This window comes from Bacillus sp. Marseille-Q1617 (genome assembly GCF_903645295.1).
Classification (GTDB): domain Bacteria; phylum Bacillota; class Bacilli; order Bacillales; family Bacillaceae_B; genus Rossellomorea.
In genome coordinates, this window is the sequence record NZ_CAHJXM010000001.1 from 1,036,027 (window position 1) to 1,092,762 (window position 56,736).

At 43.0% G+C, this 56,736-nt stretch carries 62 protein-coding genes and 2 riboswitches (2 of these 64 cut by a window edge); of the genes, 36 read left to right on the forward strand and 26 right to left on the reverse strand.

Annotation, left to right across the window (positions count from 1 at the left end; all coding sequences use genetic code 11):
* The 8 genes from HWX64_RS05115 to HWX64_RS05150 all read left to right on the forward strand — a co-directional run.
* A protein-coding gene (locus HWX64_RS05115; protein ID WP_175987851.1) for a PDR/VanB family oxidoreductase crosses the window boundary here: on the forward strand, positions 1-593 show its 3' portion. It extends 364 nt beyond the left edge of the window; only the last 593 of its 957 coding nucleotides appear in the window; the start codon falls outside the window, past its left edge; it ends in the stop codon at positions 591-593.
* A gap of 102 nt (positions 594-695) precedes the next feature.
* Positions 696-2,306 (forward strand): sensor histidine kinase, encoded by a 1,611-nt coding sequence (locus tag HWX64_RS05120; protein ID WP_175987853.1) that lies wholly within the window; start codon positions 696-698, stop codon positions 2,304-2,306.
* Positions 2,299-2,994: a response regulator gene (locus HWX64_RS05125; protein ID WP_175987855.1), complete on the forward strand. Its 696-nt coding sequence runs from the start codon at positions 2,299-2,301 to the stop codon at positions 2,992-2,994. Before HWX64_RS05120 ends, HWX64_RS05125 begins: the two co-directional genes overlap by 8 nt.
* Before the next feature lie 273 nt (positions 2,995-3,267).
* Positions 3,268-4,245, forward strand: coding sequence for a tripartite tricarboxylate transporter substrate binding protein (locus HWX64_RS05130; protein WP_175987857.1), 978 nt, complete (start codon positions 3,268-3,270; stop codon positions 4,243-4,245).
* A 79-nt stretch (positions 4,246-4,324) separates the two neighbouring features.
* Positions 4,325-4,771 (forward strand): tripartite tricarboxylate transporter TctB family protein, encoded by a 447-nt coding sequence (locus HWX64_RS05135; RefSeq protein ID WP_175987859.1) that lies wholly within the window; start codon positions 4,325-4,327, stop codon positions 4,769-4,771.
* A 12-nt stretch (positions 4,772-4,783) separates the two neighbouring features.
* Entirely contained in the window at positions 4,784-6,298 is a 1,515-nt protein-coding gene (locus tag HWX64_RS05140; RefSeq protein ID WP_175987861.1) for a tripartite tricarboxylate transporter permease, read from the forward strand.
* A gap of 19 nt (positions 6,299-6,317) precedes the next feature.
* Positions 6,318-7,832 (forward strand): FAD-dependent tricarballylate dehydrogenase TcuA, encoded by a 1,515-nt coding sequence (gene tcuA / locus HWX64_RS05145; RefSeq protein ID WP_175987863.1) that lies wholly within the window; start codon positions 6,318-6,320, stop codon positions 7,830-7,832.
* Positions 7,833-7,911: 79 nt separating this feature from the next.
* A complete protein-coding gene (locus HWX64_RS05150; RefSeq protein WP_175987865.1) occupies positions 7,912-9,270 on the forward strand; it encodes an SLC13 family permease in 1,359 nt (452 codons plus the stop codon).
* Between the two features lie 82 nt (positions 9,271-9,352).
* On the opposite strand, the gene HWX64_RS05155 is transcribed toward HWX64_RS05150, so the two are convergent.
* On the reverse strand, positions 9,353-9,826 hold the full coding sequence (locus tag HWX64_RS05155; RefSeq protein WP_175987867.1) for an acyl-CoA thioesterase: 474 nt from the start codon (positions 9,824-9,826) through the stop codon (positions 9,353-9,355).
* Between the two features lie 143 nt (positions 9,827-9,969).
* Positions 9,970-10,167, reverse strand: a riboswitch (cobalamin riboswitch).
* Positions 10,168-10,363: 196 nt separating this feature from the next.
* Here HWX64_RS05155 and HWX64_RS05160 point away from each other — a divergent pair.
* The 3 genes from HWX64_RS05160 (at position 10,364) to HWX64_RS05170 (ending at position 13,572) form a co-directional block, all read left to right on the forward strand.
* Positions 10,364-11,878 carry a flotillin family protein gene (locus HWX64_RS05160; protein WP_175989648.1) on the forward strand — a complete coding sequence of 505 codons (1,515 nt, stop codon included), beginning with the start codon at positions 10,364-10,366 and terminating at the stop codon, positions 11,876-11,878.
* Between the two features lie 270 nt (positions 11,879-12,148).
* A complete protein-coding gene (locus HWX64_RS05165; protein WP_175987869.1) occupies positions 12,149-12,940 on the forward strand; it encodes a DUF4397 domain-containing protein in 792 nt (263 codons plus the stop codon).
* Entirely contained in the window at positions 12,940-13,572 is a 633-nt protein-coding gene (locus tag HWX64_RS05170) for a class F sortase (RefSeq protein ID WP_175987871.1), read from the forward strand. The genes HWX64_RS05165 and HWX64_RS05170 overlap by 1 nt, the downstream gene beginning before the upstream one ends.
* A 165-nt stretch (positions 13,573-13,737) precedes the next feature.
* Here HWX64_RS05170 and ade read toward each other — a convergent pair whose 3' ends face one another.
* The gene (gene ade, locus HWX64_RS05175; protein WP_175987873.1) at positions 13,738-15,480 is read right to left on the reverse strand and encodes an adenine deaminase; all 1,743 of its coding nucleotides are present in this window, start codon (positions 15,478-15,480) and stop codon (positions 13,738-13,740) included.
* Between the two features lie 142 nt (positions 15,481-15,622).
* Positions 15,623-15,724: riboswitch (purine riboswitch) on the reverse strand.
* Between the two features lie 266 nt (positions 15,725-15,990).
* Between ade and HWX64_RS05180 the strand changes: the two genes are divergently transcribed.
* Together HWX64_RS05180 and HWX64_RS05185 are read left to right on the forward strand one after the other, a co-directional pair.
* The gene (locus HWX64_RS05180) at positions 15,991-17,379 is read left to right on the forward strand and encodes a bifunctional UDP-sugar hydrolase/5'-nucleotidase (RefSeq protein ID WP_175987875.1); all 1,389 of its coding nucleotides are present in this window, start codon (positions 15,991-15,993) and stop codon (positions 17,377-17,379) included.
* Positions 17,380-17,680: 301 nt separating this feature from the next.
* A complete protein-coding gene (locus HWX64_RS05185) occupies positions 17,681-18,646 on the forward strand; it encodes an alpha/beta hydrolase (protein WP_175987877.1) in 966 nt (321 codons plus the stop codon).
* Positions 18,647-18,692: 46 nt separating this feature from the next.
* On the opposite strand, the gene HWX64_RS05190 is transcribed toward HWX64_RS05185, so the two are convergent.
* Positions 18,693-18,956, reverse strand: a complete 264-nt coding sequence (locus tag HWX64_RS05190; RefSeq protein ID WP_175987879.1) for a hypothetical protein — start codon at positions 18,954-18,956, stop codon at positions 18,693-18,695.
* A 218-nt stretch (positions 18,957-19,174) separates the two neighbouring features.
* Here HWX64_RS05190 and HWX64_RS05195 point away from each other — a divergent pair, with 218 nt between their 5' ends.
* Complete coding sequence (locus HWX64_RS05195) at positions 19,175-20,572, forward strand: FAD-binding oxidoreductase (protein WP_175987881.1); 1,398 nt, start codon at positions 19,175-19,177, stop codon at positions 20,570-20,572.
* The gene (locus HWX64_RS05200; protein ID WP_175987883.1) at positions 20,569-21,552 is read left to right on the forward strand and encodes a bile acid:sodium symporter family protein; all 984 of its coding nucleotides are present in this window, start codon (positions 20,569-20,571) and stop codon (positions 21,550-21,552) included. The genes HWX64_RS05195 and HWX64_RS05200 overlap by 4 nt, the downstream gene beginning before the upstream one ends.
* A gap of 38 nt (positions 21,553-21,590) precedes the next feature.
* Here HWX64_RS05200 and HWX64_RS05205 read toward each other — a convergent pair whose 3' ends face one another.
* From HWX64_RS05205 to HWX64_RS05225, 5 genes are all read right to left on the reverse strand, one after another.
* Positions 21,591-22,904, reverse strand: a complete 1,314-nt coding sequence (locus tag HWX64_RS05205; protein ID WP_175989649.1) for a short-chain fatty acid transporter — start codon at positions 22,902-22,904, stop codon at positions 21,591-21,593.
* Positions 22,905-23,055: 151 nt separating this feature from the next.
* On the reverse strand, positions 23,056-24,063 hold the full coding sequence (locus tag HWX64_RS05210; RefSeq protein ID WP_175987885.1) for an iron ABC transporter permease: 1,008 nt from the start codon (positions 24,061-24,063) through the stop codon (positions 23,056-23,058).
* The gene (locus HWX64_RS05215) at positions 24,060-25,070 is read right to left on the reverse strand and encodes an iron ABC transporter permease (RefSeq protein ID WP_175987887.1); all 1,011 of its coding nucleotides are present in this window, start codon (positions 25,068-25,070) and stop codon (positions 24,060-24,062) included. Before HWX64_RS05215 ends, HWX64_RS05210 begins: the two co-directional genes overlap by 4 nt.
* A gap of 73 nt (positions 25,071-25,143) precedes the next feature.
* A complete protein-coding gene (locus HWX64_RS05220) occupies positions 25,144-26,076 on the reverse strand; it encodes an iron-hydroxamate ABC transporter substrate-binding protein (protein WP_175987890.1) in 933 nt (310 codons plus the stop codon).
* Entirely contained in the window at positions 26,027-26,872 is an 846-nt protein-coding gene (locus HWX64_RS05225) for an ABC transporter ATP-binding protein (protein WP_175987892.1), read from the reverse strand. The genes HWX64_RS05220 and HWX64_RS05225 overlap by 50 nt, the downstream gene beginning before the upstream one ends.
* A 177-nt stretch (positions 26,873-27,049) precedes the next feature.
* On the opposite strand from HWX64_RS05225, the gene HWX64_RS05230 reads away from it, so the two are divergent.
* Positions 27,050-28,099 (forward strand): NAD(P)/FAD-dependent oxidoreductase, encoded by a 1,050-nt coding sequence (locus HWX64_RS05230; RefSeq protein ID WP_175987894.1) that lies wholly within the window; start codon positions 27,050-27,052, stop codon positions 28,097-28,099.
* A gap of 32 nt (positions 28,100-28,131) precedes the next feature.
* Here HWX64_RS05230 and HWX64_RS05235 read toward each other — a convergent pair whose 3' ends face one another.
* Both HWX64_RS05235 and HWX64_RS05240 read right to left on the reverse strand, forming a co-directional pair.
* Positions 28,132-28,836, reverse strand: coding sequence for a DUF421 domain-containing protein (locus HWX64_RS05235; RefSeq protein WP_175987896.1), 705 nt, complete (start codon positions 28,834-28,836; stop codon positions 28,132-28,134).
* A 125-nt stretch (positions 28,837-28,961) separates the two neighbouring features.
* Complete coding sequence (locus tag HWX64_RS05240; RefSeq protein WP_175987898.1) at positions 28,962-29,684, reverse strand: TerC family protein; 723 nt, start codon at positions 29,682-29,684, stop codon at positions 28,962-28,964.
* Between the two features lie 219 nt (positions 29,685-29,903).
* On the opposite strand from HWX64_RS05240, the gene HWX64_RS05245 reads away from it, so the two are divergent.
* A complete protein-coding gene (locus HWX64_RS05245) occupies positions 29,904-30,302 on the forward strand; it encodes an ion channel (RefSeq protein ID WP_175987900.1) in 399 nt (132 codons plus the stop codon).
* 139 nt (positions 30,303-30,441) lie between these two features.
* A complete protein-coding gene (locus HWX64_RS05250) occupies positions 30,442-30,825 on the forward strand; it encodes a DUF454 family protein (protein ID WP_175987902.1) in 384 nt (127 codons plus the stop codon).
* A gap of 174 nt (positions 30,826-30,999) precedes the next feature.
* Here the strand turns inward: HWX64_RS05250 and HWX64_RS05255 are convergent, their stop codons facing one another.
* The 3 genes from HWX64_RS05255 to HWX64_RS05265 all read right to left on the reverse strand — a co-directional run bounded on the left by HWX64_RS05255 (position 31,000) and on the right by HWX64_RS05265 (position 32,264).
* Positions 31,000-31,254 carry an ATP F0F1 synthase subunit C gene (locus HWX64_RS05255; RefSeq protein ID WP_175987904.1) on the reverse strand — a complete coding sequence of 85 codons (255 nt, stop codon included), beginning with the start codon at positions 31,252-31,254 and terminating at the stop codon, positions 31,000-31,002.
* Between the two features lie 221 nt (positions 31,255-31,475).
* Complete coding sequence (locus tag HWX64_RS05260; RefSeq protein ID WP_175987906.1) at positions 31,476-31,916, reverse strand: hypothetical protein; 441 nt, start codon at positions 31,914-31,916, stop codon at positions 31,476-31,478.
* Positions 31,917-31,925: 9 nt separating this feature from the next.
* The gene (locus tag HWX64_RS05265) at positions 31,926-32,264 is read right to left on the reverse strand and encodes an ASCH domain-containing protein (protein WP_175987908.1); all 339 of its coding nucleotides are present in this window, start codon (positions 32,262-32,264) and stop codon (positions 31,926-31,928) included.
* A gap of 191 nt (positions 32,265-32,455) precedes the next feature.
* On the opposite strand from HWX64_RS05265, the gene HWX64_RS05270 reads away from it, so the two are divergent.
* The 3 genes from HWX64_RS05270 to HWX64_RS05280 all read left to right on the forward strand — a co-directional run bounded on the left by HWX64_RS05270 (position 32,456) and on the right by HWX64_RS05280 (position 34,547).
* The gene (locus tag HWX64_RS05270) at positions 32,456-33,403 is read left to right on the forward strand and encodes a DMT family transporter (RefSeq protein WP_368495569.1); all 948 of its coding nucleotides are present in this window, start codon (positions 32,456-32,458) and stop codon (positions 33,401-33,403) included.
* A 232-nt stretch (positions 33,404-33,635) separates the two neighbouring features.
* On the forward strand, positions 33,636-33,779 hold the full coding sequence (locus HWX64_RS05275) for a hypothetical protein (RefSeq protein ID WP_175987910.1): 144 nt from the start codon (positions 33,636-33,638) through the stop codon (positions 33,777-33,779).
* Between the two features lie 132 nt (positions 33,780-33,911).
* On the forward strand, positions 33,912-34,547 hold the full coding sequence (locus HWX64_RS05280; RefSeq protein WP_175987911.1) for an FMN-dependent NADH-azoreductase: 636 nt from the start codon (positions 33,912-33,914) through the stop codon (positions 34,545-34,547).
* A gap of 202 nt (positions 34,548-34,749) precedes the next feature.
* Here the strand turns inward: HWX64_RS05280 and HWX64_RS05285 are convergent, their stop codons facing one another.
* Positions 34,750-36,027, reverse strand: coding sequence for an MFS transporter (locus HWX64_RS05285; protein ID WP_254871041.1), 1,278 nt, complete (start codon positions 36,025-36,027; stop codon positions 34,750-34,752).
* Between the two features lie 36 nt (positions 36,028-36,063).
* Positions 36,064-37,362, reverse strand: a complete 1,299-nt coding sequence (locus HWX64_RS05290; protein WP_175987913.1) for an alkaline phosphatase family protein — start codon at positions 37,360-37,362, stop codon at positions 36,064-36,066.
* Positions 37,363-37,671: 309 nt separating this feature from the next.
* Here HWX64_RS05290 and HWX64_RS05295 point away from each other — a divergent pair, with 309 nt between their 5' ends.
* The 4 genes from HWX64_RS05295 to HWX64_RS05310 are packed head-to-tail and all read left to right on the forward strand — an operon-like array spanning position 37,672 to position 40,148.
* Positions 37,672-38,379 (forward strand): polysaccharide deacetylase family protein, encoded by a 708-nt coding sequence (locus tag HWX64_RS05295; RefSeq protein ID WP_254871042.1) that lies wholly within the window; start codon positions 37,672-37,674, stop codon positions 38,377-38,379.
* A 1-nt stretch (position 38,380) separates the two neighbouring features.
* Positions 38,381-38,983 (forward strand): DedA family protein, encoded by a 603-nt coding sequence (locus HWX64_RS05300; RefSeq protein WP_175987915.1) that lies wholly within the window; start codon positions 38,381-38,383, stop codon positions 38,981-38,983.
* Positions 38,980-39,480, forward strand: coding sequence for an MGDG synthase family glycosyltransferase (locus HWX64_RS05305; protein WP_175987917.1), 501 nt, complete (start codon positions 38,980-38,982; stop codon positions 39,478-39,480). The genes HWX64_RS05300 and HWX64_RS05305 overlap by 4 nt, the downstream gene beginning before the upstream one ends.
* The gene (locus HWX64_RS05310; RefSeq protein WP_175987919.1) at positions 39,417-40,148 is read left to right on the forward strand and encodes a hypothetical protein; all 732 of its coding nucleotides are present in this window, start codon (positions 39,417-39,419) and stop codon (positions 40,146-40,148) included. Before HWX64_RS05305 ends, HWX64_RS05310 begins: the two co-directional genes overlap by 64 nt.
* Before the next feature lie 121 nt (positions 40,149-40,269).
* On the opposite strand, the gene HWX64_RS05315 is transcribed toward HWX64_RS05310, so the two are convergent.
* From HWX64_RS05315 to HWX64_RS05325, 3 genes are all read right to left on the reverse strand, one after another.
* Complete coding sequence (locus tag HWX64_RS05315) at positions 40,270-41,061, reverse strand: polymer-forming cytoskeletal protein (protein ID WP_175987921.1); 792 nt, start codon at positions 41,059-41,061, stop codon at positions 40,270-40,272.
* 16 nt (positions 41,062-41,077) lie between these two features.
* Positions 41,078-41,710 (reverse strand): DUF4004 family protein, encoded by a 633-nt coding sequence (locus tag HWX64_RS05320; protein WP_175987923.1) that lies wholly within the window; start codon positions 41,708-41,710, stop codon positions 41,078-41,080.
* Between the two features lie 168 nt (positions 41,711-41,878).
* Complete coding sequence (locus tag HWX64_RS05325) at positions 41,879-42,280, reverse strand: HIT family protein (RefSeq protein WP_175987925.1); 402 nt, start codon at positions 42,278-42,280, stop codon at positions 41,879-41,881.
* A 320-nt stretch (positions 42,281-42,600) separates the two neighbouring features.
* Here HWX64_RS05325 and HWX64_RS05330 point away from each other — a divergent pair, with 320 nt between their 5' ends.
* A complete protein-coding gene (locus HWX64_RS05330) occupies positions 42,601-44,655 on the forward strand; it encodes a catalase (RefSeq protein WP_175987927.1) in 2,055 nt (684 codons plus the stop codon).
* Between the two features lie 256 nt (positions 44,656-44,911).
* Entirely contained in the window at positions 44,912-47,050 is a 2,139-nt protein-coding gene (locus tag HWX64_RS05335) for an ATP-dependent Clp protease ATP-binding subunit (protein WP_175987930.1), read from the forward strand.
* A gap of 90 nt (positions 47,051-47,140) precedes the next feature.
* Here the strand turns inward: HWX64_RS05335 and HWX64_RS05340 are convergent, their stop codons facing one another.
* Positions 47,141-47,890, reverse strand: coding sequence for a Cof-type HAD-IIB family hydrolase (locus HWX64_RS05340; protein WP_175987931.1), 750 nt, complete (start codon positions 47,888-47,890; stop codon positions 47,141-47,143).
* A gap of 173 nt (positions 47,891-48,063) precedes the next feature.
* On the opposite strand from HWX64_RS05340, the gene HWX64_RS05345 reads away from it, so the two are divergent.
* The 5 genes from HWX64_RS05345 (at position 48,064) to HWX64_RS05365 (ending at position 51,792) form a co-directional block, all read left to right on the forward strand.
* Complete coding sequence (locus HWX64_RS05345; protein WP_175987933.1) at positions 48,064-48,393, forward strand: MGMT family protein; 330 nt, start codon at positions 48,064-48,066, stop codon at positions 48,391-48,393.
* Between the two features lie 87 nt (positions 48,394-48,480).
* Positions 48,481-49,575: a diguanylate cyclase gene (locus HWX64_RS05350; RefSeq protein ID WP_175987935.1), complete on the forward strand. Its 1,095-nt coding sequence runs from the start codon at positions 48,481-48,483 to the stop codon at positions 49,573-49,575.
* Positions 49,576-49,804: 229 nt separating this feature from the next.
* Complete coding sequence (locus HWX64_RS05355; protein WP_175987937.1) at positions 49,805-50,128, forward strand: hypothetical protein; 324 nt, start codon at positions 49,805-49,807, stop codon at positions 50,126-50,128.
* Between the two features lie 5 nt (positions 50,129-50,133).
* Positions 50,134-50,979 (forward strand): nucleotidyltransferase domain-containing protein, encoded by an 846-nt coding sequence (locus HWX64_RS05360; protein WP_254871043.1) that lies wholly within the window; start codon positions 50,134-50,136, stop codon positions 50,977-50,979.
* A 312-nt stretch (positions 50,980-51,291) separates the two neighbouring features.
* Complete coding sequence (locus HWX64_RS05365; protein ID WP_175987941.1) at positions 51,292-51,792, forward strand: DoxX family protein; 501 nt, start codon at positions 51,292-51,294, stop codon at positions 51,790-51,792.
* 92 nt (positions 51,793-51,884) lie between these two features.
* Here HWX64_RS05365 and HWX64_RS05370 read toward each other — a convergent pair whose 3' ends face one another.
* The 3 genes from HWX64_RS05370 to HWX64_RS05380 all read right to left on the reverse strand — a co-directional run bounded on the left by HWX64_RS05370 (position 51,885) and on the right by HWX64_RS05380 (position 53,289).
* The gene (locus HWX64_RS05370) at positions 51,885-52,073 is read right to left on the reverse strand and encodes a YfhD family protein (RefSeq protein ID WP_175987943.1); all 189 of its coding nucleotides are present in this window, start codon (positions 52,071-52,073) and stop codon (positions 51,885-51,887) included.
* A 113-nt stretch (positions 52,074-52,186) separates the two neighbouring features.
* Positions 52,187-52,312 carry a YfhE family protein gene (locus tag HWX64_RS05375; RefSeq protein ID WP_175987945.1) on the reverse strand — a complete coding sequence of 42 codons (126 nt, stop codon included), beginning with the start codon at positions 52,310-52,312 and terminating at the stop codon, positions 52,187-52,189.
* A gap of 65 nt (positions 52,313-52,377) precedes the next feature.
* On the reverse strand, positions 52,378-53,289 hold the full coding sequence (locus tag HWX64_RS05380; RefSeq protein WP_175987947.1) for a TIGR01777 family oxidoreductase: 912 nt from the start codon (positions 53,287-53,289) through the stop codon (positions 52,378-52,380).
* Positions 53,290-53,379: 90 nt separating this feature from the next.
* Here HWX64_RS05380 and recX point away from each other — a divergent pair, with 90 nt between their 5' ends.
* Both recX and HWX64_RS05390 read left to right on the forward strand, forming a co-directional pair.
* Positions 53,380-54,183 carry a recombination regulator RecX gene (gene recX / locus HWX64_RS05385; RefSeq protein ID WP_175987949.1) on the forward strand — a complete coding sequence of 268 codons (804 nt, stop codon included), beginning with the start codon at positions 53,380-53,382 and terminating at the stop codon, positions 54,181-54,183.
* Positions 54,184-54,221: 38 nt separating this feature from the next.
* A complete protein-coding gene (locus tag HWX64_RS05390; RefSeq protein WP_175987951.1) occupies positions 54,222-54,635 on the forward strand; it encodes a hypothetical protein in 414 nt (137 codons plus the stop codon).
* 46 nt (positions 54,636-54,681) lie between these two features.
* On the opposite strand, the gene HWX64_RS05395 is transcribed toward HWX64_RS05390, so the two are convergent.
* The gene (locus HWX64_RS05395; protein ID WP_175987953.1) at positions 54,682-55,353 is read right to left on the reverse strand and encodes an SDR family oxidoreductase; all 672 of its coding nucleotides are present in this window, start codon (positions 55,351-55,353) and stop codon (positions 54,682-54,684) included.
* Between the two features lie 135 nt (positions 55,354-55,488).
* Between HWX64_RS05395 and HWX64_RS05400 the strand changes: the two genes are divergently transcribed.
* Positions 55,489-55,818 carry a YfhH family protein gene (locus tag HWX64_RS05400; protein WP_175987955.1) on the forward strand — a complete coding sequence of 110 codons (330 nt, stop codon included), beginning with the start codon at positions 55,489-55,491 and terminating at the stop codon, positions 55,816-55,818.
* Between the two features lie 53 nt (positions 55,819-55,871).
* Here HWX64_RS05400 and HWX64_RS05405 read toward each other — a convergent pair whose 3' ends face one another.
* Both HWX64_RS05405 and HWX64_RS05410 read right to left on the reverse strand, forming a co-directional pair.
* Positions 55,872-56,030, reverse strand: a complete 159-nt coding sequence (locus tag HWX64_RS05405; RefSeq protein ID WP_175987957.1) for a YpzG family protein — start codon at positions 56,028-56,030, stop codon at positions 55,872-55,874.
* Between the two features lie 28 nt (positions 56,031-56,058).
* Positions 56,059-56,223: a small, acid-soluble spore protein K gene (locus HWX64_RS05410; RefSeq protein ID WP_032086301.1), complete on the reverse strand. Its 165-nt coding sequence runs from the start codon at positions 56,221-56,223 to the stop codon at positions 56,059-56,061.
* A gap of 135 nt (positions 56,224-56,358) precedes the next feature.
* Between HWX64_RS05410 and HWX64_RS05415 the strand changes: the two genes are divergently transcribed.
* Positions 56,359-56,643, forward strand: a complete 285-nt coding sequence (locus HWX64_RS05415) for a YfhJ family protein (RefSeq protein WP_175987959.1) — start codon at positions 56,359-56,361, stop codon at positions 56,641-56,643.
* Positions 56,644-56,693: 50 nt separating this feature from the next.
* On the opposite strand, the gene HWX64_RS05420 is transcribed toward HWX64_RS05415, so the two are convergent.
* Positions 56,694-56,736, reverse strand: the end of a protein-coding gene (locus tag HWX64_RS05420) for a metal-dependent hydrolase (RefSeq protein ID WP_175987961.1). It continues 944 nt past the right edge of the window; the window shows 43 of its 987 coding nt (coding positions 945-987); its start codon lies beyond the right edge, outside the window; its stop codon occupies positions 56,694-56,696.

The window sequence follows — 56,736 nt, forward strand, 5'->3', positions numbered from 1 at the left end:
GTATCACGCCATTTCTCGCCATGATGAAGGAGCTCGCCAAAAAAGGTTCCAGTTTTGAACTCCACTATGTTTCTAAAGCTAGAGCGTCCTGCCCGTTTTACACCTATTTGAAAGAAAACTATCCACATCAATGTTCCTTTTATTTCTCAGAGGAACATAAAAAGCTTCATGTAACAAGTCTGCTTCACCATCCTATCGGCACCCATGTTTATTTCTGCGGCCCCCAGTCGTTTATAGAGGAATTTAGAGAGGCTGCAAAAAGCTATGGATACCCCTCTTCAAGTATACATTTTGAACGATTTGCTGCCCCTGAAATAAAGGAATCCCATCCTTTTCATGTAGTACTGACTTCAGGTAAGGTCGTTCATGTTGGTAAAGACCAATCGCTGCTGGATGCCCTCCTTGAGGAAGGAATCCCAGCACCATATTCGTGCCGGATGGGACGGTGTGGTACGTGTGAATTGAAGGTTATTCACGGCAGGGTAGAGCATTATGATTCTTTTTTAAGTGTTGAAGAGAAGAAAAGTCACGGATTGATTCTCCCGTGTGTGTCCAGGGCTGGCTCGAAGGGGTTATTACTAGATATAGAATAAAGGAATACATAATTATTGGAAGATAACAAAGGATGAAGATTTTTATCTCGATATTATGATATATTTATATAATAGAAAATTCAGTATATTAGGAGTATTAGGATGAAAAGACTTCTAGAGGTACCACTCCAAGTTAAAATACTCGGGCTGGTCATTTCACTATTACTGATCGTAATAGGATTGCTTACTTGGATGTTTGCATATAGGGAATCCCAGGAAGACGTGGAGCAAGCCGAAAACTTGGCCCTGCAAACCGCAAAGACACTTTCTTATATGCCAGTCATTCAGGATTCTTTTCGGGAAAATGAGCCTGTAGAAGACTTAAGTGCGGTTACTGAACAAATTCGCGATCAGGTGGAAGCATCAGCTATCCTGATTGAAAACAGAGAAGGACAGATTTATAGTTTCGTTGGACAAGGAAGCGGTAGTAATGACCATGATGAACGTTACAGGGCACTTGTATTCGGAAGTAATAATCTTATCCATGCCGGAGAGGGAAACAGCGAGGTACTAAAAGGGATAGTACCCGTGATGATTCGTTATGATGAGTACAAAAAAGTGGAAGGCACCGTGACTGTAGAATTTGATATGAAGACCATCCGGAACAAGATTGGATATGAAATCCGAACGATGCTTGCTTTATCCGGAGTTGTGCTGATTCTGGGTGTTTTCGGCAGCTTTTTATTAGCGAGAAGTATCCGTAAAGACACATTTGGCTTGGAACCTTATCAGATAAGTGCGCTGTTTAGAGAAAGAAATGCGGTTCTTCAATCTGTCAGAGAAGGGATTTTGGCAATTGATCAACAGGGAAGCATTACAATGATGAATCAATCTGCACGTGAATTGCTGGATACGAACGAAGCAGTTGAAGGAAAAATGGTTACCGAGGTTATTTCTTCTAAAGCAATGTCAGAAATGCTCAATACTTCTCTTGAGGTTTCTAATATCGAAGTTCAATATAAAGAAAAGACGATGATCGTAAATGCACAACCACTTATGGAAAATAGGATGAAGGTTGGTACGGTTTTCAGTTTCAGAGACCGGACAGAAATAAAAAAAATGGTGGATGCTCTTTCTGAAGTACAAAAGTATTCTCAGGACTTAAGGGCCCAAACACATGAATTTAAAAACAAACTATATGTTCTTCTTGGATTGATCCAACTGGACAAGTATGAAGAGGCGATTTCATTCATCAAAGAAGAATCTGATTTGCAAGAGTACCAATCCACTATATTTTTTCAAAGTATTTTGGATGAGAAGGTTCAAGCCATACTATTAGGGAAAATTGCAAAAGCATCAGAAAAGAAAATAGATTTTCAGATAGATGGTGAAAGTTCGCTTGCTCTTCTTCCTGAATTTATTGGATTTTCACCTTTAATCATCATATTGGGAAATTTGATCGACAATGCATTCGAAGCGGTAATGGATCAAAAGGTTAAGTGCGTTTCTTTTTTCGTTACAGATATTGGAAACGATATCATCTTCGAAGTAGCGGACAACGGAAAAGGAATATCGGGAGTTGAAGAACACATGATCCTGAAAAAAGGAATCTCATCAAAAGGTGAAAATCGTGGTTATGGACTTGCAAATGTAAAAGAAGAACTATCATTACTTGGGGGAACGATCGAATGGAATTCCCAAAAAGACAAGGGGACAGTCTTTACCGTAATCTTACCGAAATCAAACGTACAAAAGGGGAATAGGTATGATTAAAGTTGTAATAGCGGAAGATGATTTTCGTGTAGCACAAATACATGAGGGGTTTCTGGCGAAAAATCAGGAGATGGAACTAGTGGGTAAGGCGATGAATGCTAAAGAAACCTTGGATATCCTGCGTGAAAATTGTGTGGATTTACTTTTACTGGATGTATATATGCCTGACCAGCTTGGGACGGAATTACTGCATCGGATCAGAGCTGATTTTCCTTCTATCGACATCATGATGATTACTGCTGCAAAAGAAAAAACATTTTTAGAAAAAGCACTTCGATATGGAGTCGAACAGTACTTAATTAAACCGGTTACGTTGGAGAAATTTCAAGAAGCAATGAAAGCATATGTTCAAAAAAAAGTAACGCTTAATTCTGCCGCAGAGGTAAACCAACAAATACTGGACCAATTCTTTGGTGGTGAAAAAGCAAAGAAAGCTGCTGAAAAAAGAAACAATCTACCCCCGGGGATAGATTATTTAACTCTTGATAAAGTGACTCACATCCTGCAAGAAGAAAAAGAAGGAATAACCTCAGAAAGAGTTGGCGAAAAGATGGGGGCATCCCGGACAACCGCCCGTAGATATCTTGAATATTTAGTGGGAACAAAGGATGCCTCTGTCGAACATGTTTACGGAATAGTCGGTCGCCCTGAAAGAAGATATCGATTGAGGAATGATAGGATAGTTTGATCGGTTCAATCATAAATCAAGGTCTGGCACAGGTTAAAGGCAATTTCCTTTAATCAAATGTGGCAGGCCTTGTTTGTTTAATAGGGGAGGCCGTAATGTAGATGTGTTATGAACAAAATGAACAAAATACCCATAAATTTTTAAAAACACAATATTTTGAAAACGTTTACACAAGGACGTTTGGAAACTAGGATTAAATTAACGTATTTCACCTTTTTGACATGGGGATGATCCGGGTGAGTACAAACAAATAAAAAGGGGTGCAGGAAAAATATGAAAAAGTATGGATTATTAATGATTATCTGTGTAATGGCTTTGATGACTGCCTGCTCAAGCTCGGCTTCAGGAGGGAAGGAGTTTCCGTCGAAGAATATTGAAATCATTGCTCCAGCCTCTCCAGGCGGAGGATGGGATTTAACAGCTCGTTCCGTCCAAAAGGTTTTACGTGACAATGACATTGTGGATAAAAACATCAATGTCATTAACAAACCGGGCGGCGGCGGCGAAGCGGGATGGAAATATCTCGAAACAAAAGACGCTCATTATCTGGCAATCAACTCAAGTTTAGTACTAACGAATAAATTACTGGGACAAAGTGATCTGTCTCATGAACAATTCACGCCGATTGCTACGCTGGCAACAGAATGGCAGGCGCTGGCAGTCCCGGTTGATTCAAAATATGAAACGGCATCAGATTTATTGGATCAGATGAAAAAAGATCCGAAATCTATCAAAATCGGGGTGGGTCCAGGACTCGGAAACGATGACCATCTATCATTAGTACAAGCTGCAAGTGAAAAGGGAATTGATCCTACTAAACTGGACTTTTTAGTATATGAAGGCGGGGGAGATGTAGTAACTGCATTGCTTGGAGGACACGTCGATGCTGTCACCACTTCTCTCTCTGAAGTGAAAGAGCAGCATTTAGCAGGGAAACTAAAGATATTGGCGGTTTCTTCTGAGAAGCGATTAGAAGGACTTGATGATGTTCCTACTTGGACTGAAGAAGGTGTCGACATGGTCTTCCCACATTGGAGAGGCATCATGGGACCTCCAGATATGACGGAAGAAGAAGTGGCATATTGGGATGAAAAAATCGGAAAAATGGTGAAAACAGATGAATGGAAGAAAATGCTCGAAAACAATGACTGGGATGATTTTTACAAGGACAGTAAAGAAACAAAGCAATTCATGAAGGAACAAGAAGAATTATATACGGAACTTGTCAACAGCTCAGGGTTGACGAATTAATATCATACAGGATTAGAAATTCGGGAAGAAGACTGGCTTAGTCTTCTCCCGCCTTACGTTAGACAGGAGGCTGAAATGAATGAGAGCAATCAAACTGGGGATGCCGATCTTTTTAATTCTATTAAGCTTCTCTTTTTTAGTAGGTTCCATGAATTTGCCTAAGGCAAATCTGGGGAACCCAAACGGTCCGCTATATTTTCCAATTGGCTTAAGTGTGTTTATGCTGATATTCAGCATCTTCTATTTCTATCAGGAGTGGAGAAGTTTACATGTCCATAATGAGGAAGTCAGGCTGTTACTGAAAGGCAGGACACCTAGATTGATCGGGCTGACAGTTTTATATGGAGGTATCTACGCATTCATATTTGAACGGATAGGGTTCTTGTTTTCTACGATTTTATTCCTGGCAGCTTTATTATTCACGGTAAATGGCAGGAAAATTGTCGTGAATCTGGCTGTAGCAATAGGTTTTTCCTTTTTATCATGGTATGCATTCAGCGTTTTATTAGGAGTCAGTCTTCCTTAGGAGGTGAGCTAAATGGATTTAAGCAACTTCATGCAAGGTTTAACAACTGCTTTAGAACCTATAAATATTATGTGGGTGGTAATCGGAGGATTTCTTGGGACGATAGTCGGTATGCTGCCTGGGCTGGGTCCTGCAACTGCGGTAGCTGTATTAATCCCGATCACATTTGGTATGGAGCCCGTCAGTGCAATTATTTTGATGGCAGCCATCTATTATGGCGCTATGTACGGCGGGTCGAGGAGCTCGATACTATTAAATACCCCGGGTGATGGTTCGGCGATAGCCGCTACATTTGATGGTTATCCAATGGCACAGAAAGGTCAGGCAGGACAGGCGATGGCCATCTCGGCAGTTGCCTCGTTCATTGGAGGGATAATGGCTGTAATCGGGTTTATTTTTCTTGCTGAGCCGCTGGCCAGTTTTGCATTGAAATTTGGTCCTGCGGAATACTTTTTGTTGATGCTGTTGACTCTCTCAGCCATTGTTGCTCTATCGGTGGGTAAAATGGTCAAAGGCTTTATTGCCATGTTTCTTGGGTTGATGCTCAGTACCATTGGTATTGACACTCAAAGCGGAGTCTACCGTTTCACTTTCGGAAGTTCTCATCTAAGTGAAGGAATCGATTTTTTAATCGTCATTATCGGTGTTTACGCAGTAGGGGAAGTGCTTTATAACTATTTGACGATTGATCAAGTGAAAAAAGAAAAAAAGAAAGTCGGCAAGATCTGGTTTACAAAGTCGCAGTGGAGACGCTCATTATGGCCGATTCTAAGAAGTGGCCCGCTGGGATTCGTGGTGGGAGTCCTGCCGGGTGCCGGGGGCTCGATTGCTTCTATGATCAGTTATTCGACAGAAAAACAAATCTCCAAAAAGCCGGAGGAATTCGGTAAGGGTGCAGTGGAAGGGCTGGCGGCGCCGGAATCCGCAAATAATGCTGCTTCAGTAGGTGCAATGATCCCGTTATTAACAATGGGCATTCCCGGGTCCGGGACTACAGCCGTTATGCTCGGAGCCCTTGTCATGCTGGGTATGAAGCCAGGTCCTTTACTATTTGAAAATGATCCCAATACGGTGTGGACATTGATCAATAGTATGTTCATTGGAAATATTGCGTTAGTTATCATAAATATCTTGCTGGTTGGTCTACTAGTTAAGATTCTTGATACGCCAGCGAAAGTTTTATATCCGGTTATTGTAATCCTTGCTTTTATCGGAACCTACACACTCAGTTACAGTGCAGTGGACTTCTTTCTGTTATTAATTTTCGGTGTATTCGGTTTATTCATGAAGGTGATGGACTTTCCGATTGCTCCGCTTGTACTGGCATTGATTGTCGGAGCTGATATGGAACAGAACTTTAGAATGGCAGTACTCTCATCGAATGGAAGTCTGGGTATCTTCTTTGATACACCAATAGCAATTGGTTTAACTGTATTAACTCTTTTATCTCTTTTCTATCCATTGCTTATTAAGGCTCTTAAAAAGAGGGGAAGGGATCCTGTTAATCCAATATCAAAAGATATGTAGTGAATAGGAGGACTTATAGATGGCAAACCAAAGATCCTATAATTTAGTTGTCGTTGGGGCAGGTAACGCAGCTTTATGTGCTGCCATTTCAGCCCGTGAAGAAGGGGCGGAAGTGTTGGTTCTTGAAAAAGGTCCGAAGCATAAAAGAGGCGGGAATTCATTCTTTACCGATGGGGCCATCAGGGTAGCGTATCACAATCTGGATGATATCCGTAAAGTTGTAACAGATCTCTCGGATGAGGAAGCAGAAGTTATCGTCATGCCGGATTACAACGAAGATGATTATTATCAAGATATCATGCGCGTGACGAAAGGAGAAAGTCAGCCTGACCTGGCAAAACAACTGGTGGATCGTTCATTTGAGACGCTGGTTTGGATGAAAGGGCATGGAGTGAAATTTGAACTTAACTATGATAATCAGTCCTATGAAAAGGATGGCAAGCGGCAATTCTGGGGAGGACTGCCGGTTAAGACCGAAAATAAAGGTATAGGCTTGATGAAGCAGCTTTTTTCCCGTGCAGAGGAGCTGGGGATTGATATCTGGTATGAGACCGCTGCAGTTGAGCTATTAAAAAAAGGTGAAAAAATAAGCGGTGTCGTCGTCCAGCAGGGTGAAAATAGGATGACAGTAGAATCAACCGGGGTTGTTTTGGCATGCGGTAGTTTTGAAGGAAATAAAAAGCTTCGAAGTGAGTATATCGGCAAAGAATGGGAAGCGGCAATTGTTCGAGGCACCGAATATAACACAGGTGACGGGATTTCTATGGCCATGGCTGCAGGAGCAGAGAAGTTTGGTGAATATTCCGGGTGTCACTCAATTGGAACGGATTATCATGCACCAAAAGTCGGGGACTTCAATAAGCCGGGAGATATCTTTAAAAAACATTCCTATCCCCTTAGTATCATGTTAAATAATGAAGGAAAACGGTTTGTAGATGAAGGCGCCGACTTCCGTAATTATACGTACGCTAAGTACGGACGGGAAATATTGAAACAGCCTGGTCATGTGGCTTATCAGATTTATGATTCCCAAGTACGGCCGCTTCTCAGAAAGGAATATGATTTGGAAGAAGCAACTTATTATAAAGGTGAGACTCTGGATGAACTAGTTAATCAGCTGTCAGTGAACAAACAACAATTTTTGCAGACAATAGAAGATTATAATGCAGCCGTACAAGATGGGGATTACAACCCCACAGAGAAAGACGGAAAGAAGACAGTGGGATTAACACCTGAAAAGACGAACTGGGCATTGAAGATTGAGGAAGGACCTTTCTATGCTTTCCCGGTAACTTGCGGTATTACGTTTTCATTTGGCGGGCTCCGAGTTAATTCATCAGGAGAAGTATTAAATAAAGACGATAAACCATTGTCCGGGCTGTTCGCTGCAGGGGAGATGGTTGGTGGAATCTTTTATCATAATTACCCCGGAGGCTCTGGATTGATGTCAGGTGCTGTGTATGGAAAATTAGCAGGTTCGACTGCTGCACGTTATGCAATGAGCAATAAGCAGGATTCAAAGATCATTCATTGACCTTCATTGGTTTGAAAGAAAGAAAGTCACCTGTTATTCGGTGACTTTTTCCTTTGATTGAGGAATGGGAGTAATGGAAATGAAAAAAAAGCTGTTATTGGCTATAACACTACTTATATACGGATTGTTTTTTATACCGTTTTTCGATTGGGATGATAAATGGAAGGCAATCGCTGCCCTCATCATTATCCAGGTATTATGGATTGGAAAAGTCTTTCCACTTGCTTTCAGTTCACTGCTGCTGATTTTACTTCTCTCGTTTCACTTTTTCAGTTATGAACAAACATTGAGTTATTTTAGCTCAGGTATCGTTTGGCTCTTGTTTTCAACATTTATCATATCAACGGCGTTTATTAATACCGGTCTTGCAAGCAGGGTTTCCCTTTATATGTTGAGGCTCTCCAGGGGTTCCGGGAAGGCCATGATTTTCATCTCTTTTTTACTCATGGTTGTACTGTCTATCCTCATTCCTTCTAATGTCGGGAAAGGCAGCCTATTATCCTCTGTTCTGGATAGTTTAATGAAAAGTTTAAGAAAGATTGGGAATGTCGGTTTTTTAGGCAAATCACTGTTTATCGGGGTAGCCTACCTTGCTGCCATTTCAGGTGCTTTTGTTGCGACGGGAGCCAGTTCCACTATATATGCATTCGGAATTATGAGTGATGTTTCTGATTTGAATTACTTAAAGTGGTTCGAATTATTTGGGTTTCCTGTTTTATTGTTTATTTTCATCCTATGGGGTATATTTTTAGTTATTTTCCCTCCTGAAAAGATAGACCGCAAGCTATTATTATCGTTAATTGAGGATAAAATAGATGAGTTGGGTCCTGTTAGCATCAATGAAAAGAAAATTATCTGTATAATCGGAGGAACCTTGATATTATGGATTGCGCAGCCTTTACACGGCTACTCAATTCCTCAAATCGGCCTGCTGGGTGCTTGCTTTACCTTGCTTCCTTTTGCAGGGGTATGGAAATGGCATGAGGCAAGAAAATCAATAGATTGGGACTTGATGCTCTTTTTTGCTTCTACACTGATGGTATCAGGGATGTTAATCAGAACAGATACGATTGATTGGATGGCTGTCGGTTTAAATCGTATCCTTGACGGTCATCCACCTTGGGTTGTGATACTTCTCTTGGTTTTATGCACAAGTTTGGTCCGAATTGTCTTTGTGAATATTTTAGGTTTTTTGACAATCATGCTCCCCCTTAGTATTACGATTGGAAACACGATACCGGAATTATCGCCTATGCAAATTGCCATGCCGGTGTTTCTTGCATGCGTACCGGGCTTTTTTCTTGTTACGCAATCGCCTGTACACTTGATTAGCTATACGTATGGCTATTTTACAGATAAGGACTTATTGCGAGTAGGTCTGGCAGCATCCGTTTCATGGATAGCAGTTATTATAGGCTCAGTATTTTTTTATTGGTAGGACAATAAAAAGGTATCAAATACACTTCTTTACTTTCACAAAATTAAAAAGGTATGAACAGTTGCCTGTTCATACCCCCTTCCTATTTAATCAGCGCCCGATTCTTCCGATGCACTTTCCGCAGAACCGCCGTGTTGAATAATCTCTTTTCTTCTTCCGTTTCCGGAATCACTTTGGGTACTGGCTTTGGCTTCCCGTCTTCATCCACTGCAACCATGGTAAGGAATGATTCTGTCGTCAAAGTCTTGATACCCGTCAGTAGATTGGTAGAGTACACTTTCACATACACCTCCATGGAAGTCCTGCCCGTGGAAGTGACAATCGCTTCGAGGCTCAGCGCGTCCCCGACAGTTGCAGAAGAAAGAAAATCAACTGAATCGATCGAAGCGGTGACCACCACCGAACTGGAATGTTTCATGGCTGAAAGAGCAGCGATTTCATCGATGAAAGCTAATACCTTTCCACCGAAGATTGTTTGCATGTGATTGGTGTCAGGCGGCAATACCAATTTTGTCTGGATCGTACGTGAGCGTTCAACTGGATAAGCTTGTTCCATCTTCTCATCTCCTCATAAGCTTGAAATAAAAAATGCATCTCCTTTAATAGAAGATGCAGCTATTCCAAGCGAACAATCAGGATCCAATGAAACCTCGTTTGTCGTCTCATAAAGCGCAACACCCTCCTATCTCCCGTAGGAACTCTGTGTTCTTCCCGATTGGCAGGTCTCCTGGCTCAGCTTCGTCGACTTCTTATCCCTTCCCGTTCCCCCCGGGGAAACAGTGGGCTTCATAAGAATTCTCAGCCTTACAGTGGCGGGACCGCGCTGGATTTTCACCAGCTTCCCTTTTAAGAAGAGAGTCAACCGACATCCTCTTCACCAATGAGCAATAATGAAATTGTGAACGCTTTTATTCTACCATATTCGACGTCTCTCGGACTCTACTATGTCAATAAAAAGGAAAAAACCTGATGTTTTCCCATTTTTATGAAACCTTTAAAGGCTGTTATCCGTAGATAGTCATATCACCATTATAAAAGCAGAAAAACTTTACTGCTTAAATAACATAACAGGGGGTAGGTAAGTATGGGTTCATTGACTGCTATTGGAGTGATCATGTTCCTAATTCCTGTATTGATCGTAGCAGCAATTGCGGGAATCGCGTATTATTTTTGGATGAGATTCCGCTACCGCACGGCAAGGTCGAATCAGGCTTTGATCATCACGGGTCCGAAACTCGGGGATCCAGAGAAAGAGACGAATATTTTCACCGACCAGGAAGGACGTTCCATGAAGATCATCAGGGGTGGAGGTTATCGTCTGAGACGATTCCAAACGTCAACGCCCGTTAATCTGACTTCTTTCCAATTGAAGCTGTCGACTCCGCGTGTCTATACAAACGGCGGGGTGCCGATCGTGGCTGATGCGGTCGCGATGGTCAAGGTGGCTGACACGTTAAACGGGATTGCCAATTATGCGGAGCAGTTCCTTGGTAAAGACCAAAAAGAGATTGAAGATGAAATCATTGAGGTATTAGGAAGTAATCTGCGTGCCATTTTATCAAAAATGACCGTGGAGGACATCAACAGCAATCGGGAGAAGTTCAACGCCGACGTATCGGAGATCGCGCAGAAGCAGCTGGATCTTATGGGCTTCAAAATTACTTCCCTCGGCTTGACGGATATCCGTGATGCTGATGAAGAGAATGGATACTTAAAGAACCTTGGACGTCCCCGCATCGCGGAAGTCCGCAAGCAGGCAGAAATCGCCGAGGCTAACACTGAACGTGAGACGCGGATTCACCGTGCTCAGACGGATCAGGAAGCGAAGGAAGAAGAGTATAAGCGTCAAATTTCCATCGCCGAGTCCAAAAAGGAAAAGGACATCAAGGATGCAGCCTTCAAAGAAGAAACAGAGCGTGCGCGGGCGAAATCAGAGCAATCGTACGAATTGGAAAAAGCAAAGCTGTCCAAAGAAGTAAAAGAAGAAGAATTGACGCTTCAATTCCTTGAGCGCGAACGGGCAGTTAAGCTCGAGGCTGAAGAATCGAAAGTGCGTCAAACGAAAGCGGACGCGGAATATTATGAGACGACTCGTAAAGCAGAAGCAGAGGCGCGAAAAGCGGAAATCGACGGGGAAGCGAAAGCGAAGATCCGCCGTGAAGAAGGATCTGCCGAAGCAGATGTCATCAGACAGCGCGGTAAAGCAGAAGCAGAAGCGCGTAAACTGCTTGCTGAAGCAATGGAAAAACACGGTGACGTCATCATAACGGAAAAACTGATCGAAATGCTGCCTGTATTTGCCGAAAAGATTGCACAGCCGTTAAACAATATCGATTCTGTGAAAATCATTGATTCCGGCAATGGTCAGGGTGTTCCGTCATTCGGGAAGAGTATTACCAGAACGATGCTGGATATGCAGGAACCATTGAAGGAAATGACCGGGATAGACGTGGGTGAATTGTTACGGTCATATGCTGACAGGAAGCCACACTATCAGCCTGTCATTTCCCAAGCCGGGGAAAGGGAAAGCGCAGCAGGAAAAAACATGTCAGAGGCAGACAGTCAAGATGATACAAATGAAGATAATGAAAATCAAAATCAGAAGTAAGCTATGGGGTCACTCTTCAAATTTGAAGGGTGGCTCTTTTTTTAAAGCACATAAGTTATGGGGTGTTTAAAGTATCAATGTAACACCAACGATCTTATCAAATGTAAGCTGAATATTTGTCGAATTCCTGTTATATCAAAGGTGGTGCAAGGTGGTTTTCTCCAATGTGCTGAAATGACAGTTTAATAGTTGAACAATCTGTTTAATAATTGTACAGTATATTTACAAGGATGTTACAAAACTTGTACAAAACGAAAGGGAGTGGAAAAGATGAAAAAGATTTTCTCGATTTTTGTTACTGCGATTTTGATGATGTCACTGGCCGGCGGTGCGTTTGCTGCTGAAAATGATGCAATGGTGCGCGTTGTACATGCTTCTCCTGATGCACCGGCTGTAGACGTATATGTCGATGATAAAGCGGTTGTAGAAGGGGCCGAGTTCAAAGCGGCAACAGATTACATGAACCTGCCTGCCGGAGAACATAAGGTGGACATTTATGCTGCCGGAACAATGGGAAGTGAAGAACCGGTCATCTCTAAAACCCTGACAGTTGAAGCGGGGATGGGTTATACAGTCGCAGCAGCTAATACTCTCGACAATTTAGAGCTTGTGGTTGCAGAAGATTCAATGGAAGTCACAGAAGGAATGACGAAGGTCCGTGTAGGACACCTTTCCCCTGATGCACCAACTGTTGATGTGGGGCCAATTGGAGGAGATGCATTATTCTCAGGAGCTGAGTTTAAAGCAATCACAGATTACAAAGAGCTGGATCCAGGCACATATGACCTGGAAATCAGAACTCCTCAGGGTGAACAAGTATTAGATCTTTCTGGAACGATGTTAGAGGAAAATACAGTGTACAGCGTATTTGCCATTAATACAGCTGATCAATTGGAAGTACTTGTGTTGAAAGACTACACACTCATGCCGGGAAGCATGCCTGAAACAGGAATGGGAGGAACTGCTGAAGAAACCGCTTCTACACTTCCTATCATTCTGGCATCTGCTGTATTCGGCGGAGCAGCTCTTCTATTTGTCGCTCGCCGGAAGCTTGTGAAGTAATGAGGCTTCGTGTAATTGGAATTTTGTTGACGGCTCTTCTTGCAGGTTGTTCTGCAGAGGAGCCTCAACGGGTTCAACAAAAGGCGGAACAATCAAAGCCCCTTGAACACCCTGTACAAGTTAAACCTTCAAAAACGGTTGAAAATTCAAATGCAGTAATGGAAGAAGAGGCAGGTATCCATCCATCTGTCTTATCAATCCCTGCCCTGGATCTCGAAGCACCGGTTAAAGAATTCGGCCTGGACGAAGAAGGGAATATGGAGCTCCCTGAAAACGGGGAGGATGTAGCGTGGTTTGAACCAGGTTCTGAGCCTGGTGATGCGGGAAATGCGGTACTTGCAGGCCACGTGGATGACGAAAAAGCTCCGGCAATCTTTTTTAGGTTGAAGGAACTGGAGATAGGCGATGAAATCTATCTTTATGATAAGAACGGAGAACGGCTTACGTTTGTCGTAAGAGACAAAGTTGCCTATCAAAAAGATGACGCACCCCTTAGAAAAATATTCGGCCCAACCGATAAACGCATGTTGAATCTTATCACTTGCACGGGTTATTTTGATCGGGACATACGCAATTATGTAGAAAGACTTGTCGTATACACTGAACTGACAGAAGAGCCAAATGAATCATAAAGAGTTTTTTGTTCCCTTCATGGAATGAAAGCTCTTTTTTGTTGAGACCAGCTTTGTACAGGAATGACAAAAATGAACAGCAAAGTTCCTGTAATAAAAAATGCCGGCACCTCATATAGCGAGGCACCGGCGGTTATCCAAATGGGTCTATTCAAAAAGCTGAAACTATTCTGCTTCTACTGAAATATGCTGAAAGCTCTCTACATCAAATAGGCCAAGATCAGTGATTTTTAAAGAAGGAATAACAGGCAAAGTCAGAAAAGACAACGTGAGAAAAGGATTGAAACTTCCTGTGAATCCTACTTCCGATAAAGCGTATTTTATCTTCACCAGCCCGTTGTATACGGCACTGGATTCTTCATTTGAAAGTAATCCGGCGATGGGAAGCGAAAGCGAAGTAATCGCTTTTCCATTTTTAATTACCACGAGCCCTCCATTGATATCTTTCAAAGAATTTACAGCTTTTAAGATATCTCCATCATTGGTCCCCACAGCAACAATATTATGTGAGTCGTGAGCTACGGTAGTGGCAATGGCTCCGTCCTTTATTCCAAAACCTTTCACGACTCCTTTTCCAATATTGCCGGTTTTCTTATGCCTTTCCACCACACATATTTTAAGTTGATCGTTTGAAACAGATGGAGAAAAGTATCCCTCATTTACATCAACTTTCTCAATACATTTCGTAGTACGCAGCTGATTCGGTATGATTGCAATTATGTGGGCTTTATCAGTATGTTTTATCGGGATTTCAAGCTCTTTTTTTGTCATTACTGGTATGTTTACTGTGTCTGTGAGTGAAGTGTCGGCTGCAGCCCCCGGAATGGCTTCCCCGACATACTTTCCGGACTTTGCAACAAGTTTCCCCTTTTTATAAACATCAGATATGTTAATAGAGTTCAGATCATCCAAAAACAGAAGGTCGGCATCGTATCCTGGGGCAACCGCTCCTTTATTTGACAAACCGTAGCATTCTGCAGCATTGATTGTAGCCATCCCGATGGCAATCAGTGGGTCAAGCCCCTCCTTAATCGCCAGGCGTACATTGTGGTCGATGCTGCCCTCGCCGATTAAATCATCAAGATGTTTATCATCTGTACAAAATAAACACCGGCGGGCATTTCTTTCTGTCACGACCGTTATGAGTGACTTTAAGTCTTTGGCAACAGAACCTTCGCGGATCAAAAGATACATTCCCCTTTTCAGGCGTTCTTTTGCTTCTGAAGGAGTATGGCATTCATGATCTGTCGTAATGCCGGCTGATTTATACATGTTGACTGCATCCGGACCCAATCCAGCCAAATGTCCGTCAATCCTGGCCTTATGCCGAGAAGCGGCAGCAATTTTATCAATGATTGAATCATTCGCGTTTTGAAGGGACGGGAAATCCATTACCTCTGCCAATCCCAATACACGTTTATGCGAATAAAAGGGATCCAGATCATTTGCGGTCAGCACCGCTCCTGAATTCTCAAAGGGTGTCGCAGGGACGGAGGATGGAAGCATGAAGAAAACATCCAATGGGACATCCTTTGAGTTTTCCAACATAAATTCAATCCCTTTTCTGCCGGCTACATTCGCGATTTCATGCGGGTCTGTTATAACTGTCGTCACTCCGTGGGGGACGACCACTTTACAGAACTCGACCGGGGTCACCATTGATGATTCGATATGAACGTGACCGTCAATAAAGGAGGGACTAATATAGCGTTTCTCCGCATCAATCACTTGCTTCCCTTCATATTCCCCAATCCCGACAATGATACCGCCAGATATGGCAATGTCCTCTTCGAGTATTTCCTGATTAAAAACATCTATGATTTTCCCGTTTTTTATCACGATATCTGCCGGCATTTCGTGATTCGCGACAGCTATTTGTTTCTTTAAAGAATTTTTATCGAGTTGCATACTTTTCCTCCTTCATTAGTACGAGTGCCATGGGAAGGGACGCATTCTTGTGCAGACCTCCCGATATGAGAGCAAAATAAAAACCCTTGATATACCAAGGGTCTGACATTGAAGAGGAATAGTAAACGTGAAAAGGGCATAAAGCACCTCTTTTCCCTCTCGTAGTCAAACCATTTACGGCAGTTTGGTAGAAACTTATGGACCATATCTCCAAGATTATACGAGTGAAGCAAAGTGTTTAGTTATAAATATTAGATAACATTTTATACGCTGGAGTCCAAAACTGTCAATGTTGGTTTATAGGCAAGAATAGACTAATTAACACAATGCTGGTTGTAACTCTTTTAACTCTTTTGCTGATTGAAGCAGCGGATGCAGGCGATGTTGAGAAGGTAAAAAAACAGGTTATGATCAAAGTTTAATTTTTCCAAAAAAATCCTTTAATTCCTTCTGTCATTCCTTTACTATTATGGTAGAGAGTTTTCTGAAAAAGAGGTGATGGGGGTAACTATGAAACTGAAAATAATCCATACGAATGACTTGCACAGTCACTTTGATGCATTTTCTCAAGTGGTAACATTGATCAAGGAATATAAAGACGAAGATACTTTAGTTCTTGATGGAGGCGATTTTGCAGATTTCAAGAGCATAGAGCTGCAGGGCACAAGAGGCATGGCAGCCATTGAGCTTTTGGAGTATGCCGGGTATGATGCGTTGACCATCGGAAACAATGAAATGTTCAATGGGGTTGATACTCTTGAGCACATGGCATCGAACAGCCCTGTTCCATTCATCAGTAATAATCTCCTTAAAAGAGACAGAACTAAAATCGATGGAGTATGTTCGAGCATCATCCTTGAGAAAAAAGGTCTCCGCATCCTCATTACGGGTGCATCTCCCGATATGCAGGATTTCAGTGATGGTCTGGGTGTACATATGACCGATTATAAAAAAGCAATTGAAGAAGAACTCGTAAGATATGAAGGGAATTATGACGTATGTATTCTTCTCAACCACCTCGGGACGTTTGTGGATGAAGTTCTGGTCGATGGATTAGAAGGCGTTGATATCATTCTATCCGCCCATGATCATAAAGTCTATCCACAGGCAAAAGTGGTGCACAATGCGATTATGAACAGTGCAGGCTGTTATGGAGAATATGTCGGTATGATTGAAATAGATGTAAGTGATACGGGGGTGAAACTGCTCACCTCCCAAAATACAGTCACAAAAGATGCTGCCCGGGACGAAGGAGTCCTGTTCATTTTAAATAAAAATAAAGAAAAAGCGATAGAAGTCTTAAGCAAGCCGCTTTACACGCTCGAAAAACCACTTTGGCATGATGTGATGGAGGAGAATCCTTTAACCAATTTAATTGCTGATGGTGTTAAGGATATGCTGCATTGTGATATCGGGCTGATGAATAGCGGAATTGCGAATGCGGGGATCTTCGGGTACGTATCGAATAAGAAATTGATTGAGGTTTGTCCTTCACCTTTGAATCCCACTTCATTCGAGATTCAAGGAAAAGATTTGCGGGAGGCGTTTGAGCAATCGCTGGATGCTGATGTATGCCTGAATGAGGGGAAGGGACCTGGATTCCGGGGAAGATTCGTCGGACGCCTGCATGTGTCTGGTGCTGAAATCGTTCATGATGGTAAAAAGGTCCGCGAAGTTTTCATTGCAGGGGAGCCTCTGGATGATGAGAAGTGGTATACAGTAGCATCTTCTGACTATTTGCAGCGCGGATCCGGTTATCCATCCCTTGCCAACAATCGCAATGAAAAATATCTGGCAGAAGAAATCAAGGATGTAATCAGGATTTATGGGAAAAGAAGCGATTTCCTTGAAAAGGCTGATGAAGGTCGTTGGAAAGAGAAGCTTGATGTGAATGTATAAAATGGGAGGACAATACAATTCTTAAAAGAAAGGATGAACACACGTGGATACTGGTATAATATTTGCTTTTTCCATTGCCGTTGGTTCACTGGGTGTAGCGCTCAGTGCCTTATCGATTGCAGGCAAACTTGAAAAAAGGGTAAAGGAATTAGAGAAAAAATAATGTGTTACGAAAAGCGCCCAGAGTTTCTGGGTGCTTTTCTTATTATCAGGCAGTTCCCTGAAACTTACAGGTTTCTAGTGAAAAACTACGGGGTATCATTTTATAGAATACAAGTATAGTAGTAAAGGAGAAACCTATATGATAAAACGCATCGGCTTAACGTTAAGCTGGCTTCTCATAATAACGGTTATCGTCCTTTTCGGTGCAGCAAATTATATATACAACGTGGCCATCAACCGCAATGATGAGGCAATCAGGCTTTACGGGTCTGAGGAAGCGGTTAAAGCGGTGAGTGCGCTGGAAGAAGAACAGAAAAGATTGCAGGAACTGAGGAGCTGGACGGAGAGACAGGATTTTGAAGAGATCGAGATACAAAGTGATGATGGGCTGACCCTTAGTGCACGATATTTGAAAAATGATGCACCAAATGGGAAAACGGTCATTTTAGCTCACGGGTATAAAGGGAATAATGAGCAGCTGCCAGAAGTAACAAGATACTATTATGAGAAAGGATTTAACATTTTAAAGCCAGACGCCAGGGGACACGGTAAGAGTGAAGGGGAATATATCGGCTATGGCTGGCACGATCGCAATGATTTACGAAAGTGGATTGATTATTTAGTAGAAGATGAGGATGAGAGATTTATCTTTCTTCATGGGTTTTCAATGGGGGCATCCACTGTTTTGATGGCAAGCGGCGAGGAGCTTCCAAGAGAGGTGAGAGGAGTCATTGCTGACAGCGGATATACATCAGTGAAAGAAGAATTGGATCATCAGCTAAAGTATCTTTATGATCTGCCTTCTTTTCCATTGATGGATGTCACAAGTATGGTCACTAAAGTACGGGCTGGTTTTTCATTTGATGAAGCATCAGCACTCAATCAAGTAAAGAAAAAGAGAAATGATTTGCCGCTCTTTATCATCCATGGTGATAAGGACGAACTCGTCCCTTCGGAAATGGCTTCGCGATTATATGAAAATGCGTCCGGGGAGAAAAAATTATGGATCATTCCAGACGTTGGTCATACGGAAGGCTTTTTGGAGGAGGAGGAAGAATACCGGGTAAGATTGACTGGATTTATCGAGGAAGCCATGCAGCGATAAAAGGAAGAAAGGACAAGGAATTCACATATTCCTTGTCCTTTTATTGTTACTTTTTGTTTGGATATCCGCTTGAGTCGGGCGAGACCATTCCCCCTGCACCTGTGGAATTGACATCTGGATCTGCACCTTTTGGCTGATCCGGCATGGAAGAATGCATTTTATCGTAAGAAGAGTCTGTTGACTCCATATCCTCACTCAAAGAAACCAATTTGAGTTCCGAGCCTTCGAGTTTGTTTTTGACTTGTTCCTTCGCTTCATCAGCAGTTAAAGAGTCCGGTGAATACTCAAGTGTAAGGGTTAATGTTTTCATGGTCATTTCCTCCCTTTAATTATTAGTAATTAATGGTGTGTTTCCCGTGAAGCGATTCTTTCAAACCGGAGAAATGTAAAAATGCATTCTGTTTTAGGGTTAAATCATTAATCGTAAAGGCAAATGAGAGTATAAAAATAACTTTAATACTATTGAAAAATTCAGATTATTATGTATAATTTCATTCATTATAGTTTTTTCAAGAGGAGGAGAAATGGATGACAGTGAAAGAGAGAGGACTGCTTCATGAATTAAAAGAATTGCTGAAAAGTCATCAAGTGACAACGAATGAAACGGTCCTGGAACAGCATGGCAGGGATGAATCCTATCATCATCCAGGTTCTCCCGAAATAGTCGTGTTTCCTGAGAATGCGCAGCAAGTAAGTGAAATCGTTAAACTTGCAGGCGTGCATAACACTCCCATCATCCCGTTTGGTTTAGGGACAAGTCTAGAGGGACATGTGATTCCTTATGAAAAAGGGATCAGCATTGATTTTTCACAAATGAATAAGATTCTGGAAGTAAGAGAAAAGGATTTCCTGGTCAGAGTGCAGCCGGGAGTGACCCGGTCCCAGCTTAATAAGGAATTAAAGAAATTCGGCTTATTTTTCTCGGTGGACCCTGGAGCAGACGCGACTTTAGGAGGGATGGCCGCCACGAATGCGAGCGGTACGACATCCGTCAAATATGGTGTCATGCGAGACCAGGTCAGGGATATCGAAGTCGTGCTTGCATCGGGTGATATCATCCATACAGGGAACCTTGCCCAAAAATCCTCGTCAGGCTATAACCTGAACCATTTATTTGTAGGATCGGAAGGGACCCTTGGATGCTTTACTGAATTGACATTGAGAGTTTATGGAATCCCTGAACACATCTTGGCTGCCAGGGCCTCCTTCCCGCATATTGATGAAACGGTGGAAGCAGTTGTATCCATTCTGCAGGCAGGGATCCCCGTTGCGAGGGTGGAACTGGTCGATGAGGCTTCGATGAGGCAGGTGAATAGGTTCAGCGATACAAATTACATAGAAAAGCCGACTTTGTTTCTCGAGTTTCACGGAAACGAAGCAGGGCTGAAGCAGGATGTGGCATTCATGCAGGAAATCGTTTCAGACCATGGATGTGAGGAGGTTCATTTCGAGGAAGACCAGGCAGCAAGGAATAAGCTGTGGGATGCCCGTCATAATCTTGCGTATGCATATGTCCACGGCAATCCTGGTAAAAAGATGATGGTAACAGATGTGTGCGTACCCATATCAGAATTATCCGGGGCAATCAAATCCGCCCGCGAAAAGCTTGAAGAGCTGAATCTGACGGGAGGGATCCTCGGCCATGTCGGAGATGGGAATTATCATGCTCTCGTGATGCTCGACCTAAACGACCCGGAAGAAGTCAAAAAAGCGGAAGCATTCAATGAACAAATCGTTGAATATGCCCTTGAGAGAAACGGGACGTGTACCGGGGAGCATGGGGTAGGAGCAGGGAAAATGAAATATCAGCAAAGGGAACATGGAAGTGCACTGGAGGTCATGAAGAGCATAAAGGCTGCCCTTGACCCATCGGGGCTTTTAAACCCCAATAAACTGATCCATACAACGAAGGAGGTAAAGGGATGAGACTACTAGAAACCATCAGTCATCTGGCAGGAAAGTATTTCGCCGTCTGGGTCATTCTTGTGGCTGCGGTCGCTTATTTTGTTCCTGCACCGTTTTTACCGTTGGGAGGCTATATCACGATCCTTCTCGGCGTAGTCATGTTCGGGATGGGCCTGACGCTCCAGCCGGTTGATTTCAAACTTGTTCTTCAAAAACCGCTCCCTGTCATCACAGGGGTCCTTGCGCAATTCCTCATCATGCCGCTCGGGGCATTTGGTATTGCCTATGTAATCGGTCTGCCGAATGAGCTTGCTGCTGGATTGGTGCTGTTAGGTTCCGTGCCAGGCGGGACAGCGTCGAATGTCATGGTCTATTTGGCAAAAGGGAATCTGGCATTATCGGTTGCGATGACGTCGCTCTCCACACTGCTGGCTCCACTTGCCACTCCGCTCATTTTACTAGTGTTAGCAGGACAGTGGCTCCCGGTCGATCCATACGCCATGTTCCTGTCAATCGTACAAGTGATCATCATACCGATCACGCTCGGATTGATTATCAAAAAGATTCTCCCGGGAACCGTGGAAAAAAGTTTGAACGTCATCCCATTGATTTCGGTAACAGCGATCATCATTATCGTATCAGCCGTTGTTTCTGCCAATGTCGGGAATATAGCTTCGTCAGGCATCATGGTTTTCTCAGCAGTGATGCTTCATAATTTTCTTGGATTAGCGCTGGGGTATGGTACGGGTGTCCTGATGAAATTGGATGAAAGTAAACGGCGTGCCATTTCGATCGAAGTGGGTATGCAGAACTCGGGGCTTGGCGTAGCCCTGGCAACCGCTCATTTCGGTCCGCTCGCCGCACTCCCGAGCGTCATTGCAGCTGTCTGGCACAACATTTCTGGACCGATCATCGCAACTTTCTGGAGTAAAAAGACTGTAAAAGAGGATGAAATAGACGTGATGGAAAAAGGTCAAGAGCCTCATGCGTCTGTGAGATAAAACAAGGGTGGTACCGGATATCCCGGTACCACCCTTTTTTAATATAAGAAGAATAATAGTATGGTTGTAATCGCCCCTACCCATATGGCAAGTAAGAAGCAATAACCCATGATATGTCTGATATGAAGGCCGACAATACTCAGGATAGGAAGTGCCCAGAAAGGCTGGATGAGATTTGTCCACGCATCTCCCCATCCTACAGCCATGGCGATCGCTGCAGGATCTACTCCAAGTTTCATGCCTGCCGGAACTTGAAGAGGGCCTTGCAGTGCCCACTGTCCGCCTCCGGATGGAGCCAAAATATTCACAATCCCTGCTGACCAATACGTAAATACATCAAACGTTTCTTTATTAGCAATTGACGCCATTCCATCTATAATAGATTGACCCAGTCCGGAATTTGAAAGAACGGCAATGATTCCTGCATAAAATGGGAACTGCAGAATAATGGGGGATGTAGAACCTACCGCTTCTTTAAAAGCATTTCCGTATGAACCAAGAGAACGATGCAAGATAAGGCCTAGTGCAAGAAACAGTAGATTAATAATGTTTAAGTCTAAATCCCGTCCATTCATGAATTCATAGATTACATAAATCAATCCGAGAGCACCAGTAACTATACCCAAAACGGGTGTTTGTTCTAATTTTAACGCAGGTGTATCGGCTGCTTGTTGAGATGTTTCTTTTTTTATTGGGACTTCTTTTACTTGATAAGGTTTTATATTGGTTTTAGGGGCCATGAGACAAATGACAATCGGCATGGTAATGAATAATACTCCAAAAATAATCATAGTGGATGGGTGAAAGATCGTTTGCGAAGTCGGGATGATTCCCATTACATCAGCAAGAAAATGGTCTTTGGTTGCGACGGTCAATCCAATCGAGCTTGATAATCCTGCAGTGTAAAGAACTGTTGGTGAATAGGCAGCTGCAACTAAAAGGGGGAAATGGGCCTGTTGGTTGCGTTTTCCCACTTCACGGACGAAAATCGCTCCCACAACAACAGCAAGCCCCCAGTTAATATAATATGCTAAAGCTGAGACGACAAATGTAAGTACATATGCTTTTGAAGGAGTATCGGCGAGACCCGCGATTGATTCCAGCCCCCTTTTAACTACAGGCACTGCTGCTAACACCATTCCCGTTAATAACAGGAGGACCATCTGCATGGTGAATGTCAGGTAGACCCAAAATCCATCTCCGAATGATTTAACGAGCGTTATCGGTTCCTGGGGATTCATTACAAATCCGACTATGAAAACGAATAATGTAAGGAGAACTGCAATGACAAATGCATCCGGCAAGTAACGCTGGACTATTCTTGTGACTCGATCTGCAATTGAGGATAACATCATAACAACTCCTTTCAGTAGTTGTTACTAATATATTGGTACAGCTATGTTTTCATGTCCACATTCGTTGAAAAGGTGTGGGAGATAGAATTGCATGAAATAAAAAAACGCTGGCACGGCGGCCAGCGGAAAAGTCTTACACACAATCATTCTATTTCTTCAACAACAAATACATAAAGTAAGGCGCTCCTATCAATGCTATCATGATCCCGGCAGGAATCCCGTCCGGTTCCAATATGTTTCTGCCGATTGTATCGGCAAGCATCAAGAGCCAGCCGCCAAGTAGAATGGCAACAGGTATGAACATCTGGTTCCGGGGACCTACCAATGCTTTCGCCATATGAGGGGCCATCAGCCCGATAAAAGCAATCCCCCCTGTAACGGAGACAGCGGAAGCGGCCAAAGCCACTGCAACGATGAGCATAAGAAAACGTTCCCGATTGATGGAAATCCCGACCCCTACAGAGACAGGCTCACTCAATCCCAGCAGATTCAACATCTGAGATTTATAGAGGGTCAGCGGTATAAGGACGACAAGCCATGGGACAATCGCCCAGATGAATGGCCAGTCCGTTCCCCAGATGCTTCCTGCAAGCCATTTGGCAATGAAATCGACTTTTTGACGCTCTGCTGCAGAAATCAGGATGATCATAAGCCCTGAGAAAGCCATTGAGAAACCGACACCGACCAGCACCAGACGGACAGGCTGTATGCCGTTTCTTTTACTGTAAGAAAACAAGTAGATCAAGCATGCTGTGATCAGCGCCCCGACGAATGCAACGATCGGGAGCAGGTATGCAAAGGAGGCGGCATCAATTGGAAAAAATAAAAAGAAGATGGCAATCGATACCCCGGCTCCTGAATTGATGCCGATGATACCCGGGTCGGCTAAATCGTTACGGGTGATTCCCTGCAGGATCGAGCCGGATAAGGCAAGGGCCATACCGGCAAGAACGGTAATGATAATCCTCGGGAGTCTGATTGAAAATAGGATGAATTCATCTTTGAAGCTCCCATTCCCTAAAAGTGTGGGGATCAGCCTGTCGTAAGATACCGATGAATACCCGAATCCAATACTTACAAATGCAGTGATCAATATTAAAATCGACAGTAATAGAATGAGCAGTTTTTGTTTTTTTATCAAATCTGGATGTATCATTGGAAGCCTTTCCCTCCTTTATGAACGATGAACAGGAAGAAAGGCAATCCCATTATCGCAACGATTGCCGCCACAGGTGTTTCATAAGGGGCGTTAATGGTGCGGCCGAGCGTATCCGCCAGGAGCAGGAAGGAAGCTCCCAGCAGGGTGGAGACCGGTATAATGAAACGGTAGTCTGTACCAGTGATCACACGTACGATATGAGGAATCATCAGTCCGATGAAGACCATATTCCCTACCAAAGCAACGGCAGCACCTGCCAATAAAATAATGACGACGAAAAGAATCGTTTTGACGAAAGCCGTCCGCTGCCCCAATCCCACGGCAACTTCTTCATTCAGGCTGAGGATGGTAAGCTGCCTCGAAAGAAAGAGTGAAACAACAATCCCTGCTGCAATGAAAGGTGCGATCACTTGCAACTGCCCCCATGTAGTGCCGATCAAGCCGCCTGCAGTCCACATGGATACATCTTTTGAAATCTTAAATAAAAGTCCGGTTCCTTCAGCGATTGCAAATAAAAAAGCAGACACGGCAGCACCCGCCAATACAATCCGAAGAGGGGAGAAGCCACCTCTTTTCATGGAGCTGATTCCGAATACCATAAGAGCCCCGACCCCGGCGCCTGTAAAACAGGCAATCATGATACCAAGTGAATTCACTGAAGGGATGAAAGCAAGGGTGATGGCAAGAGCGGCATTCGCCCCGGCCGTCAATCCCAGCAGTCCAGGGTCGGCAAGCGGGTTTCTCGTCATTCCCTGCATGATGGCCCCTGAAACGGATAAGGCTGCGCCAACTAATATGGCAGCCACTGCTCGTGGTAAACGAATTTCCTGCAGAATGGTCACTTTTTCATTCGTATCGAAAGAAGAAAGAGCAAACCAAACGTCCTTAACAGTGGTATTTGCTGCGCCGAAAGTCATCGAAATAAAAAAGCATGCAGCAAAAATCACCATTGAAGCGATTAATTTTGTGATAAATGGAATATATCGTTGATTTTGAGTGGTCATTATCTATCATCATCTCTTTTTAGAAGTATAAAGGAAGAGGAATCCTTAAGTTAAGAATTCCCCTTGTAAAATATTAGTTTCCTAGAAATTTTTCTTTAAAGAAGTCAAGCTGATAATCCAGCGTGAGTGGATCGTTGAAATAGAATTCCATCATATTCACTTCGAATACCTGGTTGTTCTTAACGGCAGGGATGTTTTTATATGTTTCGGTTTCCATGAATGAATTGTCGGCTTTGGGATCTTTACTTACAATGACATAGTCACCTGCAAATTCAGGAAGAACTTCTGTGGAAAGGGCGAAGTACCCAGGTTCCAGCGCTTCCTCTTTCACTTTCTCTGGCATTTTCAAGTTCATTTCCTGATAGAGGATCTCTGTACCGCGTCCCCAGTTGTTTCCGTAAACGTAAAGCTGCTTGTTGAAGCTTTCAATGACTGAAACGGTAGTATCTTCACCGATTTTCGCTCTGATGTCATCGCCAGCCGTTTGGGCGCGCTTTTTGAAGTCATCTACCCATGCTTGAGCTTCTTTTTCTTTGTTTAATAGTTTCCCAATTTCGATATGCTGTGTGAGATAGTCTACTTTTCCATATGTAAAGGTAACAGTAGGGGCGATTTCATTTAATTTATCGACGTTTTTGATATTGGAAAGGCCGATGATCAAGTCTGGTTCAAGCTCAATGATTTTTTCAAGGCTTTCATCCGTTACTTCTTCAACTTCCTTCAAATCACCTTCCCAGCGGGGGTTCATTTTGGACCATGAATCAACACCGACTAGGTTAACATCAAGTGCCATTACATTTCCTGCAAAAGAGGAAAGGACGACTACACGCTGCGGGTCTGCAGGAACTTCAACAGGACCGTTTTCTGATTCGTATGTGATGGTCTCGGTTTTATTGTCTTTTTCCTTTGGCTCTTTTCCTTCTTCTTTCTCAGAAGTAGAGCCGCTGCCGCATGCACTAACCAATAGCACCAACAGCAGCGTAAGTGGAAGCATCCATTTTTTCATGTTGATCTTCTCCTTTTAGTAAATTGTAAGTGATACACATTGGCTTATTTGTTCGAGGGTCTCTTCCAATCGCAGCGTCAATTTGGAATACTTTCTTCAGGACGTCATGTGTGATGACTTCTTCGCAATCACCGGCCTTGACGATTTCTCCTTCTTTCAAGGCGACGATGTAGTCGGCGAAGCGTGCAGCCTGATTCAGGTCATGGAGAACCATGACAATCGTACGTTCCTGTTCGATGTTCAGTTTTTGAAGGAGTTCCAGTACTTCGAGCTGGTGGGCCATATCAAGATATGTAGTTGGTTCATCAAGGAAGATGATATCTGTTTCCTGTGCAAGAGCCATGGCAATCCACACACGTTGTCTCTGTCCTCCGGATAAAGCATCGACCTGACGGTACTTAAAGTCAGAAGTCCCTGTCACTTCAAGAGCCCAATTGATGACCTCATAATCTTTCTTTGACATGCGACCCATGCCCTTTTGATGAGGGAAGCGCCCGTAGGAAACCAATTCCCCGACCGTCAAACCGCTGGCACTTTCAGGGGTCTGAGGAAGAATCGCCATTTTCTTGGCTAATTCCTTCGTATTCCCCCTGGATATATTTTCACCATCTAAAAGCACACTTCCGGATTGATGGGAGATGATGCGGGTAATCGCTTTCAATAAAGTCGATTTTCCACAGCCGTTTGATCCGATGATGGTGGTGATTTTTTTATCAGGGATTTGAACGCTTAGATCTTTCACGATCAGGTGGTCACCGTAGCCAATGTTTAATTCATTTGTATATAGGCGAACCATGTTAAGCCCTCCGTTTATATTGGATTGAATGATAACGATTCTCATTCTCGAACAATTTCATACTATAATTCTTTTTTACCAATGTCAAAGAATTTTTATTGCCAGTTCCACTTAAAAGAGGTAGTATGTAATTGAGAATGATAATCAATAATGATTGATTTCAGGGAGTGAACGGAGATGGAAGAGCTAGAATTATTTGATGTTACCATAATCGGGGGAGGTCCGGCAGGGCTTTACTCTGCTTTTTATAGCGGTCTCAGGGAAATGAAAACAAAGATCATCGAGTATCAGCCTACGTTAGGCGGAAAAATACATGTATATCCTGAGAAAATGATCTGGGATGTGGGGGGACTCACTCCTACTTCAGGGGCAGAGCTGATTAAGCAGCTCGTTCAGCAGGGGTTGACCTTTGATCCGGCAGTGGTGCTGAATGAGAAGGTTGAAAGCATAACCCAAAATGAGGAAGGCTTGTTCATTTTAGAGGGATCTTCGGGACAAAAGCATTATTCCAAGACCGTAATCGTGGCAGTGGGAAGCGGGATCATCAATCCTCAGAAACTTGATATCGAAGGGGCAGAACGGTTCGAAATTTCCAATCTCCATTATACGGTGAAATCATTGATGAGTTTCAAGGACAAGACTGTCGTCATTTCCGGCGGCGGCAACTCGGCTGTCGACTGGGCCAATGAATTGGAGCCGATTGCGAAAAAGGTGTACGTTACCTATCGCAAAGAAGCACTGAATGGTCACGAAGCCCAATGTGCACAGCTGATGAACAGCTCTGCCACCTGCATATTCCACACTTCCATTACTAAGCTGATGGCAGATGAGGATCACGAACGCATTGAAAGGGTTCAGCTGACGAACCACCAGTCAGGAGAAGTTTCTTATCTTGATATCGATGAAGTGATCATCAATCATGGATATGAAATCGATGCTTCGTTGTTGAAAAACAGCAGTCTCGATATCAAGATGGCGAATGATTTTTATATTGAAGGCAACTCTGTCAGTGAGTCTTCGATAGATGGACTTTATGCAGCAGGCGATATCCTGATGCATGAAGGAAAAGTCAATCTAATCGCGGGGGCTTTCCAGGATGCCGCAAATGCGGTCAATAAGGCCAAGAAATTCATCCAGCCTGAAGCCGATCGCATTGCGATGGTTTCTTCTCACAATGAAGTATTCAAGAAACGAAATAAAGAACTGGTCAAACAGTTGATGGAATAATCATAAAGCCCTCTCTGGATTCGGAGAGGGCTTTATTTGTACAAATAAATTCTAATCTGATCCTGCTTATCAATGGTAGCCAGCAAAACTTCATGGACGGAAGCGTTATAGGAAAGTTTAAGCTGGTTATTCAACCAGGATTCATCTTTGTTTAAATGCTGTAATTCCCCATAATTGATCTTTCCTTCTTCAATAATTGGAATCGGCAGATCAAATGGTTTATGAGAGGGCGTGAATTCTTTAAGAGTGACCGGCTGATGCTCACTCTTCATAAAAATGGAGATTTCCCCGCCAGGTTCCCATAGGGCCAGTGCTACTTTATGCACCTCTTCGGTTTGCTGTTTCCTTAATTCTGATAAAAGGCTGTCGAGCGGAATTCTTGCCTTTTTCAGGTTATGATAATTGATTTTACCGTTTTCAATCAGTGGGATGGGAGAGGGGTCTAACATTTTTTTTATAAAAGTAAACTTCAATGTGATGAACACACCGATAAGATATAACGAGACTAATGTACTCATGGTAATCATCGACCCTTTTAGTCCCAGTCCTTCGTCAGACAAGGGGTGAGCCATGATATTTCCTAATAGTAATGCCATGACAAAATCAAGGAATCGTAATTGAGAGATGGAGCGCTGTCCCATCAGTTTAGCGATGATCACCAAAAAGAAAAAACCTACGACAGCTCTCAATATCCATTGGACAGCTGTTAATGACTCCTGGCTGGCGAAAAAATCCAAAGCAACCCCACCCTTAGTAATTCATTGCTGGTAAACTACGATATAGTCTTTCCCGATGGCTCTTTTCGCATACTTTGTTGCTTTAGAACGAAAAAAAGATGCCCAGATGGCATCTTTTCATTTGATTAATTTGCTTGGCGAAGCCTGGTTTGGTCTTGAGCTCCTGAATGACGATTGACGAGGTATCCAATCAATAACACGGCCACAGTAAGACCGATTGTAATGGCATACGTCACCGGACCATGATGAATATCAAGGAGTTCAAGGAATTGATGATCTCTTACAATCATTTCACCTGCTGTAAATGCCAGGATACCTGCACCTAAGTACGCAATCCAGCGGTACTTCTCAAGAATTTTCACGATCGCTTTTGAACCGAAGATCATGATTGGGATGGAAATGAATACACCGAGTGCGATCATCCCGATGTGTCCATGGGCAGCACCGGCAACGGCCACCACATTATCAAGACTCATGACAGCATCAGCAAGGATGATGGTCGTTATCGCTTGTCTGATACCGGTGTGAGACTTAATATTCGCTTCACCTTCTTCCTCTACCAGCACTTTATATGCAATCCACAGAAGCAGAACTCCTCCGATTAAATGTACATAAGGGATCTTTAACAAATAAACAATGATTGCAGCAAAAAATATACGTAAAATGACAGCTCCTGCCGTTCCCCAGAAGATGGCTTTGTTTTGAAGCTCTTTTGGGAGCCCTCTTGTGGCCATGGCAATGACAATTGCATTATCACCAGACAGGATAATATCTATCGCAATAATTTTTAATAGGGCAATGATGGCCCCGGAAGAAATGGCCAGTCCCAGTGGAAATAGAAAATCCATTGTGGTTCCTCCTTGTATCTTTTAATCTAATGAAAATGAACACAACTTCATTATTCTATCATAAAAGAAGAATGATAGAAGGGCAGTTCAGAAGAAAAGTAAGGATGTACCTGACTTTGCCGAAGAAATGAAAGACCATTGGGAAATCAGGCGTTTTAGATGTTCTTTGAGTGGTTAAATAAATAGAAACACGAATTGATCAAGGAGGAAACTTCAGTTTTGGGTAATCTATTAGTATTTGGAGCCATCCTGTTTATTCTCGTTAACTTAATTTATTTCTTTAAAAATAAAGAATTCAAATACAGTTATTTCAGTACGAAAATGTTTTACAAACTATTCTTTGTGCTTATGGGGGTTACGGTAGCATTTGCCGTCCTTTATTATGGTTTGGGAATGAATGATACTGTTTTACGATACAGCGTACCGGGAGGCAAGCCAGTCCCGCACGATTTCGCGAACTATCTATACTTCAGCGGGGTAACCATTTTATCAGTCGGATATGGAGACTTTCTCCCCGTGGGCAATCTTCGTTTCTTTGCACTAATCGAAGCAGCCATCGGACTCCTTCTTCCATCCGCCTACTTCATGAGAATGCTTCATTCGAAGAACGAAAAATAAACGAAGGCCCGTCCCTCATTGCTTTAAAGCAATGAGGGACGGGCCTTCAAATGTTGAATAATTGTCACTTGTTATGAGTGGGGATGATTCATACAATAAAGGAAGAAGAAATTTGAACGGGGGGAGGGGAGCAGGCAGTATGAAGAGTATTCAGAAAGGTATTTTCATTGCACTCGGATTTATCTTTATGGGAATTGGCATCATCGGTATCGTGCTGCCGCTCATCCCTACTACACCACTTTTATTATTGGCTTCCTATTTTTTTGTGAAAGGTTCTAAACGATTTGAAGTATGGTTTAAAGGAACAGGTGTATATAAAAAGCATTTAGAAGGCTTTGTGCAGAATCGTTCGATGACGCTTCGCCAAAAGACGATACTCATGGTTTTTTCTGACGTGATGATTCTGATTCCGTTATTCATGACTGATAAAATCATCGTTAAGGTGATACTGAGCCTGATCATTGTGTATAAGTATTATTATTTTATTTTTAAGATTAAGACGGTGAAGGTTCGGAGTTACTAGCAGGATAATTGATCAATAGGATGAAAGTTTTGACCTAACTGTTTTCCCTTTTAAGAATATAACAAAACCCGCCTTGTAATAAGAAGGCCGGTTTCATTGACATACTAACTATCTTTGTCTATCTGCTGGATGCGGGCGGCTAGCTATCTGATTCCCACCCGCTTCATAAAACTATCAGTCATTATTATGCTTCCCCTTACAAAGAATCTTCAAAGAGATATATCCTAAAACCGATGCTAGAATCAATTCAGGTATGACTACATACCACAACATAAAGTCGGACAGTCTGCCTGCAGCTTCAGGCTGCCTGGCTATCCCTTCAAGTCCGTAGGCACCGGCCAATCCAATCCCCAATCCAATCCCCCAAAAACCCAACAGGGCAATAGCCGCGCCTATACAACAATAGAGCCATTTTGAGAAGTCTGTCATATTTCCACCTCCTTCGCACCTTTATAGTTACTATATTCAGTACAAAGAAAAGGGTATAGGTGAATGAATCTATTATTTGGCTTTTGTGCATGAACCGAAGTAGTTTATAAAAGAGAGAACCGATGGGAAGAATGACCATGTAAAAAACATACCGCTATGGCACGAAGCCACGCGGTATGTTTTTTTATTGCTTACATTGTAAACTGCCGGAATTCTACAACTCACCACAAATTCGGCTTAACGACCATAAACCAAAGCATGGCAAGCAGCAGGATAAGGTAAGTCCAAATCGTTCTCTTCAGTTTTGCTATCAAAGGTTCACGTTCCGTTTGAACGTCGTCAAACTTTCTGAGTGTCGGCGAAAAAGCCCGTGCCAGGAAGAATAGAGAGCAAAACATGATGAAAAGTGTCATGATGATCCACGGGGTTCCCCATGTCCACGGTCCCAATAAAACTAAAAGGACGCCCGTTCCCACCAGCACATGGCCGGCATGCTTGGATAATCGCACAGTAAACCGGAATGTATCCAGATACGGAGCCAAATCTTCTCTTGAAGCAATCCGGAGCTTCTTGATCATCGGAAGTAAAATAAAAAATGGACCGATGGAAGCCACTACACTCAGTACGTGCAAATATATGATGAATCGATAGAATAAATCCATTTTCCCATCCTATTCGTTTACGGCACTGAATTCATGCACCCATACCCGCATTTTTGGATGCCAAGGCATTCCCGGATGATAAGAGAGGATCGTTTCTTTATATTCTTCAACAGTTTGAAAGCCTTCCTGCTGTGCATGTTCATCGGTCAATTCACCAAGGGACTGGGAATATACTTTATCTACTATGTACTTATTCCCCTTTAATTCCATGATTTCACCAACGTCTGCATAACGTCCGTTTCTTCGGGTTGCTGTCTTTTTACCTTGCAGCACCAGTTCAACGTCTTCCTCTTTTGTTACGAGGCGGTCGATGGTACATGTTTTAGGCGGTAATTCCTGCTTATTCATAGTCAATCACTCCTTTCGCTATATACTATAGCACAAGTTCTCCTGTCTATCTCTATATCGTGAAAATCTCATTCAAAACATATTTTTTACAGAAATTTGGCGATTCACCGTAGTAAAGAAGTAAAAGGGGTGATATGATGAAATGAAATCAAACGCAGGAAACATGACTGCAGAAATCCAGAGAAAAGGTCTTGAGTGCATTGAAAAAATGGCAGACATACTTAGTGTTGGTATTCATCATGATGGTTTGGGGATTCAATGTCCCTGCTTTAAAGACGCTGGTAACAGAATTCACACCCGTGACGATTACAGCACTGCGCATCTTCACGGCAGGGATCACGGTATTTATCATTCTGGGAATCATGAAAAAAGTACGGATTCCTACAAGGCGCGAGAGCCTCTTTATCATTGGGGGCGGACTTTTGAATGTAGTCAGCCATCATTATTTTCTATCAGTGGGATTAACACAGACCACTTCCACCAATGGAGGTCTCATCCTCGGGACAGGGCCGCTGCTGACGGCACTGCTGGCTTCCATTCTTCTTAGAAATCGGCCGACTGTCATCAAGGTGATTGGATTCATACTTGGAGGAATCGGGGTTTCCATTATTGTATTATCAGGAGGGGAAGGAATCGGTAATCTGAATAGGGGCGACGGGATGGTGTTCATTTCCATCTTTTCGCAAGCGCTGAGCTTCATTATCATCAGCCGCGCAGCCAAGACGCTGGATCCCCGTTTATTAACAGGCTATATGCTTGTATTCGGATCAGTGATTTTGTTCATGATCGGCTTGATGAAGGAGCCCGGGGGACTTACCCATCTAGGCCATGCTTCCGTAGGGATCTGGGTGCTGTTTTTTGCTTCAGCGATGCTTGCGACTGCAGTCGGACATATGCTGTACAATCATTCGATCGGCAAGCTGGGAGCGGCCGAAACCTCAATCTTCCTTAATCTCAATACGTTCTTTTCATTAATAGGAGCTGCATTATTCCTGGGAGAAAAGATCACTTCCTATCATCTATTGGGACTTCTATTCATCATCCTCGGAGTCATTTGCGGTGCCGGAACCCTCGAAGAACTCATACAAAAGAGAAAAAGACAAAGATTTTATTCTAAACAACACAAGCATCAAATGTAATGCAGAGCCTATCCACAGTATAGTGGGTAGGCTTTCGTAATAATCTCAGCAAAAATTTAGAGGATTTTTTATGGGAATAAAGAATTATATAGGTATGTGTAGTATAGTAATAAAGTCCTCTGGATATTTCGGTTAGTGAGCATTACGATGCGAAACTTTTGTCACGGTATAATTTCAGGGGACGGTGACACATTATACATAACATTCATAAACATTACGGAGGTGTTGATAGGTGGACAATAAACCATTTCATTACGATGGAAGCAACCACATGGCCAGCGGGGCACCAACAGAAAATGAACCATTCGAATTGACTGAAGAAATGAGAAAAAATATCGCAGGAAACCCGTTCCAAGCGGTGGCAGAGGAAAACTAGGAAAAGGGATGTTGTCAGAAATGGCAGCATCTTTTTATGTGAAAAAGTCTTTGCCGCCCTTCCGCGAATAGAATATCAATTTCTTCACAAAATGAATAAGACGAAAAAATTGATGATAAGGAAGGGTTCAATATGACAAAAGTATTATACATCACCGCTCATCCACATGATGACAGCATGTCCTACAGTATGGCGGCAGCGAAAGCTTTCATCGACACATATAAAGAAGTAAATCCAGATCATGAGGTGATACATATCGATTTATACAAGGAGCACATTCCTCATATCGATGCTGATGTGTTCAGCGGCTGGGGAAAGCTGCAGTCAGGAAAAGGATTTGAAGAATTATCCCCGGAAGAAAAACAGAAAGTGCAGCGTTTGAACGAGCTTTCCGATCAATTCACAGCAGGTGATAAATATGTATTTGTCACTCCTTTGTGGAATTTTTCTTTCCCGCCGCTCATGAAGGCATACATTGACTCGGTTGCGGTTGCGGGGAAAAGCTTCAAATATACTGCAGAGGGTCCTGTGGGACTCTTAACCGATAAAAAAGCTCTGCATATCCAAGCACGTGGCGGGATCTATTCTGAAGGACCAGCTGCATCGATGGAAATGGGCCACCGCTATCTGGAAATCATCATGCAATTTTTCGGTGTGCCGTCGTTTGAGGGGGTATTTGTGGAGGGACATGCAGCCAATCCCGATAAAGCGGATGAAATCAAAGCAAACGGAATTGCACGGGCAAAGGATTTGGCACATACATTCTAATGAAAAGCGCCTGGCCACTCGAATTTGAGGGCACAGGCGCTTTTATTAAATTATAAGAAAGTATAAATCCTACAAGGAGTATGGTCCAGCTCCAGCGCCTAGCCCCTCGAGACGTTTCGGTCCGCCCACTGAAGTCAAAGAGCGACTTTACCGGTCGGCCCAAGAGCGCTTGTCGCGGCTGAACAAGGCGCTTCCGCTTTTCTTATACGATGGTTGGTTTGTTTACTTCACCGGCTTTGGGTTCAGGTACCAATGCAAGGATGATTAATCCGATAATGAAGAGAATGACCAGACTGAAGACCCCGCTGCTCGAATCCCCCGTAACTTGTGCAGTCACCCCGACAAGGAGCGGACCGAGGATGGAGGCGAATTTACCGAAAATATTATAGAATCCGAAGAACTCATTTGAATTCTTCTTTGGGATCAATTTGGCAAAATAAGCCCGGCTGAGTGCCTGGATCCCGCCCTGGGAAGAAGCGACAAGCATGGCGAGAATCCAGAAATCCATGGTCGTTTCAAGGAAATAGGCATAAATACAAACGATAATATAAATGCAGATTCCGACATATAGCATCTTTTTACCCGTAAATCGTTCTGCAAGGCGGCCGTAAAGAATCGCGAAAGGTCCTGCAACCACCTGGGTGACGAACAGGATGATCAAAAGGTTTGTCGCCGTAATGCCAAGGTCCGTCCCATACGCGGTAGACATCGTAATGATCGTTCCGACTCCATCGATATAGAAGAAATAGGCCAGAAGAAATAAGAAGAGGGCACGATACTGCCTGATTTCTTTAATCGTCTTGCCTAACCTTTTGAAACTGTTCACCACGGGCTTCGGTTCCCTTTCGATAAAGTAACGCTGATGAACATTTTTGATAAGCGGAATGGAAAATAGTCCCCACCAGACAGCGGTGATCAAGAAAGCGATTTTGCTTGCAATGGTCGTCGATAGCGGCAGGATCCCGTTTTGCGATAGCACAATAATCGCGATACTGATGATAAAAGGGATGGTACTCCCGATATAACCGAAACCGAACCCTCTTGAAGATACTTTGTTCATTCTTTCCTCTGTTGTGACATCTGTCAGGAAAGCATCGTAGAAAACATTCGACCCCGCGGAACCGATGGCTGCCACTGTATAAAAGATGAGAAGCAGGAGCCACTGATCACTGGGTACAAATGCAAGGATCGCCGTAAAGATTACCCCCAGGGCAAAGAAAAAGGTGAAGAATTTCTTTTTATAGCCTTGGTAGTCCGCAATCGTACCTAAGATCGGACTCAGCATCGCAAGAATGAAGGTAGCAATGGCAACGGTATATCCTAAATATGCAGTGGAATCCGCTGCACTGACACCCGCGTTCGTGGCTGCAGCTTTATAAAATAGGGGGAAAACCGCAGTTGAAATAATGATTGAATAGGCGGAATTAGCCCAGTCATAAAAAATCCAGCTGCTTTCTTCCTTGGAAAATCGCTTCATCATACCATTCCTCCCCAGGAACATAATCCCTTAATAAATCTATTCTTCAATGAGTTCATCAAGTACTTTCCCGTCTGTCTTACCTAAGTCGAGACCGAGCAGCCTGGCGAATGTAGGGCCTTCGTCCACAAGATGCATGGCATGTAGCTCTTTGTGAGGGACGATGCCTTTTCCAGCTGCGATGAAGATCGTGGTGTAGTTTTCTTTCTTTGGAGAGTAGCCGTGCGAGCCCCATGTATACCGTTTTTCTTTCACATCTTCAGGAGTGATTTCATGAATGATAGCACCATCAAGGTTATCTTTAAAGTAGTAGCCGAACACGGCTTCCAGCATAAAGGCACATGTGTGGTCGGCACCCATTTCTCCAGCTTCTTCCCCGGTGTAGATCTGTTGGATCCCGTTTGATGGTGTTTCATAGAGGTCATAAAGAAGTTTCTCCACCTCTTTTTTGACAGATGAATCTTTTACATAAACGTAGGCAGAACCGTCACAGCCTTTACAATAAGCCTGCCAGTCTTTTACCCTGCCTCTTCGGTCAAGGGAGATGAACCCCTTTTCTTTGAATAAAACATTTAATTGGATGGCTTTGGATTCATCAAGTGCACTGTGATCGCCAAGTGCAACGACAGCAGAGCTTTCATATATTCCTGCTTCCTTGAGAGCCTCTATGATTTTACCCAGCCTATTGTCGTGACGGCGGATGGCAGAATGGGCTTCCTCAGAAGAAAATCCATGATAATGCCTCTGGGTATCAAGGTCCGTAAAGTGAACAAGCAGTAAATTGGGCTTCTTCTCTCTGATCGTTGCAATCGTCGACTCCAAAACGAAATCATCAAGTTCGGGCTGATTGAGCCCCTTTCTGATATGGCCAAAGCGGCGGTTCAACCTTAATTGGTAAAGAGGTGTCCCGTTAAAAAGGGAAACAGCGATTTGATTATGCCAGGAGCTGTTGGCGAAGATCTCAGGCATGTTATAATCGATATCTGCTTTTGCTGTAACAGGCCATAATAGAGCAGCTGTCTTAAAGCCGGCTTTCTTTGCTTCATCATAGAGGGTGGTGCCTTTAATATGACGGCGGTGCCAGTACCAATCGGGAGACACCCTGCCAGGTTGAATGAACGTATTATTAACGATACCGTGCCGGTTTGGAAAATTTCCGGTCACGATTGTGGCATGACATGGATAAGTGACAGACGGATAAATGGTTTCGACATTTTTACAGAGGGATCCTCTTGAAAGCAGTTCGTTGAAGTGGGGGAGATCCTTTATTATGGGATGATCCTGTGATGATAAGCAGTCAAATGAAATGACGATCAAGTGCTCAGTAAGACGGGTCATAAAGTCCTCCAACATGCTTGATAAGTTTGTACTATATACCTATTAATATAGCAGAAGATTCAGAATAAAAATATGCTTTCTTTCAAGGTGCAGGTAAAGTGAGGCTGTAAAGGGGTGCCGGATTTGGAAAAAGCTTCGTATCCCATCCAGGGTTACCGTCTTGGCAAAGAGGGTAAGGAATATTGATAAAATATATTAACCATTATAAGATGGCATAGGGCTAATAAATCAGGTTATCCTTTTTATTTGGACCAGCCCTGAACACAGAAATTGTCTGGCAATTCATATCGCTGGGAGTGCAACTATACATTGGTTGGTTTATTGATCCTAATCATAGGCATATTTTTTATTTATTCTATTGTAAGTACAATCGTCATTCGATGGATGAATGTGAAGATCATCAGAAGGGTCCCGCATGATCATACCATTGCATTGACATTCGACGACGGCCCGCATCCCGTCTATACCCGTGCCCTATTGGACTTACTTAAAAAACACGGCGTCAAGGCAACATTCTTTGTGGTGGGTGAGAATGCAGAACAGAATACAGAATTAATCAAACGGATGCGGGCTGAGGGCCATGCATTGGGGCTTCACCATTACCGGCATGTATCAAGCTGGTTCTTGAGCCCACTGGGTTTAAAGAAGCAATTGGAGAGAACGAATGAAATATTAGAACGGATAACCGGTGAATACACGTATTTATACCGTCCTCCATGGGGACATCTTAATCTATCTTCATTATTCATCACCAAGCGTTACCGCATTGTCATATGGTCTCATATTTTTAAGGATTGGAAAGTAAAGGAGTGCAAGGAACACTTGCCTCATCGCTTGAAAAATGCAGACTCTGAAGGGGCTGTGTATGTGCTCCATGACAGCGGGGCAACGCTTGGCGCCGATGAGGAAGCTCCAAAGTATATGTTAGAATGTTTGGACGCATTCATTGAAGGTGCACTGAACAGAAATATCCGGTTCATCCCCCTTGATGATGCAACTCAGTATAAGGAGTCTTGACATGGGCAGCGAACAAATCATTCATTATATACAAGAGTACAGTTATTTCATCATTTTTCTTTTTTTATTCTTTGGGATTGTAGGGATTCCATCACCTGAAGAATCGCTGCTGTTTTTAGTCGGGGTCTTAGCAGTTCATGGCCAATTATCGCTGCCATGGGGCATCCTGTTTTCATTCTTGGGAACATTTGCAGGGATGACCTTCGGATACTATGCCGGAAAGCTTGTGGGTTATCCCATCATCAATAAATATGGAAAATGGATTGGAATTACAGAGGAGAAGGCAGTGACATTTGAGGCAAAGTTCACGAAAAACTCATCGAAAACGCTCATCATGGGTTTCTTCATGCCAGGACTTCGTCAGGTCGCTCCTTATTTATCTGGAATTTTTTCAATTAGCATAGTGAGATATCTGATTATTTCAGGTGCGGGCTCACTTCTTTGGGCCATCGCCTACATCCTGCTGGGATGGGGGCTCGGGAGTTCGTTTCCGATAAATCCGAATTATGTTCCTTATTTAGGGGTTGGGCTTTTGGTCATTTTCTTAGTGACTTCATTGACGCGCTATTTAAGGAAGAAGAGGAAAGAGAGGGGAAAGATTTGAAAATCATCTTATTGTCCATGTTCAGTGTACCGACTGGACATGTCAAAGTAGCAGAAGTAATTCAGCAGAAGATTAAAGAAAACCATCCGGATGCAGAAGTAAAGATTGTTGATTTCTTATCTTTCTCGAATCAATTGCTGGAAAATGCGGTATCAGGCTTTTATTTAAAGTGGATCAAGGCATTTCCTGAAAGTTACAAACGATTTTATTCACAGTTGATGATGAGCGATGACTATACAGGGATGTTGAAGAGCCTTTCAATATGTTCCATCTTTTTTGAAATGAAACTCAAACATTTAATCGAAGAAGAAAAACCATCGCACATCATATGCACCCACTCATTTCCGTCAAGGATTCTGGGGAAGCTGAAGAAAAAGTATCCGGCTTTCGCACCAAAAACGGTGAATGTGTATAAGATTTCTTTATCAACGGAGTGTGGGATAAAAAGAATATTGATTTCCATCTGGTTCCGAGCAATGATACGAAACAGGAATTAATCCAAAAACATTCCGTTCCTTCAGATCGGATCTTTTCAACAGGGGTTCCTGTTTCAGATATCTTTAAAGGTGGAAGGACAAGGGAGACAAAAGCAGAATCGGCTCCTAAACATCTTCTGGTTGCCGGCGGGAATAATGGGTTATGCGTGCTGCAGGAATTCATGATGAATCCTTCTTCGGCTCAGCATTTTACGTTCACCGTCCTATGCGGTCACAATGAAAAATTGTTCAACATGCTCTCGGATCAACCAAACATAACACCATTAATGTATATCGATGACCGGGAAGAACTGAATGCGATTTACGATTCAGTTGATGCCATCATTACAAAACCCGGCGGAGTCACAATTACAGAAGTATTAAATAAACGAATACCGATTTTCATTCATGATTATTTACCAGGTCAGGAAGAAGTCAATCTGGAATTCTTAAAAGAAAATAAATTGGTCTATCTATTAAATAATGATCATCCAATAGAAATCATCACTGCTATTCTTAATGATAAACAGGAAATGAATGATCATCTTGTCCGATTACACCAATACCTTTCTTCCATCTCAACTAGTGTCGATGAAAGCTTGCAAACACTGATGAAAATAAACCAAGAAGACCTGTTGATCCAGCCATCCATGAAACAAGCAAGCGTCTCAAAAACCATACTGAATTAGTTTCAAGGCCCGTCTTCACTTTAAAGCAGTGAGGGACGGGCTTTTATATAATTAGAAAAAACCAGGAAAGGATATCCCGGCTTATTTCAAGGATATTAATGTGGAAACCTATCAAAAGGATTTAATTCTTCACAGTCTTGCCTACTTTACTGCCATCCTTTACATCAAAAGTGCCGGAGTATTCAACCGTTTCGATTTCGCAGTTTTCCCCGATTTTCACATTCTTTCCCCTTACCAGCTTTGCCTTCGTGTTTTCAAGGTAGATATCATCGCCTTCAATTAAATCGGATCGAAGGTGGTCTTCACGCTGCATGAAGAAGTTCACGACCTGCTTGAATAGTTTGGAGGAATGCTCGTTTTTCACTTCAATCATTTCTCCGCCAATTTCCTTAATATAGGATTCATGGCTTATTTTAATATCAACTTTATCGGCACTGAGAAGTCCTTTGATGGCGACCGATCCCCTTAAAATGAAGGTTTCCGCTTCGCAGTCTTTCTCCACTTTCAGTGAACCATGTGATCTAACCTCTCCGCCGTGAAGCTTGCCGTCTATTTTCGTTGCTCCGCTTGAACTAAACTCCTTGCATGCAAGGTCCTCACTGATTTTGCTTGATCCGCTCACAGACATTTCAGCAGCAGTGACCGAACCCTCGATCTTTGTGCTTCCACTGACGCTAATCTCTTTCGCGTTGATGCTCCCGGTAATTCTCGAAGACCCGCTGCATGAAAATTCTTCAGTCGTAATGTCCCCGTTAATTTTCCCGGATCCTGAGATTTTAAGGTCTTTACACTCGATATCACCTTGTATCGTACCGCTGCCGCTGATTTTTACAGAATCGAACTGACCGCCTCCCGAGGTACCAGACCCGCTGATTTTCAAGTCATGCAATTCCTTTTTCTCAACTGTACTCATCCTGTATTCCTCCCAATTAAAAATTAATTTCACTTGTTAACTTGGTTTTTAATTCTTCAACTATCTGGAGTAAATCGAGCTTCACAATCGTCTCGGCCGTCTGATCAATAATAGTGGCGGATTGGAGCGGAAGCATTATCCATATGACCATATCTTGTTTACGGAGTCCTCTTAGTTCATATGAAGGACTATTAGAAGCCTCGAAGTTTTCATCCAAAAAAAGAAATAGTGTTTTTACATCTTCTTTGTTCAAGCGGGTTCGCACTTTTTCAAGAATGAACATATTCAGGATGTCTCGAAATTCAATTGCTTTCACGTTCTTCAAAAGAGGTGTGCAGAACGATATGGTGTCAGATAGGAGGATCTTTTGAAGCCTTAATGAATCCAGTGGGATTTCAATCTTCGCCGGATTCGGTGAAAAGAAATCGGATAATTCATCAAGAGAGTGGGTATCTTTCAATTCTTTCACTTTTTCTATCCTTGCCAGCATCTTTTCTCTTGGAAAGAAAGTTTCCTGGCCAGTAAAACTGGACTTCTTGATAAACCAATCTTCCGGGATGATATTCTTACGCTTCCAGCGATAGAGCTGCCCATAAGAGATACCTGTCAACTCCAGAACTTCCTTTTTGGATATAAGGCCGCTATCCATGTACACAACACCTCATTTCATCTGTAACAAAACATTGTTACGTTTCCTATTCACACTATAGCAGAACAATGTTACGTTTGTAAATGATTTTTCAGGTTTTTTTGGAAATCAGGGATAAAGGCCCGTCCCGCAGTGCTTAAAAGCACTGCGGGACGGGCCTGAGAGTGTTCATTTTTTTCGTTTGTTTTCAGGCTGCTTCAACCAGTAGCGGAGGCCTTTTCCGGCAAGCGGTTCATCGTTGTAGCGGGGAATGATATGAAAATGGCTGTGAAAGATGAATTGATTTGATACTTTCCCTACATTCCAACCTAGCGTATAACCGTCTGCATCAAAACGTTCATCAAGATAGTTTTTTGCTTTTTGCAGCAGTTCATATGTATCGTTCCATTCTTCTTTTGTCAGCGCGAAAGCATCTTGCTGATGTTTCTTGGGCACGATGACACCGCAGCCTTCGAGCACCTCCTGCTGAAGATTGTGCTGAAGGAAATAACAAGTGTCATTTTCAAATATGATGTTCTGATCTGGGTCTTCATGCGGATGGCAGAAGGGGCATTTGCTTTCATCGTTCATGGAATACACTCCTAATTGATGGAATTTTCTTTCTTTTTAGAGTATAACATGGGTTTTTCCGGTGGAGAACGGATATTTGGGCTCTGATACGAGGTGGGAATGTTGAGGAAAAGATTTTCGGACAAAAAATGGATGTACGGACAGATTTGTAGATAAGCGGACAAAACTATTGAATTACCGGCAATTCTAAAAAATTGTCACTTTGGGCGGTTCCAAAAATCAGTCCTTCCCACATCGACATTCCAAATTATGTTTATATCCAGTTAATAAGGGTAGAAAACCAACAGAGAATTTACATAGTAAATGAAAGGGTTGAGAGAATGAGTAACGAGAAGAATAACAATGTTAACGAAAATAGTAAGAATGAACAACTTGAACAGTATCGGGTGGATGACAGCGGCAAACATCTGACTACCAATCAAGGACTGAAGGTGTCAGAAGATGAGTTTTCCCTGAAAGCCGGTGAACGCGGCCCTACTTTGATGGAAGATTTCCACTTCCGTGAAAAGATGACTCATTTCGACCATGAGCGTATTCCGGAGCGCATTGTCCATGCACGGGGATTTGCTGCTCATGGTGAATTCGAAGTCTATGAGTCTATGAAAGAATATACGAAAGCGGGATTCCTGCAGGATCCTTCCAAGAAAACTCCAGTATTCGTCCGTTTCTCGACGGTGGCAGGGAATAGGGGGTCTGCAGAAGCAGTCCGTGACGCACGCGGGTTCGCCACTAAATTCTATACGGAAGAAGGCAACTACGACTTAGTGGGGAATAACATTCCAGTATTCTTCATTCAGGATGCCATCAAATTCCCTGATCTTGTACACGCGATCAAGGCGGAGCCTCACAATGAGATGCCTCAGGCAGCGACAGCCCATGATACCTTCTGGGACTTTATAGCCAATAATCAGGAGTCCGCCCATATGGTCATGTGGGCCATGTCGGACCGGGCAATACCACGCAGTTTCAGAATGATGGAAGGATTCGGTGTTCACACTTTCCGCTTCGTCAATGAAGAAGGAAAAGCCCACTTCGTCAAGTTCCACTGGAAACCGGTTCTCGGTACTCATTCTCTCGTCTGGGATGAAGCACAAAAAATCAATGGTAAGGATCCTGATTTCCACCGCCGTGATTTGTATGAGTCAATTGAAAACGGGGATTATCCTGAATATGAACTGGGTGTTCAGCTGATTAAAGAAGAAGACGAATTCAACTTCGACTTTGATGTACTGGATCCAACAAAACTTTGGCCAGAAGAAGAGGTGCCTGTGAAAATCATCGGTAAAATGACACTGAACCGGAATGTGGATAATGTGTTCGCAGAAACCGAGCAGGCAGCTTTCCACCCTGGATCTGTCGTACCTGGTATTGATTTTTCAAATGATCCATTATTACAGGGACGCTTATTCTCTTATACAGATACACAGCTTATCCGTCTTGGAGGGCCGAACTTCCATGAGTTGCCGATCAACCGTCCGGTTTGCCCATTCCATAACAATCAGCGTGACGGATATGGCCGCCATACCATCAATAAAGGGCAGGTGAGCTACCATAAAAATTCTCTTGCACATAATACTCCTGCACCTGCAAGTGAAGAGGAAGGCGGATACACCCATTATCAAGAGAAAATGGAAGGACGCAAAGTCCGAGCCAGAAGTGAAAGCTTCAAGGATCACTTCTCTCAAGCAACCCTGTTCTGGAACAGCATGAGTGAGCCGGAGAAGGAGCACATGATTAATGCTTTCAGTTTTGAACTGGGGAAAGTCATGAATGAATCCATCCGGCAGCAGGTGGTCGATATGTTCGCACATGTCAATCTGGATCTGGCAAAAGGCTTTGCAGAAGCAATCGGTGCCAAGCTTCCGGAAGGACCGGGAACTAAAGTAACCAAATCGTCCCCTGCCCTGAGTCAGGAAAACACGATCAAAAGACCCCATACGCGTAAAGTAGGGGTTATTGTAAGCAATCAATTTGACGGAGCCGATGTAGCGAATGTCATCGACACTTTAAAGGAAGAAGGCCTCCAGCCGGAAATCATAAGCAATAAGCTCGGCGTGTTAAAAGGAGTGGATGGAGAGGAACTTGAAGTCGACCATACTTTCTTAACGTGTGATTCAGTCCTGTTCGACAGCTTATACCTGGCAGGCGGAAAAGTCACAGATAAAAATTTCAAAGAAAATACAGCTTATTTTGTAAAGGAAGCCTTTGCCCACTTTAAGCCGATCGGGGCTACTCATGAGGGCGCACATCTATTGGAAGAAATCGGAGTCAAGGGCGCTTCGGGAGTGGTAACAGGCGAAGATTTGAAAACATTCACCTCTGAATTCATCAATGCCGTGGCTGCACACCGCCACTGGGATCGCGAACTGGTTTAGGAATAAGTGATAATTGTAAAGGAAACTGCCGAATGAGGCAGTTTTCTTTTTCAACAGGCTCTGATCAAAATCATTTATCTTTTTACATAAAGTTCCACAAACAAAATTCTTGAAAGTCAAATAAGGTCAAACTATACTATGGTTATAAGGTCAAAGAAAGTCAAAGTCAAACTTCGGATACACTTGACCTTGAAATGTTTAAATTATTTCTAAACTTACTAAATATAATCCATAACTCATGAGGAGGTAACATTGTATGAAATGTCAAGTATGTCAGCAAAATCAGGCAACGGTTGAAGTATTTAAAAGAGTCAACAATCATAAGACAAGAATGCATATGTGTTCTGCTTGTTTTCAACAGCAGCAGTCGAAGATGCCTTCTGGTTTAAATGGGGGATTTCCATTTGATGAATTATTCAAAGGCATGAATACGGGCGGACATCAGCCTCAAGCATTTGGAGGTCAGCCTCATGGTCCTGAAACACAAACTGGAGGCAGCGGCGGTAATGGGATCCTTGATCAATTCGGACGCAATGTGACCCAAGCTGCAAAAGCAGGACTGATAGACCCTGTCATCGGAAGAGATAAAGAGGTCGAGCGTGTGATTGAAATCCTGAACCGCCGAAATAAAAATAATCCCGTTCTCATCGGTGAGCCGGGTGTTGGTAAAACAGCGATTGCGGAAGGACTGGCACTGAAAATCACAGCTGAAGATGTTCCTTCCAAGCTGTTAAATAAAGAGGTTTATGTCATGGACGTAGCCTCTTTGACAGCCGGTACAGGAGTTCGAGGATCCTTTGAAGAGCGATTGAAAGCAATCATCAGCGAACTTCAAAACCGCAAGAACGTCATGTTATTTATTGATGAGATTCATCAGTTGGTTGGTGCCGGATCTGCTGAGGGTTCGATGGATGCAGGCAATATCTTAAAACCGGCATTAGCTCGCGGTGAATTACAGGTAATCGGTGCGACTACACTGAAAGAGTACCGCCAAATCGAAAAAGACGCAGCCCTCGAACGCCGGTTCCAGCCAGTGATGGTGAATGAACCAACTCCTGAACAGGCGATCGACATCTTAAAAGGACTGCGTGATAAGTATGAAAGCTACCACGGTGTAACGTTTACCGATGAAACCATAGAGGCTTGTGTGAAGCTTTCTCATCGTTATATCCAGGACCGGTTCTTACCGGATAAAGCAATTGATTTAATGGATGAAGCAGGTTCTAAAATGAACCTTCAGTCTGAAGGGAAGGACACATCAGCCCTGCATAAGAAGCTAAATGAGGTAAAAGCTGAGAAAGATCGTGCAACGGAGGAAGAACGATACGAGGAAGCGGCTAAGCTTCGTGACAAGGAAAAAGAAATAGAGAAGCAGCTTCAAAATGGAAATTCAAAGGAAAAATCAGTGGTCGAGCCTGAACTTATCCAATCAATCATTGAAGCGAAGACGGGCATTCCGGTCGGGAAGCTTCAAAGCGATGACAAAAAACGCATGAAAGAGCTTGAGACAAATCTTTCTAATAAAGTAATCGGTCAGGCTGAAGCTGTGAAGAAGGTAGCGAAAGCGATCCGCCGAAGCCGTGCAGGTCTAAAGGCTAAGCACCGTCCGATTGGTACGTTCTTATTCGTGGGGCCGACTGGTGTCGGTAAAACAGAATTAACGAAAACACTTGCTGAAGAACTATTCGGTTCAAAGGATAGCATGCTCCGTTTAGATATGAGTGAGTACATGGAGAAGCATTCCGTATCCAAACTGATCGGTTCACCTCCGGGATATGTAGGCCACGAAGAGTCAGGACAGCTGACGGAAAAGGTAAGAAGAAACCCTTATTCCATCCTTCTGCTGGATGAAATCGAGAAAGCCCACCCGGATGTACAGCATATGTTCCTGCAGATCCTTGAAGACGGACGATTGACTGACAGCCAGGGCAGAACGGTCAGTTTTAAAGATACCGTGATTATCATGACAAGTAATGCAGGGGTCACAGATAAGAAAGAAGCGGTCGTGGGCTTTGATACGGTAGGCACTGATGCAGTGAAAGAAACCAATATCCTGAAGTCATTGGGTGCTTACTTCAAGCCTGAATTCCTGAACCGTTTTGACAGCATCATTGAATTCCAGTCACTTGAGAAAGAGGAACTCCTTCAAATCCTTGACCTGATGATTGCTGATTTGCAAGCAGAGCTTAACGATCAAAAGATAACGGTTACCGTTGAAAAAGATGCAAAAGAAAAGCTGGCAGAATTAGGCTATCATCCTGAGTTTGGAGCGCGTCCATTGCGCCGCGTTATACAGGAGCAGGTGGAAGACAAGATTGCTGATTTACTTCTTGAAGAAGAGGATATCAATGAAATGATAGTCTCTCTAGAAAACGATGAAATCGTGGTTAAATGAGGATTTATTCAGGGAGCATCTTTGGAGGAATCTCCCTGATTATGGAAAAAAAGAGCAGGATCCAAGATTAATGGATCCTGCTCTTTTTGATTATTTGAATTCACCGGAAGAGAGTACCCGGTCAATCGCCTGGGCAACTCCATGATCGGTATGAATGCCTGTTACCCAATCGGCGGCTTTCTTCACTTTTTCCTGGGCATTTCCCATCGCCACTCCAAAGCCTGATTCCCGGATCATGGCGATATCGTTCATACTGTCACCGACAGCCATTACTTCTTCCATGGAAAGATCAAGCCATTTGCATACCTTTACAAGGGCAGCAGCTTTGTTCACACCGGCTGGATTGATTTCGATATTCGTCGGACTGGAATTGGTGATCTCAAGTGCTTTATTTTTCATCAATTCATCCATCACCACTTTACGGACTTCATCTTCTTTGATATCGAAACCAAACTTTAGCCAGTCATAGGCATCAATCCCTTGATCAAAAGGGTTGTGGGTATTGAATAACCCCTGGGTAGTCGAAGACCAGAAATAGATATCGTGTTCTTCCTTCAATGTCCAAAGCATTTTAACAAGCTCTCTATCAAGCGGCGTACTGTCGACCAGGTTATAATCATGATCGTAGATCTCCCCGCCATTTACAGTGATCAAATAGGAAGAACGGCCAAGCTGATCTGAAATCTCCCTGCAATTTCGAAGAGAACGCCCTGTACTCAATACAACATGAATCCCTTTTTCCTTTGCCCTTTGAATGGCTTTTTCATTCTCCGGAGAAACCTCTCCTTCGTGATTGACAAGCGTTCCATCCATATCTAAGGCAATCAGTTTTATCGCCATTTCACCATCACGTCCTCTCTTTAGCTAATCATTAGTTTAATATAAATAGATAGATTATTGTAGGAAAGAGGCTTGTCAGGTTCTGCTGATCATCATCTTTCTTTTCATCCCCTATTACTATTGCATATAATCAGGGAGACTAAACATATCAGATGATAAAGGAGTAATTTCAATTGGAAAGTTTTACAGAAAGGGCAATAAACATAATAAAAAATATCCCGTTTGGCAAAGTCATGTCATACGGTCAAATTGCAGCATACGCAGGGAGCCAAAGGGGAGCAAGGCAGGTGGTAAGAATCCTTCATTCGATGAGCGGCAAGCATCAGCTTCCCTGGCACCGGGTGATCAACAGCAAGGGAGAAATCGGCTTTCAAGACGAAGAACGATTTAATCAACAAAAAGACCACCTTGAATCAGAGGGAGTATGCGTCAACAATAAAGGTAAAATTGCCTTGGATATCTATCAATTTCATCCCGAAGTTCCGCCAGAAGAGTATGAATGATTAAATATATTTAAGTAACACGTGAAATCACCTACGGAATTACGGTATAATTTACCTATTATATAAAATGTGAGGAAAGATACAGATATGATAAGTGATTTAGTAATAAACATTTCGCTGTTAATGTCTTTCACGTTTGTTTGGCACCAACTGTTCAGGAAGAAGAGGCTGACCTTCACATCACCGGTCCACATAAAAATAATGGACGGTATACTGGCGGGAATTCTCGGTATTATCCTGATGCACTACAGTATCGGTGTCAACGACATAACGATTCTAGATTTGAGGCATATCCCCGTCATTCTAGTAGCGTTTTATGGAGGATTCTTACCGACGATCATTTCTGCTGCCGTCATCATCGCAGGACGATTCTTCATCGCGGTGAACTTCTCCTCTTACGTGGCGTTATTCATGATGCTTGCGATTGCTGTTGGATCGGGCTTGATTGTAAAGTACCTGAAAGGAACTCCATGGAAAAGGTGGACGGCTCTTCTGCTGTACAGTCAATTGATTTTCTCGATTGCCCTTTTCATCGTTGTTGACAAATATGCAGAGGTGTTGGATTTTGCATTATTCCATGTCCTCAGTACATTGATCGGCGGCTGCTTGACCTTATATTTTGTCGATTATATCAGGAAGACAAGCGAGCGTTATTATCAGTATAAAGAAAATGCCCTGAGGGACGCTTTGACAGGTCTTTATAATGTCCGTTCGTTTGACAGCCATTATAACCGCATGATCAAAGAAGCGATCGAGGAGAAGGAAAGGTGCGCCATTTGTCTGATTGATGTGGATCATTTTAAACAAATAAATGATACATACGGCCATACAGCAGGTGACGAAGTGTTAAAACAGCTTGCTGAATTATTGAGCCGATTAACCAGGTCAGGCGACATATTGTCCCGGAACGGGGGAGAGGAATTTTCCTTGCTGCTTCCTAAATGTACCGTGGAACAAGCAAAAGAAATCGCAGGCAGGGTCAGGGAAGCGGTATATGGGTATCGATTTGTCCTGCCGGATCAGAAGAAGCTTCAACTGTCTGTATCTGTGGGTGTTTCCGCGTTTGATCCCAATGCAGAGGCCTACGAGTCTCTCTTTCAAGAGGCGGATGAAGCTTTATACAAAGCTAAACAAAGCGGCCGTAACATCGTGTGCACAAGCTGGGAGTGTTCATTTAGATAAAGGAAGCGTTACTTCTTTTCTGGAGGAGCAACGCTTTTTGTTTTATAAAATGAGAAGGCGATTTTACCGCTTCTTCCGCTTCGGTTTATCCTTGCCAGCTCATACCAATACATCATTTAAAATCTATTACATCTATCATCAGATTATAGGAAAATAATAAAAAGAAATAGGGAATTTGTGGTAACATTTATTCAATATCCTTAGGTGATAATTGAAAAGGAGTGATCCTTTGTTTATTAAACTATATGAATATCATATTCAGCAGGACAAAGAACAAGAGTATTTAAGAATCCAGGAAAAAGCGGCAGACATCTACAGCCGACATATAGACTCTCATTCCTTCCACCTTAAAAGTAAGGACGACCCATCAGAGTGGATGGAAATAACGAGGTATAGAAATGAAGAAGAATATAATAGAAGCATCGAGTTAATCAATCAATCTGAAGAAATACAACAATTATTAAACAAATTTCAATCCTTGCTCCTATCTGAAAAGTGTGAGGTCAGGGAGGAAGATTTCACTGTGGTGATGGAGCGGAATACGTTTAAATAGAAAGGGTGAAAAACTTGGAATTCGAAACGACACACGAAGAAAGAGATGCGAGATTGATCCACGAACGGGAGAAATTAAAGAATGCTATTAATAGAGATTTGATTCAGGATGAAAATGTTCTGGCAGTTTTTTATGGCGGATCGATGGCGAAGGGGAATCACGACCGATATTCGGATTTGGATCTGAGAATCGTCGTAACAGATGAAGTATATGAAACGTATAGAAAAAATAAGAAAGAACGGGCGATGAACTGGGGAGACGTCTTATATTACGAAGACTTCCCCTGGGCGAAACATACAGTGGCCCACTTCAATAATTTCGTAAAGGTGGATGCTTTTTACTATAAGAAAGAAGACCTCAAACCTTCTCATTATATGAAGGAAGAGGCCGGTATCGAATATGACCCTTATGATATCGTCAAGGGTGTCAGAGAACAATCTCAACATCTACATTTTGAAGTGAATATCGGTGAATTTGAGATATGGAGAAGTAAATTCTTCGCGCATATGCATGAGGTGTATAGAAGAATGAAAAGGGGGGAACTTTACTATGCTCTCCATTCGTTGGATATGATGCGCTGGAGCGTGGCAGCTGGCTGGGATATGGCGGATGACAGGCAGCCCAATGCATCGGGTGAGTGGTCGAAATATGAAGGGGAGCGATCTTTGTTTGATAAGAGGGAGCAGGACCTTCTTGCACGATGGGACGCAGGGCGTGATCCTGAAGGGATTTATCATGTGATGAAGAGTATCGTGCCGGAATTTAAACAGGTACATGGTCGTCTATGTAAAAAGCTTGGTGTTGATGAACGGGCTGAGTGGGTGGACGAGATTGTGGGCTTGGTGTTGTAGACGTCCTTTCCCACATGAGTGAGGATGAAGCAGGAAAAGGTCATTCATAGGCTTCTGGTATGGTGGCAGAAGCCTGATGAAAGAGAACCAATTTCTCTGTAATTGTCAAAAATCATTTTTCAATATTTGACAGATTTATGAACTAGGTCAATATCTATTGCATAACCAGGGGGGAAGGAGTATATTATAAGTGTAAAGTAAATGTGAATCATTTCACAAACTAAGCTTTATCAATCAGCTGATTAACACATTATTTTTTTTACTTGTATTTGTGAAATATTTCACAATATATAATAAGGAGATGACCCCATCATGAAATGGTGGCACAATGAAAAAGTTAGCGTTATCTGGACAGTATTTAGAATTTGGCTGGGAATCAAATGGTTTGAAGCAGGCTGGCATAAAGTGAACGATGGATTTGACGCAAGCGGATTTCTCCAAGGGGCAATGGCGAAAGCAACCGGTGAACATCCGGCTGTACAAGGCTGGTATGCAGCATTTCTGGAAGGTTTCGCCGTACCGAATGTTGAGTTGTTCAACATCCTGATTCCTTGGGGAGAAGTACTGGTGGGGCTCGGCTTGATTACAGGATTAATGACAATACCTGCTCTGCTTGCCGGGGCATTCATGAACTTGAACTTCCTGATGGCAGGTACAATAAGCACTAATCCCATCCTTCTTACAGTGGCAGTGATCCTTCTCTTTACAGGTAAAGGTGCTTACTACTGGGGTGCAGATCATTGGGTGATGCCATACTTGAAGCAGAACCTTCTCCACAATAAAAATCAACATAAAAAAGCATTCGTCGTTTGAAGAATTTAATGAAAGGATAAAGCCACCCGGCATTAAAGACGGGTGGCTTCTTTGAATTCCTCAGGTCCAATTCTTTAACCATGAGGGGACTGCTATTGGTTTTTCTTCACACGTGCACGCTGGTTCGCAGCGTTTGCTCGGGCCTGTGCTTCCATATCAGCCTGGTCGGCAAGTTCTCTTGAGAACTCTTCGTCTACACCGTCTGACTTTAATGCAGCAGGTGTCTGTGGCAAGCTGTTCAGGTTTTTATCGTGCTTTTTATGTCCTCGTGATCTGCCCAATACGAACATCCCCTTTTTAGTAGGTTAAAAACAAAGGTACAAGACCCACTGTGATGTGAGCTTGTACCTTTATTTTTTATCAAAAGGGGAACTTTTAGTTAGGTAATATTTGCTTACGTATGCCGTTTAGGGCTGAATCCGGCAGCACGGTCTGCTCTTTTGAATTCTCTTGAGTAGGTAACCTCTTGCATACTTGAAAGCTTTGATCGGTCTTTGTCTTTTTTACGCTTATTATCCATACTATGTACTTCCCTTCTTTTCAAAGATTTACTACTATTTTTACCTTTAAAAGAAGGGGACATACCTATTTAGAATGATAAATATTCACCAGTGCACTTTCAAGTTCAGGATACTCAAATTGGAATCCATTTTCTGAAAGCACGCTCGGTAGCACCTTCTGCCCCTCTAATACGAGCTGGCTCATTTCGCCCATTGCGATTTTTAAAGCGAAGGGAGGTACCGGCATCCAATGGGGCCTCCCTAATACACTGCTCAAAATGATCCCGAATTCCTTCATTCTGAGAGGTGTAGGGGCTGTGACATTCACAGGCCCAGAGATCGCTTCATTCTCAGCCGAGAACCGGATCGCCCGGGCAACATCGTCTATATGGACCCAGGACATCCACTGGTTTCCGGGTAAAACGGTTCCGCCTACAAACAGTTTATAGGGAAGGGCCATCCGTGGAAGAGCCCCATCACCCTTTCCAAGAATGATGCCAAACCTTGTGTAAACTACGCGAAATCCTGATTTTTCTGCTTTTGATGCTTCCTTTTCCCATATTTGAACGGTTTCCCCGAGAAAATCATGTGCTTTCTCTGTGGAAGCTTCCGTATACGTACTTTCAGTTGAAGAAGGGTAAAATCCAATCGCGCTCGCATTGATTAAACATGAAGGTGAGTGCGATAGATTTTTCATGATATTGATGACTTCCTGTGTTGACGATATGCGGCTGTTAATGATCCGCTTCTTCCGCTCATCAGTCCACCTGCCGCTGTTGATGGATTCGCCTGCAAGGTTGATGAAAACATCCGTCCCTTCAAGATCATTCAGTGGATCGGCGTCTTCAGTCAACCATTTAACGTAAGTAACTCCGGAGCGGTCTTCATATTTATCCGGGCTCCTTGTCAGGACTACAACGTCATGATGGTGGTCCAACAGCTCCTTAGTCACGGCCTGACCGACAAATCCTGTTCCTCCAGTAATGGCTATTTTCATGGTCATCCCTCCAGTTATAGTTATTATTTTACCTATTTGCAGAATAAAAAACATAATCCGATGTGTTACATTAGTAAGGAGGTGGAAAATATGGGTGTCATAACGAAAATTACGAAACAAGTGAAAAATGATGAACGGTATAATTTATTTATTGACGGCAAATATGCTTTCAGCGTTGATGAAGTTGTGCTCGCCAAATTCGGGCTCCGAAAAGGACTTGAAGTCGATGAACTTGAAATTTCGGGAATGCAATATGAAGATGATGTGAAAAAAGCTTTAAACAGGGCGATTCATTTTTTGTCATACAGAATGAGAACTGAAAAAGAAATCCGGGATCATCTGAAGGGCAATGAACTAGAAGAAGGCATCATCGGGGAAGTCATTCATAAACTAAAGGATATGAAGTATATTGACGATTTAGAATTTGCAAAGGCCTTTACAGGGACCCAGATCAATACTTCTGACAAGGGTCCAAGCTGGATCCGGGGGGAATTGTACCGAAAAGGTGTGGACGATCCATACATTGAAGAAGCTCTCGAGGCATTTACTTTAGAGAAGCAGGTCGATAAAGCGGTGGCGATCGCTGAGAAACTTATGAAGAAGTATCGGAAAGACTCCTTTATGATTGCCAAGCAGAAAATCGAACAAAATCTTCAGCGTAAAGGATATGCCGGTTCGGTTATGAAAAGGGTTTGGGAAACGCTCGATATCGAACGGGATAAGGATGAACAATGGGATGCCCTTTATCATCAAGGGAAGAAAGCACACAGAAGGCTTTCTTCTAAATATGAGGGATATGAATACGAGCAGAAAATGAAACAGACTTTGTATCGGAAAGGGTTTACGATAGAGAAAATCGAACATTTTCTTGAAGTGTTGAAGGAAGAAGATTGAACAAGGGATTTTAAAAGCATGAAGGGGGGATAAAAGGGGTGGAAGTCGCTGCGGTCTTGCTTACAGGTATCATGCTGGTTCTTCTTATAGGGACAGGAAAAAGGTTTAAATTGATTGCAGGAGGAATCGTTTTAGCGACGGGGCTTACGTTTCTCGTTGGGGAAATGGTGATGAAACTGCAAACGGATTATTATTCATTGGGGAAGCTTGAATGGAGAAATCAGGGGCATGCAGAAACACTTGGTGAATGGGTTGTGCCTTTCTTTTTTATTGGAATAATGATGTTATTGATACTCTTGAATATTCGGTGCATCATGCAGTATAAAAAACAAACTGAAGGTGCGAGATGGGTGTGGATCGCCTTGTTGATTGTTATGGATTTATTAGCTGTTGTAATCGTTCCTTTATTGTTTTTCTTCGTGGCTTTTATGTTTTTTCCGTTTGCTCCTTAAATTCGTATATAAAAAAGTCGAGGGATGGCCCCCGACTTTTTTAATGTCATTTTTTGGATTCGATGACGATTTCATCGTTCGACTTATATTGTTCCACAATGATTTCTGCCACTTCCTCCGGGGATCGCAAACGTGAACGGTCGCTGATATGATCGGTCTCATCCCAGAACGGTGTATTCATGCCGCCCATATAAGCGTTGACGACCTTGAGTCCTGAATCCTGATATTCCTTCTGCAAACTCTCTCCGAAGCCTCTCAGTGCAAACTTACTTGCCACATACAGTGATTCGTTCTTTTTACCTCTTAAGCCTGCAGTGGAAATGATATTGATAATGGTGGTATGCCCCTTTTCCAACTGAGGCAGAAGGGCTTTCGTTAAGCGGATGGGGCCGATAACATTGGTTTCAAACATCGCTTCAAGTTCTTCGTCCTTCGCTTCCGTCAATGGGCCGAAATAGCCGACTCCTGCATTATGTATCAATAATTCAATATCATCCTGTAGGATTTCTGTGGAGCAGACTTGTTCGATATCGATTCTTGAACGCACATCAAGAACTGCATACGAGACTTCGCCCCCGGTTTGTATTATTTCATTTGCAGCTTCTTCCAGCTTTTCTTTTGTGCGCCCTAACAAAACGATATGATACTCTTTTGATAGCAGCTTGCCTAGTTCTTTCCCCAGACCTGTGCCTCCACCAGTGATGATTGCTTTTTTCATGACGAATCGTCCTTTCATAATTTATGTAGAATGTATTGAAAACTTCTTTGCACCACTAAGACCCGAATCAAGCTTATCCTCTTTCCTTATTGTATCATCTTATCTATAATTATCATTAGTAGAGGTGATGAGAACATGGAACAGCAAGAAAGAAGATACAGTGAAATGTCACAACATGAATTACAGCAGGAAATTGCCAGCCTAAAGGAAAAAGCAAGAAAAGCTGAACAGCTTGGGATTGTTAATGAATTCGCTGTGCTCGAACGTAAAGCGCTGATGGCTCAAGCGTACCTGATGAACCCTGATGATTATAAATCCGGCGGTATTTACGCCATCGAAGGGGATCCCGGTGTATTCTTTAAGATAGACTATCTGAACGGCGTATTTGCCTGGGGATACCGCCTTGGCGGTGATGGAAAGGAAGAAGCACTGCCGATTTCCCTTCTGAAATCTGACAAAAATTAAAACCAAGGTCCGTCCCCCGCCGCATGAAGCGGTGAGTGACGGACCTTGGACATTTAAGAACGTTTACGGGTTTCAGCTTCAAGAATGATCATATTCTGTGTTTGCGTGGTTTGTCCATTTGCCTGGGAATGAGCATGTTTTGGATTGTAAAATGCTTTGTTAAATGGACTGCTGTACTTATTTTGGTTGAAATTATTTTTCATGTTTGCCATCGTGACTACCCCCTAAAAAGTTAACTTCTTATATCGAGTCTTGTTTTCTTTTTCCTGAAGACGCCATACGTTCTTGAGGATGGGTATTGATGGTACCATTTGCCCTTTTGGATGCATATTCGGCTTTAGCTCTTGGTTCTCCTTCGAATTTGTTGTTATTCATATTGGGGAACCCGGTTGTTTTATTACGCATAATCTGCCTCCTAAAAGGTTTAATTATTTCATACCGTGAAAAAGCAAAGGCTCCACTAAGCTTAACCACGTACTAATAGTATGGATGCACACGCTGTACTTTATCATAAAAACATATGGAAAAGGAGGAGAAAAAATGGAGACGACATTTCATGAGCTTACTGAATTATTATTGGAAATAAACAGTGAACTTTCTTATGAAAGGGCAAGAACGTGGGTCGAGCTCGTATGGGAAGATTTTGAAACCACATATGCCAAAGCAGGATACGAATATCAGGGGAAAGAAGTGACTGAAAGGGTGGTACGACAATGGATCACGAACTACGGTTCCCGCATCCATGAATTCGCTGCTCGAAACCCCAAATACAAACACTTGCTTGAGAATGAACAAAGCAACGAAGATGATGGTTTAGTGCATTAAAGAAGTGAGGGACGGGCCTTTAGCATGCTAAAGGCCCGTCCCTCGGTGCGTTAATCGATTAAAATGTCGATATCGACTTTTTTGCGCAATTTT

Bases quoted from the DNA above. Each gene is read 5' to 3' on its own strand.
- HWX64_RS05220 (WP_175987890.1), bottom strand. From the start codon at position 26,076: ATGAAAAAATGGATGCTTCCACTTACGCTGCTGTTGGTGCTATTGGTT.
- HWX64_RS05195 (WP_175987881.1), top strand. From the start codon at position 19,175: ATGACAGTGAAAGAGAGAGGACTGCTTCATGAATTAAAAGAATTGCTG.
- HWX64_RS05200 (WP_175987883.1), top strand. From the start codon at position 20,569: ATGAGACTACTAGAAACCATCAGTCATCTGGCAGGAAAGTATTTCGCC.
- HWX64_RS05205 (WP_175989649.1), bottom strand. From the start codon at position 22,904: ATGTTATCCTCAATTGCAGATCGAGTCACAAGAATAGTCCAGCGTTAC.
- HWX64_RS05180 (WP_175987875.1), top strand. From the start codon at position 15,991: ATGAAACTGAAAATAATCCATACGAATGACTTGCACAGTCACTTTGAT.
- HWX64_RS05265 (WP_175987908.1), bottom strand. From the start codon at position 32,264: ATGAATAAGCAGGAATTACCGCCTAAAACATGTACCATCGACCGCCTC.
- HWX64_RS05140 (WP_175987861.1), top strand. From the start codon at position 4,784: ATGGATTTAAGCAACTTCATGCAAGGTTTAACAACTGCTTTAGAACCT.
- HWX64_RS05165 (WP_175987869.1), top strand. From the start codon at position 12,149: ATGAAAAAGATTTTCTCGATTTTTGTTACTGCGATTTTGATGATGTCA.
- HWX64_RS05155 (WP_175987867.1), bottom strand. From the start codon at position 9,826: ATGGAACAAGCTTATCCAGTTGAACGCTCACGTACGATCCAGACAAAA.
- HWX64_RS05130 (WP_175987857.1), top strand. From the start codon at position 3,268: ATGAAAAAGTATGGATTATTAATGATTATCTGTGTAATGGCTTTGATG.
- HWX64_RS05135 (WP_175987859.1), top strand. From the start codon at position 4,325: ATGAGAGCAATCAAACTGGGGATGCCGATCTTTTTAATTCTATTAAGC.
- HWX64_RS05280 (WP_175987911.1), top strand. From the start codon at position 33,912: ATGACAAAAGTATTATACATCACCGCTCATCCACATGATGACAGCATG.
- tcuA (WP_175987863.1), top strand. From the start codon at position 6,318: ATGGCAAACCAAAGATCCTATAATTTAGTTGTCGTTGGGGCAGGTAAC.
- recX (WP_175987949.1), top strand. From the start codon at position 53,380: ATGGGTGTCATAACGAAAATTACGAAACAAGTGAAAAATGATGAACGG.
- HWX64_RS05225 (WP_175987892.1), bottom strand. From the start codon at position 26,872: ATGGTTCGCCTATATACAAATGAATTAAACATTGGCTACGGTGACCAC.
- HWX64_RS05250 (WP_175987902.1), top strand. From the start codon at position 30,442: ATGAAGAGTATTCAGAAAGGTATTTTCATTGCACTCGGATTTATCTTT.
- HWX64_RS05410 (WP_032086301.1), bottom strand. From the start codon at position 56,223: ATGCGTAATAAAACAACCGGGTTCCCCAATATGAATAACAACAAATTC.
- HWX64_RS05335 (WP_175987930.1), top strand. From the start codon at position 44,912: ATGAAATGTCAAGTATGTCAGCAAAATCAGGCAACGGTTGAAGTATTT.
- HWX64_RS05260 (WP_175987906.1), bottom strand. From the start codon at position 31,916: ATGGATTTATTCTATCGATTCATCATATATTTGCACGTACTGAGTGTA.
- HWX64_RS05380 (WP_175987947.1), bottom strand. From the start codon at position 53,289: ATGAAAATAGCCATTACTGGAGGAACAGGATTTGTCGGTCAGGCCGTG.
- HWX64_RS05330 (WP_175987927.1), top strand. From the start codon at position 42,601: ATGAGTAACGAGAAGAATAACAATGTTAACGAAAATAGTAAGAATGAA.
- HWX64_RS05125 (WP_175987855.1), top strand. From the start codon at position 2,299: ATGATTAAAGTTGTAATAGCGGAAGATGATTTTCGTGTAGCACAAATA.
- HWX64_RS05350 (WP_175987935.1), top strand. From the start codon at position 48,481: ATGATAAGTGATTTAGTAATAAACATTTCGCTGTTAATGTCTTTCACG.
- HWX64_RS05120 (WP_175987853.1), top strand. From the start codon at position 696: ATGAAAAGACTTCTAGAGGTACCACTCCAAGTTAAAATACTCGGGCTG.
- HWX64_RS05170 (WP_175987871.1), top strand. From the start codon at position 12,940: ATGAGGCTTCGTGTAATTGGAATTTTGTTGACGGCTCTTCTTGCAGGT.
- HWX64_RS05315 (WP_175987921.1), bottom strand. From the start codon at position 41,061: ATGAGTACAGTTGAGAAAAAGGAATTGCATGACTTGAAAATCAGCGGG.
- HWX64_RS05150 (WP_175987865.1), top strand. From the start codon at position 7,912: ATGAAAAAAAAGCTGTTATTGGCTATAACACTACTTATATACGGATTG.
- HWX64_RS05185 (WP_175987877.1), top strand. From the start codon at position 17,681: ATGATAAAACGCATCGGCTTAACGTTAAGCTGGCTTCTCATAATAACG.
- HWX64_RS05365 (WP_175987941.1), top strand. From the start codon at position 51,292: ATGAAATGGTGGCACAATGAAAAAGTTAGCGTTATCTGGACAGTATTT.
- HWX64_RS05215 (WP_175987887.1), bottom strand. From the start codon at position 25,070: ATGACCACTCAAAATCAACGATATATTCCATTTATCACAAAATTAATC.
- HWX64_RS05300 (WP_175987915.1), top strand. From the start codon at position 38,381: ATGGGCAGCGAACAAATCATTCATTATATACAAGAGTACAGTTATTTC.
- HWX64_RS05340 (WP_175987931.1), bottom strand. From the start codon at position 47,890: ATGGCGATAAAACTGATTGCCTTAGATATGGATGGAACGCTTGTCAAT.
- HWX64_RS05320 (WP_175987923.1), bottom strand. From the start codon at position 41,710: ATGGATAGCGGCCTTATATCCAAAAAGGAAGTTCTGGAGTTGACAGGT.
- HWX64_RS05290 (WP_175987913.1), bottom strand. From the start codon at position 37,362: ATGACCCGTCTTACTGAGCACTTGATCGTCATTTCATTTGACTGCTTA.
- HWX64_RS05190 (WP_175987879.1), bottom strand. From the start codon at position 18,956: ATGAAAACATTAACCCTTACACTTGAGTATTCACCGGACTCTTTAACT.
- HWX64_RS05400 (WP_175987955.1), top strand. From the start codon at position 55,489: ATGGAACAGCAAGAAAGAAGATACAGTGAAATGTCACAACATGAATTA.
- HWX64_RS05325 (WP_175987925.1), bottom strand. From the start codon at position 42,280: ATGAACGATGAAAGCAAATGCCCCTTCTGCCATCCGCATGAAGACCCA.
- ade (WP_175987873.1), bottom strand. From the start codon at position 15,480: ATGCAACTCGATAAAAATTCTTTAAAGAAACAAATAGCTGTCGCGAAT.
- HWX64_RS05230 (WP_175987894.1), top strand. From the start codon at position 27,050: ATGGAAGAGCTAGAATTATTTGATGTTACCATAATCGGGGGAGGTCCG.
- HWX64_RS05255 (WP_175987904.1), bottom strand. From the start codon at position 31,254: ATGACAGACTTCTCAAAATGGCTCTATTGTTGTATAGGCGCGGCTATT.
- HWX64_RS05405 (WP_175987957.1), bottom strand. From the start codon at position 56,030: ATGGCAAACATGAAAAATAATTTCAACCAAAATAAGTACAGCAGTCCA.
- HWX64_RS05375 (WP_175987945.1), bottom strand. From the start codon at position 52,312: ATGGATAATAAGCGTAAAAAAGACAAAGACCGATCAAAGCTTTCAAGT.
- HWX64_RS05240 (WP_175987898.1), bottom strand. From the start codon at position 29,684: ATGGATTTTCTATTTCCACTGGGACTGGCCATTTCTTCCGGGGCCATC.
- HWX64_RS05395 (WP_175987953.1), bottom strand. From the start codon at position 55,353: ATGAAAAAAGCAATCATCACTGGTGGAGGCACAGGTCTGGGGAAAGAA.
- HWX64_RS05285 (WP_254871041.1), bottom strand. From the start codon at position 36,027: ATGATGAAGCGATTTTCCAAGGAAGAAAGCAGCTGGATTTTTTATGAC.
- HWX64_RS05415 (WP_175987959.1), top strand. From the start codon at position 56,359: ATGGAGACGACATTTCATGAGCTTACTGAATTATTATTGGAAATAAAC.
- HWX64_RS05210 (WP_175987885.1), bottom strand. From the start codon at position 24,063: ATGATACATCCAGATTTGATAAAAAAACAAAAACTGCTCATTCTATTA.